At 62.7% G+C, this 57,671-nt stretch carries 45 protein-coding genes (2 of these 45 only partly in view); 21 read left to right on the top strand and 24 right to left on the bottom strand.

Translation table 11 applies throughout. The features are described 5' to 3' along the window. The 3 genes from AC2ISB_RS14900 to AC2ISB_RS14890 all read right to left on the bottom strand — a co-directional run. A protein-coding gene (locus AC2ISB_RS14900; protein ID WP_330629492.1) for a 2-hydroxyacid dehydrogenase crosses the window boundary here: on the bottom strand, window positions 1–873 show its 5' portion. Its footprint begins 90 nt before the window's first position; the window shows 873 of its 963 coding nt (coding positions 1–873); the start codon lies at window positions 871–873; the stop codon falls past the left edge of the window. 199 nt (window positions 874–1,072) lie between these two features. Next, window positions 1,073–2,269, bottom strand: a complete 1,197-nt coding sequence (locus tag AC2ISB_RS14895) for an AGE family epimerase/isomerase (protein ID WP_486576843.1) — start codon at window positions 2,267–2,269, stop codon at window positions 1,073–1,075. 50 nt (window positions 2,270–2,319) lie between these two features. After that, window positions 2,320–3,519, bottom strand: coding sequence for a replication initiation protein (locus AC2ISB_RS14890; protein WP_330629490.1), 1,200 nt, complete (start codon window positions 3,517–3,519; stop codon window positions 2,320–2,322). A 577-nt stretch (window positions 3,520–4,096) separates the two neighbouring features. Here AC2ISB_RS14890 and AC2ISB_RS14885 point away from each other — a divergent pair. Continuing rightward, window positions 4,097–5,512, top strand: coding sequence for an AAA family ATPase (locus AC2ISB_RS14885; protein WP_330629489.1), 1,416 nt, complete (start codon window positions 4,097–4,099; stop codon window positions 5,510–5,512). Window positions 5,513–5,514: 2 nt separating this feature from the next. Then, window positions 5,515–6,615 carry a ParB/RepB/Spo0J family partition protein gene (locus AC2ISB_RS14880; RefSeq protein WP_486576842.1) on the top strand — a complete coding sequence of 367 codons (1,101 nt, stop codon included), beginning with the start codon at window positions 5,515–5,517 and terminating at the stop codon, window positions 6,613–6,615. A 192-nt stretch (window positions 6,616–6,807) separates the two neighbouring features. On the opposite strand, the gene AC2ISB_RS14875 is transcribed toward AC2ISB_RS14880, so the two are convergent. From AC2ISB_RS14875 to AC2ISB_RS14850, 6 genes are all read right to left on the bottom strand, one after another. Next, complete coding sequence (locus AC2ISB_RS14875; RefSeq protein WP_486576841.1) at window positions 6,808–7,560, bottom strand: ATP-binding cassette domain-containing protein; 753 nt, start codon at window positions 7,558–7,560, stop codon at window positions 6,808–6,810. After that, window positions 7,557–8,369 carry an ATP-binding cassette domain-containing protein gene (locus tag AC2ISB_RS14870; protein WP_486576839.1) on the bottom strand — a complete coding sequence of 271 codons (813 nt, stop codon included), beginning with the start codon at window positions 8,367–8,369 and terminating at the stop codon, window positions 7,557–7,559. The genes AC2ISB_RS14875 and AC2ISB_RS14870 overlap by 4 nt, the downstream gene beginning before the upstream one ends. Further along, window positions 8,366–9,163, bottom strand: a complete 798-nt coding sequence (locus tag AC2ISB_RS14865) for an ABC transporter permease (RefSeq protein WP_330629485.1) — start codon at window positions 9,161–9,163, stop codon at window positions 8,366–8,368. The genes AC2ISB_RS14870 and AC2ISB_RS14865 overlap by 4 nt, the downstream gene beginning before the upstream one ends. Continuing rightward, the gene (locus AC2ISB_RS14860; RefSeq protein WP_486576837.1) at window positions 9,160–10,110 is read right to left on the bottom strand and encodes an ABC transporter permease; all 951 of its coding nucleotides are present in this window, start codon (window positions 10,108–10,110) and stop codon (window positions 9,160–9,162) included. The genes AC2ISB_RS14865 and AC2ISB_RS14860 overlap by 4 nt, the downstream gene beginning before the upstream one ends. A 31-nt stretch (window positions 10,111–10,141) precedes the next feature. After that, entirely contained in the window at window positions 10,142–11,635 is a 1,494-nt protein-coding gene (locus AC2ISB_RS14855) for an ABC transporter substrate-binding protein (protein WP_486576836.1), read from the bottom strand. Between the two features lie 94 nt (window positions 11,636–11,729). Continuing rightward, window positions 11,730–12,005, bottom strand: a complete 276-nt coding sequence (locus AC2ISB_RS14850; RefSeq protein WP_330629482.1) for a hypothetical protein — start codon at window positions 12,003–12,005, stop codon at window positions 11,730–11,732. A 149-nt stretch (window positions 12,006–12,154) separates the two neighbouring features. On the opposite strand from AC2ISB_RS14850, the gene AC2ISB_RS14845 reads away from it, so the two are divergent. The 5 genes from AC2ISB_RS14845 (at window position 12,155) to AC2ISB_RS14825 (ending at window position 17,511) form a co-directional block, all read left to right on the top strand. Continuing rightward, complete coding sequence (locus AC2ISB_RS14845) at window positions 12,155–12,928, top strand: M48 family metallopeptidase (RefSeq protein ID WP_486576834.1); 774 nt, start codon at window positions 12,155–12,157, stop codon at window positions 12,926–12,928. Window positions 12,929–13,003: 75 nt separating this feature from the next. After that, on the top strand, window positions 13,004–14,263 hold the full coding sequence (locus AC2ISB_RS14840; RefSeq protein ID WP_339109974.1) for a DUF2254 domain-containing protein: 1,260 nt from the start codon (window positions 13,004–13,006) through the stop codon (window positions 14,261–14,263). Between the two features lie 102 nt (window positions 14,264–14,365). Next, a complete protein-coding gene (locus AC2ISB_RS14835; RefSeq protein ID WP_339109973.1) occupies window positions 14,366–14,674 on the top strand; it encodes a DUF6455 family protein in 309 nt (102 codons plus the stop codon). Between the two features lie 58 nt (window positions 14,675–14,732). Then, a complete protein-coding gene (locus AC2ISB_RS14830; protein WP_330629478.1) occupies window positions 14,733–14,987 on the top strand; it encodes a DUF6455 family protein in 255 nt (84 codons plus the stop codon). Window positions 14,988–15,588: 601 nt separating this feature from the next. Next, window positions 15,589–17,511, top strand: a complete 1,923-nt coding sequence (locus AC2ISB_RS14825; protein ID WP_330629477.1) for a methyl-accepting chemotaxis protein — start codon at window positions 15,589–15,591, stop codon at window positions 17,509–17,511. 40 nt (window positions 17,512–17,551) lie between these two features. Here AC2ISB_RS14825 and AC2ISB_RS14820 read toward each other — a convergent pair whose 3' ends face one another. Next, complete coding sequence (locus tag AC2ISB_RS14820; RefSeq protein WP_339109972.1) at window positions 17,552–18,250, bottom strand: GntR family transcriptional regulator; 699 nt, start codon at window positions 18,248–18,250, stop codon at window positions 17,552–17,554. A gap of 79 nt (window positions 18,251–18,329) precedes the next feature. Here AC2ISB_RS14820 and AC2ISB_RS14815 point away from each other — a divergent pair, with 79 nt between their 5' ends. The 3 genes from AC2ISB_RS14815 (at window position 18,330) to AC2ISB_RS14805 (ending at window position 22,012) form a co-directional block, all read left to right on the top strand. Continuing rightward, window positions 18,330–19,676: a glutamine synthetase family protein gene (locus AC2ISB_RS14815; protein WP_330629475.1), complete on the top strand. Its 1,347-nt coding sequence runs from the start codon at window positions 18,330–18,332 to the stop codon at window positions 19,674–19,676. Next, window positions 19,676–20,977, top strand: coding sequence for an NAD(P)/FAD-dependent oxidoreductase (locus tag AC2ISB_RS14810; RefSeq protein WP_486576833.1), 1,302 nt, complete (start codon window positions 19,676–19,678; stop codon window positions 20,975–20,977). Before AC2ISB_RS14815 ends, AC2ISB_RS14810 begins: the two co-directional genes overlap by 1 nt. Window positions 20,978–21,076: 99 nt before the next feature. Beyond that, entirely contained in the window at window positions 21,077–22,012 is a 936-nt protein-coding gene (locus AC2ISB_RS14805; protein WP_486576831.1) for an MYG1 family protein, read from the top strand. Window positions 22,013–22,096: 84 nt separating this feature from the next. On the opposite strand, the gene AC2ISB_RS14800 is transcribed toward AC2ISB_RS14805, so the two are convergent. From AC2ISB_RS14800 to AC2ISB_RS14760, 9 genes are all read right to left on the bottom strand, one after another. Next, window positions 22,097–22,903 (bottom strand): SseB family protein, encoded by an 807-nt coding sequence (locus tag AC2ISB_RS14800; RefSeq protein ID WP_330629472.1) that lies wholly within the window; start codon window positions 22,901–22,903, stop codon window positions 22,097–22,099. Window positions 22,904–23,049: 146 nt separating this feature from the next. Then, on the bottom strand, window positions 23,050–24,858 hold the full coding sequence (locus tag AC2ISB_RS14795; protein ID WP_486576829.1) for a KpsE/RkpR family capsule polysaccharide export protein: 1,809 nt from the start codon (window positions 24,856–24,858) through the stop codon (window positions 23,050–23,052). Then, the gene (locus tag AC2ISB_RS14790) at window positions 24,842–25,495 is read right to left on the bottom strand and encodes an ABC transporter ATP-binding protein (RefSeq protein ID WP_330629470.1); all 654 of its coding nucleotides are present in this window, start codon (window positions 25,493–25,495) and stop codon (window positions 24,842–24,844) included. The genes AC2ISB_RS14795 and AC2ISB_RS14790 overlap by 17 nt, the downstream gene beginning before the upstream one ends. A gap of 209 nt (window positions 25,496–25,704) precedes the next feature. Continuing rightward, window positions 25,705–26,961, bottom strand: coding sequence for an NAD(P)/FAD-dependent oxidoreductase (locus AC2ISB_RS14785; RefSeq protein ID WP_486576827.1), 1,257 nt, complete (start codon window positions 26,959–26,961; stop codon window positions 25,705–25,707). A gap of 181 nt (window positions 26,962–27,142) precedes the next feature. Next, entirely contained in the window at window positions 27,143–28,453 is a 1,311-nt protein-coding gene (locus AC2ISB_RS14780; protein ID WP_339110053.1) for an MFS transporter, read from the bottom strand. 183 nt (window positions 28,454–28,636) lie between these two features. Further along, window positions 28,637–30,823, bottom strand: a complete 2,187-nt coding sequence (gene uvrB, locus AC2ISB_RS14775; protein WP_339109967.1) for an excinuclease ABC subunit UvrB — start codon at window positions 30,821–30,823, stop codon at window positions 28,637–28,639. Between the two features lie 143 nt (window positions 30,824–30,966). After that, on the bottom strand, window positions 30,967–32,073 hold the full coding sequence (locus AC2ISB_RS14770; RefSeq protein ID WP_486576825.1) for a phosphotransferase: 1,107 nt from the start codon (window positions 32,071–32,073) through the stop codon (window positions 30,967–30,969). Between the two features lie 20 nt (window positions 32,074–32,093). Continuing rightward, window positions 32,094–33,449: a C69 family dipeptidase gene (locus tag AC2ISB_RS14765; protein WP_486576823.1), complete on the bottom strand. Its 1,356-nt coding sequence runs from the start codon at window positions 33,447–33,449 to the stop codon at window positions 32,094–32,096. A 9-nt stretch (window positions 33,450–33,458) separates the two neighbouring features. Next, a complete protein-coding gene (locus AC2ISB_RS14760) occupies window positions 33,459–34,955 on the bottom strand; it encodes an amidase (protein WP_486576821.1) in 1,497 nt (498 codons plus the stop codon). A 552-nt stretch (window positions 34,956–35,507) separates the two neighbouring features. Here AC2ISB_RS14760 and AC2ISB_RS14755 point away from each other — a divergent pair. From AC2ISB_RS14755 to AC2ISB_RS14720, 8 genes are read left to right on the top strand one after another with little or no spacing between them, the layout of a single operon-like run. Continuing rightward, window positions 35,508–37,070: an ABC transporter substrate-binding protein gene (locus AC2ISB_RS14755; protein ID WP_486577045.1), complete on the top strand. Its 1,563-nt coding sequence runs from the start codon at window positions 35,508–35,510 to the stop codon at window positions 37,068–37,070. Between the two features lie 7 nt (window positions 37,071–37,077). After that, a complete protein-coding gene (locus tag AC2ISB_RS14750) occupies window positions 37,078–38,019 on the top strand; it encodes an ABC transporter permease (RefSeq protein ID WP_486577043.1) in 942 nt (313 codons plus the stop codon). 20 nt (window positions 38,020–38,039) lie between these two features. Further along, entirely contained in the window at window positions 38,040–38,951 is a 912-nt protein-coding gene (locus tag AC2ISB_RS14745) for an ABC transporter permease (RefSeq protein ID WP_406721713.1), read from the top strand. Between the two features lie 11 nt (window positions 38,952–38,962). Continuing rightward, window positions 38,963–40,579, top strand: a complete 1,617-nt coding sequence (locus AC2ISB_RS14740; RefSeq protein ID WP_486577042.1) for a dipeptide ABC transporter ATP-binding protein — start codon at window positions 38,963–38,965, stop codon at window positions 40,577–40,579. Between the two features lie 11 nt (window positions 40,580–40,590). Continuing rightward, a complete protein-coding gene (locus AC2ISB_RS14735; RefSeq protein ID WP_486577041.1) occupies window positions 40,591–42,132 on the top strand; it encodes a M81 family metallopeptidase in 1,542 nt (513 codons plus the stop codon). Window positions 42,133–42,156: 24 nt separating this feature from the next. Beyond that, window positions 42,157–43,791 (top strand): gamma-glutamyltransferase, encoded by a 1,635-nt coding sequence (locus AC2ISB_RS14730; protein ID WP_486577040.1) that lies wholly within the window; start codon window positions 42,157–42,159, stop codon window positions 43,789–43,791. Beyond that, on the top strand, window positions 43,791–45,206 hold the full coding sequence (locus AC2ISB_RS14725; RefSeq protein WP_486577039.1) for an amidase family protein: 1,416 nt from the start codon (window positions 43,791–43,793) through the stop codon (window positions 45,204–45,206). The genes AC2ISB_RS14730 and AC2ISB_RS14725 overlap by 1 nt, the downstream gene beginning before the upstream one ends. A 46-nt stretch (window positions 45,207–45,252) precedes the next feature. Next, window positions 45,253–45,948 (top strand): GntR family transcriptional regulator, encoded by a 696-nt coding sequence (locus AC2ISB_RS14720; RefSeq protein WP_330629457.1) that lies wholly within the window; start codon window positions 45,253–45,255, stop codon window positions 45,946–45,948. 356 nt (window positions 45,949–46,304) lie between these two features. Here AC2ISB_RS14720 and AC2ISB_RS14715 read toward each other — a convergent pair whose 3' ends face one another. Continuing rightward, the gene (locus tag AC2ISB_RS14715) at window positions 46,305–48,020 is read right to left on the bottom strand and encodes a thiamine pyrophosphate-dependent enzyme (protein WP_339109958.1); all 1,716 of its coding nucleotides are present in this window, start codon (window positions 48,018–48,020) and stop codon (window positions 46,305–46,307) included. Between the two features lie 198 nt (window positions 48,021–48,218). Here AC2ISB_RS14715 and AC2ISB_RS14710 point away from each other — a divergent pair, with 198 nt between their 5' ends. Continuing rightward, window positions 48,219–49,607: an alpha,alpha-trehalose-phosphate synthase (UDP-forming) gene (locus tag AC2ISB_RS14710; protein ID WP_486577038.1), complete on the top strand. Its 1,389-nt coding sequence runs from the start codon at window positions 48,219–48,221 to the stop codon at window positions 49,605–49,607. On the opposite strand, the gene AC2ISB_RS14705 is transcribed toward AC2ISB_RS14710, so the two are convergent. The 4 genes from AC2ISB_RS14705 to AC2ISB_RS14690 form a co-directional block, all read right to left on the bottom strand. Further along, entirely contained in the window at window positions 49,608–51,044 is a 1,437-nt protein-coding gene (locus AC2ISB_RS14705) for a UdgX family uracil-DNA binding protein (protein ID WP_486577037.1), read from the bottom strand. Then, a complete protein-coding gene (locus AC2ISB_RS14700) occupies window positions 51,044–52,270 on the bottom strand; it encodes a putative DNA modification/repair radical SAM protein (protein ID WP_486577036.1) in 1,227 nt (408 codons plus the stop codon). Before AC2ISB_RS14700 ends, AC2ISB_RS14705 begins: the two co-directional genes overlap by 1 nt. Before the next feature lie 84 nt (window positions 52,271–52,354). After that, on the bottom strand, window positions 52,355–54,634 hold the full coding sequence (locus AC2ISB_RS14695) for a methyl-accepting chemotaxis protein (protein ID WP_330629452.1): 2,280 nt from the start codon (window positions 54,632–54,634) through the stop codon (window positions 52,355–52,357). 264 nt (window positions 54,635–54,898) lie between these two features. After that, window positions 54,899–56,323 carry an alanine/glycine:cation symporter family protein gene (locus AC2ISB_RS14690; RefSeq protein ID WP_330629451.1) on the bottom strand — a complete coding sequence of 475 codons (1,425 nt, stop codon included), beginning with the start codon at window positions 56,321–56,323 and terminating at the stop codon, window positions 54,899–54,901. Window positions 56,324–56,469: 146 nt separating this feature from the next. On the opposite strand from AC2ISB_RS14690, the gene AC2ISB_RS14685 reads away from it, so the two are divergent. Both AC2ISB_RS14685 and AC2ISB_RS14680 read left to right on the top strand, forming a co-directional pair. Beyond that, window positions 56,470–57,282: a helix-turn-helix domain-containing protein gene (locus AC2ISB_RS14685; protein WP_330629450.1), complete on the top strand. Its 813-nt coding sequence runs from the start codon at window positions 56,470–56,472 to the stop codon at window positions 57,280–57,282. Between the two features lie 101 nt (window positions 57,283–57,383). Further along, on the top strand, window positions 57,384–57,671 hold the 5' portion of the coding sequence (locus AC2ISB_RS14680) for a hypothetical protein (RefSeq protein ID WP_339109953.1). The gene runs 60 nt beyond the window's last position; the window shows 288 of its 348 coding nt (coding positions 1–288); the start codon lies at window positions 57,384–57,386; its stop codon lies off the right edge, out of view.

Here is a 57,671-nt window from a genome sequence, read left to right as displayed (position 1 = left end):
CATCGCATCGCGTGTTTCTTCGGTGCCCGAGGCATGGTGCGGATAGAGCGTCACATTGGGCAACGCTACCAGATCGGGGTTAGGATCTGGTTCATTCTCGTAGACATCAAGCCCCGCATGGCCCAACCGCCCGTCGCGCAATGCCGCAACCAGCGCCGCCTCATCCACCACCGACCCGCGCGCCACATTGATCAGCAGCCCCTCCGGCCCCAGCGCCTCGATCACCGCATCGTCGACCAGATGCCGCGTGCCCGCACCACCGGCGACAATCACCACCAGCACATCGGCCTGTGCGGCCAGATCGGTCAGCACGGGCACATAGGTATAGGGCACCGCCTTCTTGCGCCGGTTCCAGTAGCGCAGGTCCATCTTCATCGCCTGCGCCCGCTCCGCAATCGCCAGACCGATCGTGCCAAGCCCGACAAGCCCCAGCACCTTGCCTTTCAGGCTGCGCCCCAGCGGCATCGGACCCTGACGCGCCCAGATCCCCTCGCGCACCCAAGCCTCGCCCGCCACCAGACCACGCGTGGCCCCGAGCATCAGCATGATCGCGCAATCGGCCACATCATCGCAAAGCGCAGGGCTGGAATTGGTCAGCGCAATCCCGCGCCGTGCCAAGCCCTCCAGATCGAACCCGTCAAACCCCGCCGAAGAACAGGCCACAATCCGCAAATCCGGCAGCGCCGCCAGAATATCGGGCGTCACCTTGCAATGCCCGTCGGTCACCAAGGCCGCACAGCCCGCGCCCTCGCGCGCCAGAAACGCCGCGCGATCCGTGGCCAGATCGGCACGCAGCACCCGATATCCCGCCTCAAGCCGTGCCATTGCCTGCGGACGCAAAGGCCGCAGCACCATCACCCTTGTGTCGTTCATGCGTGTCTTCCCCTTCCATTGCTGCGGCCCGAGGCCTCCGCCGCCCGGCCCAAGGCGGCTTGCACATCATGATAGGGCGCAAAGCCCCTGCCGGCACCCCTCCTTGGGAGACACCCCACCGCAACAATGCCCCAAAACGGCGCCCAAAGCCCCAGAGGTTAAAGATAACACATTGAATATACTTTGTAATCCAAGAGACCTAGCCCTTCAGGCGGGCCTCCAGCCCGTCCTGCAACCGCGAGACCCCCTTGGCCAAGGGGAGCAGATCGGCCTGTAGCGCATGATAGATATCGGGCTTGCCCTTGAACTGCCCCTCCACGGGCCGATCATCCGCCCCAAGTTCCGGATACCAACCGCCACGCGCCTGATCCACCAGATGCGCCTCCGCAAAGGCCCATAGCCTGCGATACCACTCCTCGCCCGCAAAGGTACCCGTTTTCAGGAGCGCCGACATCGCCCCGATCCCTTCACATACCGGCCACCAATAGCGGGCGTTACGGTCCACCTGACCGTCGAAATCCAGCGTATAGACAAAACCGCCCCTGCGCCCCCATGCCAGCCGGAGCGCCTCTTCCACCAGACACCGCGCCGCCTCGGGCAAATCCTCATCGACCCGCCCGCGCAGATCCCAATATTGCAAGACCAGCCGCGCCCATTCCACCGAATGTCCGGGCGTCGTGCCTGCAGGCCGGAACACCGGATCGCCCTCATAGCCGCGATCCACCTCCCAACGCTCGGAATAATGCTCTGGAATCCGCCAGTTATACCGGGGAGCAATGCGGCGGATAAACACATCGATCAGCCGCCCCGCCCGCACCAGAAACAGCGCCTCGCCCGTGGCCTCATAGGCCGCCAGATGCGCCTCGGTGGCATGCATATTGGCATTCATACCGCGATATTTGTCCAGATGCGCCCAGTCTTCCGACCAGTCCTCGACAAACAGCCCTGCGCCCTCATCCCAGAAACGCTGCTCCAGAACCTCGGCCACATCGGCCAGAAGCCGGTCCGCCTCGGGATGCCCTGCCCGCTTGGCCGAGGCCGCCGCCAGCAGCACGAACATATGGCCATAGGCCTTCTTCGTGCCATCCGCCACGCCCGAGCGCACCGCATGGAAAAACCCGCCGCGCTTGGCGTCACGGTGCGCGCGCCACACAAACCCCATACCGGCAGCCACCATATCGGCGCCTTCGGCAAAGCCCAGCGACAGGCCCAGGCTATAGGAATGGATCAGCCGCGTGGTGGTGTGCAGCTCTTGCGGGCCGGGGATCGGCTGCCCCGCATGGTCCAGCACCGCAAACCGCCCGCGCCCCTTCAACGAGGCCAGAAAAAACCGCAGCTGCCGCTCGGCATCCTCGCGTAACCATGCGTGATGATGCGTGATGATGCGGGTTTTCAAGCCACGTATCGTCAACCTCCAGCATCTCGCGCGGGGCAACAGGGTCCATCTCACACCTCGAATGCATCGGGCGACAATTCCCGCCAGAAGGCCGCAATAGCCGCCGCATTCAGCGCCGACATCCAGCCGTGACGCTCGAAATCATCGCGCTCGCTGCCTTCAAGACGCGACAAAAACAGCCGCTTATCGGCATCGCGCTGGGTGGGCGTGCGGCTTGCGGCCAGATCGCGGATCACCGTCAACTGCTTCACCCGCTCGGCCAGCGCCGGATCGGGGGCGGGGTTTCGCGGCGAAACCTTATCCGAGCGTTCGGGCCGGTAATCATCCTTCAACGCGGCACTCAGATAGCCGATGGCATTCTTCACAGCCCCCTGCCCCGCCACGTAATCCACCTTCTGGCGCACATAGTCCTCGCCATGTTCGGTGATCCATTGCCGCGCCAGCCGGTCCGACACGCCCAAAGCCAAGAGACGCGCATAAACCGGACTTTTGCGAAGCCCCTCCCCGTCATCCAGATCAAGGATCGCCAGCTGCGGGTTCTCCCCGATGCGGAAACGGATCTCGGTCACCGACCGGCCCATCTTCTTGAATTCCGGCGTCACCATGATGTTGGAGGACTTGTTCACCTCGGCTACGGCAGGCTTGATGATCTTGGCGTTCAGATGTTTGAACACCTCGTAATAATCGCTATCGGCCACGCCCATCAGCCGCCGGAACAGATCAAGGCTCCACCAACCGGTCGATCCCGTGCGCACGAAACGATAGCAATTCTCGTAAAGCGCCAAGGCATGGCCAGAGGTGAACCGGCGCTGGATATTCAGGTTGATCAGCGCGAACACCTTGGGATCATTCAGTTTTTCTGCCAAGGCAGGCGAATAGGCATATTCGCAGACACCGCCTTTGAGCTTGGCATAGGACAGAAGCGAGCTGATGCCCCATTCCTGCTTGCCCTCGCTATCGAGCATATCCCACTCGGCCACCGTCTCGGCCAGCCCGCGCAACGATTGCTTCAGCGTGTCCATGTCGTTGGAATTATAGCCGATCATCAGGCACAGGGTGCGCGCGTCAATGCGGTGCACCTGCTGGCTGATCAGCGTGTCATAGGCGTTGAGCAGCAATACATTGGACAGTTTGCGCTGCAAGAGCGTCAGCTTGCCCGACACGTGGATCGCCGCCACATGTTTCTTGACTGCGCCGCGGCGCAAGGACCCACTCAAATGGTCCTTAGGGATATCATCCAGCTCGTTCATCCTGCCCGGCCTTTTTTATGCCTTGTGAAAGCGGGCAGAGATTCGCCCGCAAGCTTTGCGATCTAGCCGATTATTTGCCGAAAAGGTACCCCATGACAACAGATTTCCTGGCACCTCTTTCACCTCCCGTAAACGGGCACCCAAGGCGAAACCCGCCGGTTTGAGGTACCCGCTTACAGGAGAAATCCGGCCCGAAGGCCCGCTCCCGTGAATCGGTACCTTTCAAAATCGGGCAGTTATCCACAGCCGGAGTCCCGATTTGCAACCGGAATCTGCCAAAACCGCGCACATCCCCGAGAATCGGACCCTTTCCCACCGGAATCGGGTACCCTGCCCCCCGTATCCGGTATCCGTTCCTCCCGTAGATAGGTGCCAGACATCATCTAACAGTATGTTTTTATTTCAGAATAGCCGCCGTAAAGATTCTAAATATTACAATAAAGATTCAAAACACCCGTTCGTATGTTCTCTAAATCCTCGATTTCAGGAATATTCCGGCCAAGATGATTCCCATTGCGCGCTGCATGTGCGATAGTTGCCGTGATATCGCGAGAAACAGCGAACATGCTGAGGTTTCATGGCAAGCAAATCTGGAAATGGCAGCCGTACCGATCTGCCCCCGTATTTCAATATAGACCCCGAAGAAGCCGCCGAGAAGCTCTCGGCGAGCATCGACACCGCCCGTTTCGCCCGTGCCGCGGCCTTCGCCTCGCGCGGGCGCGATGATCTGGCGCGGCGCGGCTATGCCCCCGATGGCAAAAAGCGCCTGCGGAAGTTTTCGATCTGGGAAATCTGTAAATATCTTATTCCTGTCGCGCCCGCCCATCTGCGCCGCGTGCTGAAGGCCAATCCCGAACTGCCGCAGGGCGACGGGGACAGCGGTTCCAAATGGTTCACGCTGGAAGATATCCTGATCCTGCGCGAGCATTTCGCGGAAGAAGGCGCGCAGAACCGGCAGTATAAACCGTGGCGACCGGAAGGTTTACCGGCGAAGGTCGTGGCGGTTGCCAATTTCAAGGGCGGCGTCGGCAAAACCACGACTGCCGCGCATCTGGCGATGTCCGCCGCGCTGGACGGCTATAAGGTGCTGGTCATCGACCTTGATAGCCAAGGCTCAATGACTTCGGTGATGGGCGGTCAGGTGGCCGATGAATGGCAGACCGCCTTCCCGCTGCTGGCCCGCGACTATGCCACTGCATTACAAGCCGAAAATCGTATCCGTGAAGCCGGTGGCCAACCGACTTACGCCTTGGACGAAACCCTGAAAGAGGCGCTGGAGGTTTCGCCGCGAAACCTTATCCAGAAGACGCATTGGCCCAATATCGATCTGATCGGGGCGCAGCTCAATCTGTATTGGGCCGAATTTCAGGTCCCCGTCTGGCGGATGCAGCTGCGGAGCTGGCCGCTGTGGGATGCCCTGTCAAATGCCCTGAGCGACGGCGGCATTCTGGATGACTACGATCTGGTCTTTCTCGATACGCCTCCCGCACTTGGGTACCTTACGATCAATGCGCTTGCGGCGGCGGATATTCTGCTGGTGCCGCTTGGGGCGTCTTTCCTTGAATTCGACTCTACGGGCCGGTTTTTCGATATGATCTATTCGACCTTTGCCTCTATCGAGGATGGTGAAAACCGTCAGCGGCGGGCGGATGGTTTGCCGGAGATCGGCTTCGAATGGGATGCTGTGCGGGCGATTGTGACCCGTTTCGATGCGGCGCAGCAGACCGATCTGGCCAATGTGGTGCAGGCCTATTTCGGGGATTTCATGACGACCTACCGTCAGGAAGTGACGGCTATGGTCGGGCAGGCGGGCGAGCAGGTTTCGGGTATCTACGAGATCGATTACCGCGACTTCAACCGCGATACCTATATTCGCGGACGGGAAACATTCGACCGCACCTGGGCCGAGGTGAAGGAGGTGATCCTTGGCACCTGGTGGCGTGATATGAAGCTGAATGAGGCCGAACTGGCGGGCCAGAGTGAGGAGGGCTGAGCATGGCTAAACGGAGAAAACTGATCGCGCCGAGTGCTGATGATCTGAGCCGTCTGGAAGACGAGTTTCGCCGCGAAACCTCCTCGCGGGCCTTTACGGCGGCCCCGATCGCGCAGGTCGCGGCGGAGACGGCCAGTTCCTATGACCCGCGTCCGGCAGAGGATCGTGAACGGGCCGCGCGCGACCGTAACGATGCGGAAAGCTTCCGCCAGAAGACCGAAGCCGGACTGGTGATGCTGGAGATTCCGCTGGCCGAGATTGATGCGGATGCGCTGGTGCGCGACCGTGTCGTGCTGGATGCGGAAGACATGCAGGAATTGCAGATGTCGATTGCCGCCAACGGGTTGCGCCTGCCGGTCGAGGTCTATCCGCTGGCCGAGGACGGGCGTGGTTTCCGCTATGGGCTGTTGTCGGGGTATCGCCGTTTGCGCGCTGTGCAGGCGTTGCAGGAGCTGACCGACAAGCCGCAATACGCAACGATCCGTGCCGTCTTGCGCGACCCCGAGGCGATGGGCGGCACCTTTGCCGCGATGATCGAGGAAAACGAGATCCGCGCCAATCTCAGCCATTTCGAACGAGGCCGGATTGCCGTGATTGCCAGCCAGCAGGGCGCGTTTATCAATGTGGAGGCGGCGGTGGATGCGCTGTTTCCGATGGCATCGAAAGGCAAGCGGTCGAAAATCCGGTCTTTCGCGCTGATCTTCGAAGAGCTGGGCGATATGCTGCGCTTCCCCGAGATGATGAAGGAGCGTGACGGGCTGAAACTGGCCGCGGCATTGCGCGGCGGGGCGGAGGCGCGGCTGCGCGATCTGCTGGCGCAGAGAGAGCCGGAGAGCGCCGCGGACGAGGCGGAGATGGTGCAGGAAGCGCTGACCCAGCTTGAGCCGGTCGAGGCCGACCCTGCGCGCGGAGGCCGCCCGAAAAAGCCTGCGCCACGGGCCGAGAAGGCGCGGGAGGTGCGCAAGCTGACAAGCGGGGTCACGCTGCGCTCTGTGCCGGAGCAATCGGGTTGGTCGATCCGGATCGAGGGCGGGCCAGTGGATGGGGAAATGGTCGATGCGCTGCTGGCGAAGCTGGCCTACTGGCTGGAAAGCCCGCAATAGATCCGTCCTGTAAACGGGTGCTTCAGGGGGCTGCCGGAGGGGCGGCCCTTTTGCTTTCCGGCTCCTGCATATGGGCACCTATGGCGTGGGGCTGGCCATTTGGCACCCGTTTACGGTGCTCCTGTAAACGGGTGCTTGTGAGGGCTTTGGGGTGCCGAACCGGCCGGAAAACGGCCCCGATCCGGCACAGGATCAGGGCGTTAGGGGCAGTTCTGCGGCCATGAGCCGTTGCGTATAGGGGTGGGTCGGGGCCTCCAGCACCTGTGCGGTCGGGCCGGTTTCCACGATGCGCCCCGCCTGCATCACCGCCACGCGGTCGCAGAGCGCCTCCACCACAGCAAGGTTATGGGTGACCAGCAGGATGGCAAGGCCGTGGCTGTCGCGCAGGTGGCGCAGCAGGTCGAGGATCTGGGCCTGCACGGCCAGATCGAGGGCCGAGGTGGGTTCGTCCGCGACCAGCAGTTTCGGGCGCAGGATCAGGGCGCGGGCAATGGCGATGCGCTGCCGCTGGCCACCGGAAAACTGGTGGGGGTATTTCTCGGCATCTTCGGGGGCCAGCCCGACCTCGGTCAGGGCCTGCGCGATGCGGGCATTGCGTTCGGCGCGGGGCAGGGGGCGCAGATGCAGCGGTTCGGCCACGCTGGTGCCGATCTTGCGGCGCGGATCGAGCGAGCTATAGGGGTCCTGGAAGACCATCTGCATATCGGCGCGCGCGGCCCTGAGGGCCTTGGGCGGCAGGGCGAAGAGATTGCGGCCCGCCAGATGCACCTCGCCCGAGCTGGGGGAATCGAGCGCCATGACGATCCGCGCCAGCGTCGATTTGCCCGAGCCGGACGCCCCCACCAGCCCGAGGATCTCGCCCTGCGCAAGCTGCAGGTCCACCGCGCTGAGCGCGGGCGTATCGCCGTAATGGCGGGTCAGGCGATGCAGGCGCAGCAGGGTCATGAGGCGGGGCTTTGCGGGGCCGCGGTGCGGCGGGGCTGGGGCTGGCGGGGGGGCTGGCGGCGGGGCAGGGCGGCGATCAGGCGTTTTGTATAGTCTTGTGCGGGGGCGTGCAGCACCTGCGCGGTCGGGCCGGTTTCGACATGGGTGCCGCGATACATCACCATCACGCGGTCGGCTATGCGGTTGATAACGCCCAGATCATGCGAGATGAAGAGCATGGTCAGGCCGAATTCGCGGCGCAGGCTGTCCAGCAGGTCGAGGATGTCGGCCTGCACGGTGGTGTCCAGCGCGGTGGTCGGTTCGTCCGCGATCAGCAGGTCCGGCTGGCGGGCAAGGGCGATGGCGATGCAGACGCGCTGGCGCTGCCCGCCGGACAGTTCATGCGGGTAGCTGCGGGCGCGGCTTTGCGGGATCTGCACGCGGTCGAGCAGCCCGAGCGCATGGCTGCGGGCGGCGGCGCGGGACAGGCCGCTCAGGCGCATGCCTTCGGTGATCTGCCGCCCGATGGTCATGGCGGGATTGAGCGCGCTCATCGGTTCCTGAAAGATCATGCCGATACGTGCGCCGCGATAGGCATCAAGGGCCTTGTCGGGCAGGCCCAGAAGGTCGGTGCCGTCAAACAGGATGCGCCCCGTCGCGCGGGCTTTGGCGGGCAACAGGCCGATGGTTGCCAGAGCCAGCATGGATTTTCCCGAACCGGATTCCCCGACAATGCCAAGGGTTTCGCCTTTGGCGACCGAGAGCGAGATCCGGTGTGTGGCGCAGACATCGCCAAAGCGGATGGACAGGTTGTCGATATGGAGCATCATGCCCGCCCTTTTGCATCAAGCCGGTGGCGGATGCCGTCGCCCAGCAGGTTGAGCCCCAGCACCGCAAGCGCGATGGCAAGCCCCGGTGCCAGCACCAGATGCGGGGCCTGCGTGAGATAGGTCTGGGCGTCGGACAGCATCCGGCCCCAGCTCGGGGTCGGGGGCGGGCTGCCCATGCCCAGAAAGCTCAGCCCCGCCTCGGCCAGAATGGCCAGCCCTGTCTGGATCGAGAGTTCCGCGATGATCTGGCCCGAGATATTGGGCAGCACATGGTCGAGGGTGATACGGGCGCGCGATTTTCCGGCCATGCGCGCGGCAAGGATATAGTCCTGTGTCCAGACGCGCAGGGCCTCGGCGCGGGTGATGCGGGCAAAAACGGGGATCATGAAGAGCGCGATGGCCAGAATGGCGGTGGGGCCTCCGGGGCCGAGGACCGCGCCCAGAAGGATCGCCGACAGCACCGGCGGAAAGGCGAAGAGGATGGCGTTGGCGGCCATGACCGCGCGCGCGATGCGGCCCTCGGCCAGTGTGCCAAGGGCGGTGCCCACCAGCCCCCCCGCGAGGGTGGCAAGGCAGGCTGTGCCCAGCGAGGTCCACGCGCCCGCCATCAGGATCGAGGCGACATCGCGCCCGATCTGGTCCGTGCCCAGAAGCCCGTGTTCCAGCGGCGCTTTCAGGCGGGCGAGGAGGTTCATCGCGGTCGGGTCCTGCGGGGTCCAGAGGCGCGACAGGAGGGCGGTGGCGGCAAAGCCTGCGGTCAGCGTGCCGCCAAGGGCAAGGGAGAGGCGGCTCATGACCGGCTCCGTAGGCGCGGATCAAGCGCGAGATAGGCCAGATCGACAAGCGCGTTCGACACAAGGGTGAGGGTGGCAAAGAGCAGCACGGTATTCTGCACCACGATCAGATCCCGCTGCGCCAGTGCCTGATAGGCCAGACTGCCGATGCCGGGCAGGTTGAAGACATTTTCCACCAGCACCGCGCCCGAGATGAGAAAAGGAATTTGCAGCCCCAGCATGGTCACCACCGGCACCAGCGCATTGGGCAGCACGTGCTGCCACAGGGCGCGCTGGCGCGACAGGCCCTTGGCGCGGGCGGTGCGGATGAAGTCCTGACCTGTGATATCGAGCACGGCGGTGCGGGTGACGCGGGTAAGAACGGCGGCCTGCGGCAGGGCCAGTGCGATGGCGGGCAGGATCAGGGACAGCAGCGCCGAGGGCCCCGTGTCCCATCCCTCGAAGCCACCGGACGGAAACCAGCCCGTGCCAAGCGCCAGCCCGAGGATCAGCAGCAGGCCGATCCAGAAATTCGGGATGGCAATGCCGAACTGGCTGAGGATCTGGCCCAGAATATCGACAGGGCCATTCGGGCGATCCGCCGACCAGACCCCAAGGGGCAGGGCGATGGCAAGGGCGAGGGTGGTGGCCAGCGCCGTCAGCGGCAGCGTCACCAGAAGCTTCTGGCCGATCAGCGTGGCCACTGGCGTGCCATAGGTATAGGAGCGCCCCAGATCGCCCGTCACAATGCCCCCCAGCCAGTGCAGATATTGCCAGACGAGCGGCTGGTCGAGGCCAAGCTGGCGGCGCAAGGCGGCAAGGGTATCGGGCTGGGCCGAGGTGCCCAGCATGATCTGTGCGGGGTCTCCGGGCGCCAGCGAAACCGCCAGAAAAATCACCACCGAGGCCGCCAGAACCGTCAGGGCCAGCCCCGCAAGACGTTTGAAAACCGTTTTAACCCAAGGCATTCGCATTTTCCTGAAATTACGGAAAAATCTGTTAGTCGCTGGTCCAGCGCACATCCGTCATGTCATTGGCGGGCACGGGACCATTTTCCCAGACCCCCGTCAGTCCGGCCTTCCACACCCCCAGCTTGGGGTCGGAATAGAGGAAAAGCGCGGGCAGGTCATGGGCGAGGATCTCTTGCGCCTTGTGGTAACCGGCGGCACGTGCGGTCTCGTCCCGCGCTCGCGAGATTGCGGAAAGCGCGGCGCTGAAGGCCTCGCTGTGATAGTTGAAGTAATAGGGCGAGCGCGCATAGATGCCGATATCCATCGGCTCGGCATGGCCGATAATGGTCATGTCGTAATTGCTGTCCTTGAAGACATCCTGAATCCATGTGGCAGGGAAGGTCGAGGGCTCGATCGTTGCGGTCACACCGATCTGCTGGAAAAAGGCCTGAAGAATTTCGGCAGATCGCTGGGCATAGCTGCGGGTGGGCACCTTGAAGGTGAAGGCAAAACCATCGGGATAGCCTGCCTCGGCCAGAAGCTGTCGGGCGCGGGCCGGATCATAGGGATATTCGCCGGTCAGATCCTCGTAATAGGGGCTGGCGGGCGAGAAATGCGTGCCGATGGGCGTGCCATAGCCCGACTTCACCGCCTCGATCAGCATGGAGCGGTCAATCGACATCTGTAGCGCCTGACGCACGCGCAGGTCATCGAAGGGTTTGCGGGCATTGTTCATGCCGGCCACCACCTCCATCTCGCCGCTGCCGACATGGGTGGTAAAGCGGGCATCCTTGGTGAAACGGTCGAAAAGCTCGGGCGCGGCAAATTCGGAGATGATATCGACCTGTCCCGATTGCAGCGCCGCGGATTGCGCCTGCGGGTCCGCGATGAACCGTGCGGTGACATGCGACAGGGCGGGCTTGGTGCCCCAATAGCCGTCCCATGCCGACATCAGGACGCGGTCGCCCTTGCGCCATTCATCGACCTTGAACGGGCCGGTGCCCACAGGCTGCGTGGCATTGCTGGCGGCAGAGGCGGGGTCGACCATGACGGCTGCGGGAAAGCCCAGCCAGTAGAGCAGGTCTGAATCGGGGTGGGACAGATGCAGCACAAGGGTCTGCGGATCGGGGGCCTCGACCGTCTCGATGGCCGAAAACAGCGCCTTCTGCCCGTTGGTGGACTGATCCGAAAGCAGCCGGTCGAGTGTGAATTTCGCACTGGCACTGCTGAAGGGCGCGCCGTTGTGGAACTGCACATCGGGCTGGAGCGCGAAACGGTAGGTCAGCCCGTCTTCCGAAATCTGCCAGCTTCTGGCCAGTTGCGGCTGGATCTGGCCGTTCCGGTCGATCGCGACGAGCCCCTCGAAGACGTTTTCCCATGTGACCTGTCCCGCTGCGACGGGCGAGCCAGAGGTGGGGTCGAGGCCCTGCGGCTCGACCGCCTGCACGAAGGTGACATCCGTGCCGGATCGGGCCAAGGCGGGCGAGGTCAGGCCTGCAAGGCAAAGCGAGACAGCGAGGGCGCGTTTGAGCGTTGAAAACATGGGCGTTCCTGTTCTAACCGGTCCGGCTGGTTTCTGAATGCCCTTTTTCAGGGCAAGAAACCATAGAAAACAGAAAGCGCGCGGCGCGCAGGGGTCAGTCTTCGGAGGCGGTGTCGCCCTCGGTGGTATCGATCTGCTTCATGCGATAGACGCCCTCCGGCAGGTTGAGGGAGGCCGCCAGTTCGCGAAGCTGTGCATGAGAGAACACGACCCGTTGGACCGTGTCCGTCTGTTCGTCTAGCTGCTCGACAACAACACAATCCTCGAAGGATTCAATCTTGATGTCTTCCTGCAGGTAATCCCGTGGGTCATCGCCCTCGTCAACGAGGGTGATCACGGTGGCGTCAAATTCGTGCTCGATGGTGAACATAAGGAAAGTCTGGCAGATATTCCTGCCGCCCGCCAGAGCAAATCGTGCCTTGTTTACACTGCGTTGAAAATTGATCGCACAGGCTCTTCCCACCTATGGGGAAGGGGGCTAGGCTGAACGGATGCCCCTTTGGAAAGGACCTGCCCATTATGCGAATTTCGGTCTTGTGTGTTTCGGCTCTTGTGGTGCCTGCGTTTCTGGCACTGGCGGGCTGTGCGACCGATCCGATGGCAACCAGCGGGGCTGCGGGGCGCGACGGGGAAGCGATGAACTTCACCCAGAGCACCCAGCTTCTGTCACCCGAGGCCGCGGCAAAGAACTTCATGGCCGCCGCGCATCGGATGGAGCCGGTGATCGAGGACTACTGCCGCCATCACCAGCTGGCCCAGACCCATAGCTGCGATTTCCGGATCATGGTGGATGACCGCCCCGATCCCGAGCCGAATGCGTTCCAGACCCTTGACGAGCAGGGCCGCCCCGTTCTGGCCTTCAACCTGACGCTGATCTCGCAGGCGATCAATCAGGACGAGCTGGCCTTTGTGATGGGCCATGAGGCGGCGCATCATATTCTGGGGCATCTGGCGCTCAAGGCCGATGATTCCGAGACGGGGGCCGTGCTGATGGGCACGATCATCGCCTCGCAGGGGGCCTCGAACCGTCAGGTGCGGCAGGCGCAGCATCTGGGGGCAGAGATGGGCGCGCTGACGCGGGCCAAGGATTACGAGATGAAGGCCGATAGTCTGGGCACGGTTCTGGCCTATCGCGCGGGCTACAGCCCGATCCGCGGGGCGCAGTTCTTCAAGCGCATCTCGGACCCCGAGCAGGATATCTTCAGCAGCCATCCCTCGAACCGCGCGCGCATGGCCAATGTGCGCGCCACGATGCGGGCAATCGAGAAAAAGCGTCTGGCCTCCAAGGTCTGACAGGCTTGGCAGGCGGGGCTGATGCGCTAGATCCGCACTGCATGGCATGGGGACATGCGCGATGAAGGAGGCGGCATGTCGCGTTGGCGCTGGCATATCAAACGGGTGTTCGAGCGGATCTGGGTGCGGGTCAGCGCCTTCGGGGTTCTGGGGGTTCTGACCGCCTTGGGGGCTGCGGCCATCGGGCGGCTGGTGCCCGAGGATCTGGGGTTCAGCGTCAGTGCCAATGCCATCGAGAGCCTGCTGGAGATCATCGCCTCGTCGATGCTGACGGTGTCGACCTTCTCGCTGTCGATCATGGTCTCGGCCTTCAGTGCCGCGCAGGGATCGGCGACGCCTCGGGCGATCACGCTGCTGCAATCGGACCGGCTGACCCAGCATGTGCTGGCCTCTTTCATCGGGGCCTTTGTCTATGCGCTGGTGGGGATCATCACTCTGGAAACCGGCATTTATGGCGATTCCGGTCGGCTGGTGCTGTTTGCGGTGACTATTGCGGTGGTGGCGGTGATTGTCATCATGCTGCTGCGCTGGATCCAGCACCTGAGCGAGTTCGGGCGCCTTGAGGACACCGCCTCGCGGGTGGAGGAGGCCACGCGACAGGCGTTGATGCGGCGTGCCGAGGATCCGGTGCTGGGCTGCGCCGACTGGCAGGAGCCGCCCGTGGGAAGCTGGCCGGTGATGGCCGAAGGGGCAGGGCATGTGCAGCATGTGGACCCCGATTATCTGCAGCAGATCGCCCAGATGATGGATTGCCGGATCTGGATACTGGCGCAACCGGGCACCTTCGCGCATCCGGGAACGGTGCTTTTGCGGTGCGATGCGCTGCTGGAGGATGCGCAGGCGCGGCGCGCGGCGGAGGACAAGATGCGCGCGGGGTTCAGCATCGGCCATGCGCGTTCCTATGAGCAGGACCCCGAATTCGGGCTGCGCGCCATGTCCGAGATCGCGTCGCGGGCGCTGTCGCCTGCGGTCAATGATCCGGGCACGGCGATTGATATTCTGGGGCGGTTGATGGTGGTGCTGGTGGATTGGGCCCGCCATCGCCCCGCGCCGCAGGAGGTGCGCTGCCTGCGGGTCATGGCCCGCGAACTGGATCCCGAGGGGCTGATCCGCAATGCGTTCGATGCGATCGGGCGCGACGGGGCGGCCCAGATCGAGGTGGCAACGCGTTTGCAGGATGTGCTGGCGGGGCTTTGCATGACCGACCGCCGTTTTGTGGTGCCGGCCCGTGCGATGGCGCAACGGGCGGCGGCGCTGTCGGAACAGCAGATGGCCCTGCCCGAAGATGCGGCGTCCATTCGCGCCCGCGCGGCGGCGTTGGGAAATGTAACGTAGGGTTGCGAAGCGCCGGTTGATCCATATCAAAGTTTAACCGATGCCGGTGGTGCACCTTTGGCGGCATGGGGCCAAAGCGGCCCTTTATGTATGGGGGCGCTGATGACCGATCCTAGAACGCTGAACAAACATGCCGCGCTTGTTTCCCGTATGGGCGATGTCGTGGGGGTGGATTTCACGCAGGCCAAAGCCAAGGGCCTGATGTCGGATACGGGATGGAGCGAGACGGTCACGCGCTGCACGAAATGCGCGAATCCGCAGGCGTGTCAGGGGTTTCTGGCCGCACAGGAGGCGCCGGAAGACCGCGAGGGCGTCGTGGCGCAGGCCCCCGATTATTGCAATAACCGCCTGCTGATGTCGCGTTTGCGGCGCCTTATCGACACCGATGACCGACCGATCGCGGCGGAATAGCGGCAAGACACCTGCCTTGGCCCCGCCTCGGGGCCTTTTTATTTCCAGAAAGAATTTGATGATCATTGATCAAGAGAACAGTCTGCATTTTTGGTTGCTGCGCGGGATGGCGCGGCGGGCGGGGATGGATGTCACCGACCTGCTGCACCGTCAGGCGCTGCCGCGCCACGAGTTCGACCGGATGGTCGATCTGTGCAGAACCTGTTCGCATGCCTGCGACTGCCTGTCGGAGCTGTCCTATTATCCGGCACATCCCGAAGCCCCTCCGAATTTCTGCAAGAACGCGCGTAATCTAACAATATTGCGAAACTGATAAATAATGCTTGCCTTTTGTTCTTCGGCCTTCAAGTATGCGCTCGGTGAACATGGTCCGGTCCCGCAGTGTCTTTGCAAGGGCAGTATAGCGGGGGTGGAACATGGCAAGGTGTTTGGGGTCTTCCCGTCGGGCAGATCCGTGTCGGTGTGAGTTAGCCATAGATTGCCTGCCTCTTCGAGAGGTGTATCGCAGCGCGCATCGGCTTGGGCCATGCGCGTGGCGAAGTGCTGCCATGCTCATTCCGAAGTATTCATTCGCGTCAGGACAGGCTAGAAAGGTCTCAAGGAATTCTTGAGGCTCCTCCTCCTCCCTGAGCCTCGGGACTACGCGGCGGCTTCCTCTCCTCCTCCCTGGAAGCCGCCGTTTCCTTTTCTCCCTTCGCCTCAAGATCTGCCGCTGTGTTGACGCATGGTGATTCTGCAACTCCGTGGGGAAACGGGGCCTTCTGGCGCTGCCTGTTTTCGCGGCATAGTGGTGGGCGGATTCAATAAATACAAATATTCCAATGTGTTATTTTGTGACCATTCCGGTGTTCGGCTTATATTAAGTTTATCAGGCGATAACCTTTCCAATCGGATTACACACGGGATGTAACAAATTGGCTTGGTTCAAATCACTGCGGGCGCGCCTTTACGGGATCGTTCTGCTTGCCGCTTTAGCCCTGTTCGGGACGTCTGAACTTTTGCTGAAGTTTTCTGTCGATAATGCCTATCATATGCGCGAGCAGCACCTGCGCGATGTGACCCAGACGGCGGTCAGTATTCTGGAACATCTGCAGAAACAGGTCGAACAGGGGAAAATGACCCCCGATCAGGCGCGCGAGACCGGTCGCGAGGAACTGACGGCCCTACATTTTGAAGGCAGCGGATATTTTTTCGTTTTCGATACCGATATGGTCTATCAGGTCCATCCGCATAAGCCGGAATGGATCGGCAAGGACCAGTCTGCCTATGAGGATGTCAAAGGGCAGAAGATCTTTGTGGAGATGGGCAAGATTGCCCAGACACAGGGCGGTGGTCCGCTGGTCTATTATTTCAACAATCCCGATACGGGGGCGGTGGAAAGCAAGTTGGGCTATGTCACGCTGTTCCCCGATTGGAACTGGATCGTCGGGACCGGATCCTATGTCTCCGATATTGCGGCGTCCCTGTCCCATCTGCGCACAATGAGCCTGGTCACGATGGGGATCAGTCTGGCAATACTTGCGGTGATCTCGGGGCTGCTGGCGCGGGATACGGTGCGCCAGATCACCCGGATCAAGGGCCGGATGGAAGCGATGGGCGCGGGCGATACCGAAACGCCGGTGCCCTATATCACCTCCCAGACCGAGATTGGCGCGATGGCGCGGGCGATCGAGGGATTCCGGATTGCGCTGATCGAGAAGGCCGATCTGGACAGGTTGCAGGCGCAGGCCGAGGCCGAGCGTCATCGCGCCGAGGAAGAGGCGATGCGCAAGCAGACGGAGCTGCGCGAGATGCAGGCGGTCGCCGAACGCGAAGCGCGCGAGAAAGAGGACCGGTTGCGCGAGGAAAACGAGGCGCAGCGCCGCGCCGCCGATGCCGAACGTCGCCGCCAGATGGAAGAGCAGGAACGGGTGGTGGGCCAGCTCGGGCAGGCTCTGGCAGGGATGTCGGATGGGGATCTGACGGTTGCGATCCATCAGGCGTTCCCCGAGTCCTACGAGGGGCTGCGGCGCGATTTCAACGCGGCCATCAAGAATATGGCCCGCATGGCCGGAGCGATTCGCGAAAGCGCGATCCGGCTTGAGGCCGAGACGGTGCAGATCGACCGTGCTTCGTCCGAACTGGGGCGGCGCACCGAGACTCAGGCGGCGTCGCTGGAGGAAACGGCAGCGGCGATGAACGAAATGTCGTCTTCGGTCTCGAACGCGCTGGAAAATGCCCGCAATGCGACCTCGGCCGTGTCGCGCACCTTGCAGACCGCGACCGATGGCCACCATATCGTGCAGGGCACCGTGGAGGCGATGGCCGAGATCGAGAGAAGCTCCGAGCAGATCAACCGGATCACCTCGGTGATCGACGATATCGCGTTCCAGACCAATCTTCTGGCGCTGAATGCGGGGGTGGAAGCGGCCCGTGCGGGCGAGGCGGGGCGCGGCTTTGCGGTGGTGGCCTCCGAGGTGCGGGCGCTGGCGCAGCGGTCGTCGGAGGCCGCGCGCGATATCTCGCAGTTGCTGTCCACCTCCGAAGTGCAGGTGCGCAGCGGGGTCGAACAGACCAACCGCTCTTCCGAGGCGTTGACCCAGATCGAGGCGCTTATCCGCGAGGTGGATGGTATGGTGCGTTCGATCGAGGCCGGGGCCTCCGAGCAGGCCGCGGGCGTGTCCGAGATCACCAATGCGATCAACCAGCTTGATCAGGTGACCCAGCAGAACGCGGCCATGTTCGAGGAAAATTCGGCGGCGGTCAGGGCGCTTTCTGCCGAGACCCGTTCGCTGAAAGAAGAGGTTTCGGTCTTCCGTATCGAGCCGGAAGAGGAAAGCGAACAGCGCGTGGCATAAGATGGAAACCCGAGGAAAGGCCGCGAATTCGCGGCCTTTTTCATGAGGTTGGACCTGTTTCGGGCAGGCCCAACGCCCTGCGCCCGACGCGAATCGAGCCATCTGTGATATCGGCACGCAGCGCGGTGCTGAGGGCCTCGCTTGCGCGGGCGCGCAGGGCGGCCAGCATCTCTTTATGGCGGTCGATCTTGTAGTGGTCGGTGATGCCGCCAAGCACATGGCGCTGGAACGGCCCGAGCTGTAGCCACAGGCTTTCGATCATCGGTTGGGCCGCATGATCGGGGTTGGCGCAATAAAGCATCCGGTGGAACACCTGATTGAGCCGTGTCAGCTCGTCCAGATCCTGACGCTGGATTGCCAGATCCATCTCGCGGTCAAGCGCCTCCATCTGGTCGATCTGCCGGTCCGTGATATGCGGCAGCGCCCGCAGGGCGGCATGGGTTTCAAGCATGACCCGCAGCGCGATCAGTTCTTCGAAACGGCCCGCCGTCATCTGCGGGATTTGCAGGCGGCGGTTGCCCAGCACTTCGATGCCGCGTTCGGAACTGAGACGGCGCACGGCCTCGCGGATCGGGGTCGGGCTGAGTTTCATCTGCTCGGCCAGCCCGCGTAGGGTCAGCTGCGTGCCGGGGGCGATCAGCCCCAGCATCACCGCATGGCGGAGCCTTCGGTAACAATGGTCCTGCACCGTATCACCGGCATAGGGAGGCAGATCTGGAATACATGTTTCTTTGCTCATGGTCACCACGACGAGTTGACAGACTCTCATAATGCTATCACAATGAAAAAAATGCTATCACATTTTTGCGGGAGCAATCATGACAAGCCGCGTCAAACACGACCTGGAAAACGAGACGGATGTCGAGACCGTCTTTGCCTGTATCTGCGACCTGAACGGGGTCATGCGGGGGAAACGCCTGCCGATTGAACATGTCGACAAGGTCAAGAACGGCTCTTTGCGGATGCCCTTGTCCTTGCTGGGGATGGATATCTGGGGGGAGGATATCGAAGGGTCGGAGCTGGTCTTCGATACGGGCGATGCCGACGGGATCGGTGATTTTACGGGGCGGCCGTTGAGCCTGATCAGCTGGACCTCGCGTCCGGCGGCCTTCGCGCAGCTATGGATGGCCAATGAGGATGGCACGCCTTTCATGGGCGATCCGCGCCGCGCGCTGGCAAGCGTCTGCGACCGTTTCAAGGCGCTGGGGCTGACGCCGGTGGTGGCGACCGAGCTGGAATTTTACATTGTGGACCCTTCGGAGGCCACGCCGCAGCCGCCCTGTTCGCCGGTGACCGGCAAGCGGCTGGATAGCGATGGCGCGCTGTCGCTGGACGAACTCCAGCACTTTGACGAGCTGTTGAACGAGATCTATGACGCCTGCCGCGCGCAGAATATCCCCGCCGATACCGCGATTTCGGAAAACGGGGCAGGGCAGTTTGAAATCAACATGATGCATGTCGACGACCCGCTTCGGGCTGCCGATGATGCGGTGCTGTTCAAACGGCTGGTGCGCGGGATCACCCGCAAGCACGGCTTTGCCGCGACCTTCATGGCGAAACCCTACGGCGACCGCGCTGGTTCGGGGATGCATGTGCATTTCTCGCTGCAGGACAAGGACGGCAATAACGCCTTTGACAATGGCGGCGAAGAGGGCACGCCCCTCTTGCGCCATGCGGTCGCGGGGCTGTTGCGCACCATGCAGGAGAATGCTCTGGTCTTCGCACCGCATGAGAACTCCTTCCGCCGTCTGCTGCCCGGAAGCCACGCGCCCTCCTCGGTGGCTTGGGGCTATGAGAACCGCACCGCCGCGATCCGTATTCCGGGCGGTCACCATAAGGCCCGCCGGATCGAGCATCGTGTGGCAGGCGCCGATGCCAACCCCTATCTGGTGCTGGCCTCTATTCTGGGTGGCGCGCTTCTGGGGATCGAGGGCGAATGGCAGCCGCCGGAACCGATTGAAGGCGATGCCTATTCGCTGGATCTGGACCATCTGTCGCTGGATTGGGCCTCGGCTATTGACGCCTTTGCCCGCGGGCCGCATATCGAGCAGATCTACTCCAAACGTCTCAAGCGGATGTTCGTGCAATGCAAGCAGCAGGAGCTGCGCCGCTTCACCCGCCATGTGACCGATTTCGAATTCCACAGCTATCTGGAGGCAGTCTGATGTCTGTTTCTTACGCCGGAACGGGTGCCCATACGGGCAGCTATTATGCGGCTTCCGCCAACCCCGCACCGCTGCGCCCGCAGCTGGAAGGGGCGCAGGAGGCCGATGTCTGCGTCGTCGGCGCAGGCTTTTCGGGGCTTTCGACCGCGCTGCATCTGGCCGAGAAGGGCTATCAGGTAACGGTCGTCGAGGGCGCGCGCATCGGCTGGGGCGCGTCGGGGCGCAATGGCGGGCAGATCGTCAACGGGCTGAATGCCAGCCTGCAGAAGATCGGTAAATCCTATGGTCAGGACACCGCGCGCTTTGTGGCGGGGCTGGTGACCGAGGGTGGCAAGATCATCCGCGAGCGCGTCTCGACCTATGGCATTCAATGCGATCTGAAGGATGGCAATGTGTTTGCCGCCTTCAATGATATGCATATGCGCGAGCTCGAGGAGAAAAAGCAGCTTTGGGAGAGCTATGGTCTGTGCGACCAGCGGATGCTGACCAAGGCGGAAATCCGCGAGCATGCCGCGACCGATCTTTATGTGGGCGGCATGATCGACCCCACGGGCGGACATATGCATCCGCTGAACCTGTGCCTGGGCGAGGCGGCGGCCATCGAGGCCAATGGCGGCACGATCTACGAGATGTCTCCGGTGGTATCGGTGGACACGCAGGCGGCGCGTCCGGTGATCAAGACCGAAAAAGGGCAGATCACCTGCCGCATTCTGGTGCTGTGCGGCAATGCCTATCTGGGCCATGTGGTGCCCGATCTGGAAAACCGCGTGATGCCGGTCTCGACGCAGGTGATGGCGACCGAGCCCTTGGGCGAGGACCGTGCGCGCGCGTTGATGCCCGCCGATACCTGTATCGAGGATGTGCGCTATATCCTTGATTACTATCGTATGTCTGCCGACAAGCGGCTGTTGTTCGGGGGTGGCACCGTTTATGGCGGGACCGACCCGAAGGACATCAAGGCCAAGCTTTGGGGCAATATGATGAAGGTCTTCCCGCAGCTTTCCGATGTGAAGATCGACTATGCGTGGTCGGGCAATTTCGCGCTGTCCTTCTCGCGCGTGCCGCAGATGGGACGGCTGGGGAATGCGACCTATTACGCGCATGGCTATTCGGGCCACGGCGTGACGGGGTCGCATACGTTTGGGCGGATTCTGTCGGAAGCGATCGACGGGGATGCCTCGCGCTTTGACGTTTTCGCCAAGCTGCGCTGGATCCCCTTCCCCGGCGGGCGGACCTTCCGCGTGCCCTATTCGGTGATCGGTTCGTGGTATTACGAATTGCGCGACCGTCTGGGGCTTTGACCGGACGACCGGCTTTGAGATCGGCTGCGGGCAGGGCTTGTGTTTCGACGCAAGCCCTGCCTATTTGCGGCCATTGTTGTTTATTGGAGGTCGCGCGCCATGACCATCACCCATCTTGTGACCCATTCGGGCGGTTTCCATGCCGATGAAGTGTTTTCGACAGTCGTTCTGACACGGCTTTTCCCTCAGGCCGAATTGGTGCGCACGCGTGATCCGCAATGGCTGGTGCCGGCAGAGGGCCGTGTGATTTACGATGTGGGCGGCGATTTCGATCCGGCCCGCAATATCTACGATCACCATCAGCGCGAGGCCCCTGTGCGCGAGGACGGTGCGCCTCTGAGTTCTTTCGGGCTGGTCTGGGCACAATTCGGGCGCGATTATCTGCGCAGCTCCGGCGTGCCGGAGGCCCATCTGGACGAGGTGCATGACGGCGTGGACCGCAGCTTCGTGCAGCCGGTTGATCTGGTCGATAATGGCAAACTGTCCCCTGGCGAGGCGGGGGCGCTTCAGGCGATGACCCTGCCGGGGCTGATCGAGACCCTGCGTCCGGTCTTTGACGATAAGGACCCCGAGGGGGAAATCCGCACATTCTGGCAGGCTGTAGGCATTGCGCGCGCCTTTCTGGAAGCGCGGGTGGCGCGTTCTGCGGCGAAGCTGCGGGCGGCGGGCATGGTGGCAGAGGCCATTCTCGCCGCCGGTGAGGGGCGTATTCTGGAACTGCCGACGGGCATGCCGTTCCGTCCGGCAGTGGTGAAGGCGGGGGCCGACCAGCTTTGGTTTGTCGTGACGCCGCGCGGTCCGGAAGACTGGACCTTGGGCACGATCCGCAAATTTGACGAGGGGTTCGAGAACCGAGCCGATCTGCCTGCCGCTTGGGCGGGGCTGAACGGTGTGGCGCTGGAGGAGGCCTCGGGCGTCAAGGGCGCGAAATTCTGCCATAACGGGCGGTTCATCGCCGCCGCCAATTCGCGCGAGGCGGTCATGGAAATGGCGCGGCTGGCGGTGGACGACGCTTTGGCGCGCGGGGTCGTGTGAGGGGCGCTGCCCCTCTTGGGGCCTGACGGCCCCAATTCACCCCGGGATATTTAGAGCAGCTGGAACGGGTGGGCGCAGGCCGTCCTATCGTAGAATGGGCGGTTTGGACGGGTCCATGCCGGGGCCTTTGGGTTTTTCCTGCGGCGCGGCGGGAGCTTCCTCATGCTCATGCTCGGGGAGGTGCAGCACGAGCGCCTTGGCCAGCAGGCGTTGGGCGGCCTCGCTGTCCTCGTCGAGGAAGGTGACATCCAGCTCGCCCGCATCAAGGCCGGAGAATGTCAGCGCCTCGCCCATCGCTTTGGCGATGGCCGGACGCGCGCTTTCAGGGGTGCCCAGCAGGGCCAGAACATGGCCTTTATGACCGTCTTCATAGGTGACGCCGCCCAGAAGCGCGTGGGTGGCCGCGCCGATCAGTTGGTCGAATTTGGCTTCGAAGGCCGGAAGCAGTAGCCCGAGGATGGCGGGCGGAAGGGCGGGGGCCTCGAAGCTGACGGGGCGGCCTGTTATATGGGACGGGCTATGGGTCAGCGTTTCGCTGAGCCAGTCGAGGGCTTCGGGCGGCAGGAGCATGGCCGAGGGGGCCACGCCCAGATTGATGCCGAGGCCGATATTTTCTCCCACGAGATTCTGCGCGATGATCCGGCCGGGCAGGGCGGCATAGGGCATCGGGCCGTCGCAGAAGTCGGCCATGCGTTCTTCGGTATCGAAGGCAAGCACGAAGGCCCCGTCCTCGGCTTCGAAGACCTGCGGGCGGATGTCCTGCCCCTCGACCTCGTCTTCCAGCAGCAGGAAGAGTTCGGCATCGGCAAGGCGGTCGTAAACGGCCAGACGCAGGGCATCGTTTTCCGGTTCGGCGGTCATAGCGGCATGGGCGCGGTCATAGGGGGTCATCTGGAATCCTTCCGAGAGGCGGGCCGCAGGCAAGGCGGGCGGCGTCGGCCCAAAGCCCTATTGCGCGCGTTGGAGTATGGCAAGCCCGAAGGTCTTGTGGACCTGCGGGCTTGTGGCATTTTGGCATTTTGCGCGGGCGGGGAGGGTCAGCTTGAGACTTGCTCGCGCAGCACCGAGGCTGTGAGAGAGAGCATCATATAGATCCCCGCAAAGATCAGGAAGGCCACCACCGTATCCTCGAACGCGCGGGGATATGTCGGGGCATCCGGAGCGATGGGGCGCACGCCCATTTCCAGATAGCGCACCTGTTTATTGGCTTCGAGCCTTGCGGTTTCCATCTGCTGGGCCGCCTGTGCCAGAAGGCCCTGACGGGTGGCCAGATCCGCCTCTGCGATACGCAGATCACCGGTCACGGCGGCGAGCGAGGCGGTGGAGGAGGTCTTCTGCGTCAGTTGCTTGCGCAGATTGGCGATCAGGGCTTCGAGGCGGCTGATATCGCCTTGGACACCGGCCACGCGCGCGGCATTGGGGCTGGGGTTGTCTTGCAACTGGCCCAGTTCGAGCCGCTTCTGCTGGAGCTGCGTTTCGAAGGCCGACACCTGCCCCATCACCAGACTGCTTTCGGAGACGGGGTCAAGCACCCCCTGTTTCTCCTGTAGTTCCAGCACTTTCTGTTGTGCTGCCAGAACCTTGGCCTCGGCATCGTCATAGCTGTCGCGCGCGCCCTGCATCTGGTCGCCGCGCAGGCGGGAGGTCAACTGGTCCACCTGTTCTTCGGCATAGGAGATCAGCGCCTTGGCAAAGCGGGCCGAGGTTTCCGGATCGGCGGCGATGACCTCCATCTTGATCACCCCCTCCGAAGGATCATAGCCGATTTTGACGACCTTCTTGTAAAGCGCATAGGCCTCGTTATCGCTGGCGGGGGTGGGAAGACGTTGCAGCGGGTCGATGAATGCCTGCTGGAAGTGCTTTTTGAACCCCTGTTCCGCGTCGAGGCGCTTCATGGCTTCGAGCGATTGCAGGAAGCTCTGGACCGTGACGCTATCCTGATTTGTGGCCAGCTGCGTGCCCGAGAACAGGCTGCTGATCCCGCTGGAGGCGACGCCATCGGCTTTCTGGATCACGAATTCGGTCTTGGTGGCATAGGTGGGCGTGGCCATGACGAAATAGTAATAGGCCGCAACCACCGTCGGCAGCAGGACGAAAAACGCCAGCCGTGTGGCCAGCAATATCAGCTTGCGCCGCCGCCTGCGGGTGATATCGCGCTGGATGGCGAGGATCTCGCTGGCGCGATGTTCCTCGGTCATCATATCGGCGGGCGAGGGTGTCGCGGTGGCGACGGCCATCGCATTCGTTTTGGTCAGGCTGCGTTTGGGCGGCACGGCGGGCAGGTTTTCGGTTTTGCCCGGTTTGACCAGCGACAGGATATTGGAGCGGTCCAGCGGGTCGATGCCCTTGCGACGCAGCAGCAGCACCGCCTCGAAATCCGAGGTCGCCGCGATATTGTGCTTTTGCGCCATACGGCGGGCAAGGCGTAGCTGGCGACCGGTCAGGCCTTCCTTGCGGATGGCCTCGATCTCTTCCTCCAGCGTCAGCTCGTCCTTGCCGAGAACCTGTTCGGCCTCGGCTTCCTGCTGCATCCGCTGGGCATCGGCAAATTTCATATCGCCGAACCCGTCATCATGCTGTTCGAAAATGGCGGCCGGATCCTTGGCTGCGTCCTTTTCCTCCATCGCGCCCAAAGCGGCATTGCGGGGCCGCTCCGGCTGCGGTTTGGCCGGTTGCGCGGCAACGGTTCCGGCTTGCGCGGCATCCCGCGACAGGGTCGCGTCGGTTTGGGGCGCACTGGTTAGGGCGGCGTCGGGCGTTCCTGCGGGGGGTGCGACCGGCGTGGCTTTGGCCTGAAGCGCGTGACGGCGGATGCGATATTTGGTGGTCCTAGGCTGTGTAGTCATACATCCGCTTCGCTTCTTCCAGAGTGTCGAACATATAAAGTTGGCCATCGCGGAGCACGGCAGCCGTCCGACAGAATTTCTCTAATGTCTCGGCTTGGTGCGAGACGACGATCACCGTCGAGCGTTGCAACCTTTCGCGCAGGATGGACCCTGCCTTGCGGTTGAACACCACATCGGTGGTCGAGGGCATTCCCTCGTCAATCAGGTAAATATCGAATTCCAGAGCCAGCAGCAGCGAGAAGGTGAACCGCGCTTTCATGCCCTGACTATAGGTGCCGACCGGCATATCGAAATATTCGGCAATGCCGCAAAGCCAGCGGCAGAAGGCCTCGACATAATCGGGGTCGAGACCGTAGAGCTGCGCGATGAACCGCGCGTTTTCGCGGGCGGTGTGTTTGGTGACCACGCCGCCCATGAATCCCAGCGGAAAGGACACGCGGCAGGTTTTGCGAATCGTGCCTTCGTCGGGCTTTTCCAGACCGGCCATCATGTTGATAATGGTGGTCTTGCCGGTGCCGTTGGGGGCAAGGATGCCAAGCGAATTGCCCAGCTCCACACGGAAGCTGGCGCGATCAAGGATGACCTTGCGCTGCTTGCCCGTCCAGAAGGACTTGCTGACATTTTCAAACTCGAGCATTTCCCTCCCACCCCTGGTTGTGACGCTCTGCGACGGTCGGCTCGTCTTACAACTAGCTTATCGTCGTTAACAAAGCTCCTAAGATCACAATCGGGCAAGATTATGTCGGGTTGGCCGAAATATATGCGGTGTAATTTTGCTATTGTTCACGCAGAGGCAACGACGACGCGGATCTTTGCATTTTGCGCCGCGCGAGCGATTCGGTTTGCCTAGCAGTCCAATGCATCGCGCAGGCGGTAATAATGGAGGGCGAGGGTGCCATAGAGGGGATGCAGCCCGTAGAGGGGCATCTGGGTCATTTGGGTCTGGACCGGCAGCGGCATCGGGCGTCCGGTCAGGAAATGTTCGGCAATGCGTTGGCCTAGCGCCGTGGCCAGCGCCACCCCGCGCCCGTTGAAACCCGTGGCCGCAAAAAGACCGGGGGCAGGGGCCACAAGCCGTATCCGGTGGTCGGGGGTCATCGCGATACGCCCGTACCAGTAATGCTCCATCGTCAGGCCCGCACCATAGAGGCGGCGGATCTCGGCTTCGATCATGCGGAAGCGCCGCGGGCCCTCGGGGGCGGTAAAATCGCCGCGTCCGCCCAGCAGCAGCCGGTTTTCCGGCCCCAGCCGGAAATAGGTGCCGACCCGCCGCGCTTCAGAGACGGGGGTGCGGCGGGGCAGGATACGGGCGCGCTCTGACGTGCTGAGCGGTCGTGTCGCGATCTGGAAACTATGCGCGGGCAGTGTCGCGCGGCTTAGCCCGCGATGCAGATCCGGCGGGGTGTAGCGGTTGGTGGCCAGCAGCACGCGCTCGGCTGTGACCTGCGCGCCCTCGGGCAGGGTGGCGACCCAGTGGCGGCCCTGCCGTGCTATGCTGCACACCGGCGAACGGGCATAGATCTGCACGCCTGCGGCCAAGGCCGCAGCGGTCAGGGCGCGCACCAGTTTCAGCGGGTGCAGCTGGCCGGCGCGCCGGTCGATCCAGCCGCCCTTGAACCGGTGGCTGCCGGTATGCGCGGCCATCGCCTTGGCGTCGAGCCAACCGACATCGGCCCCGCGGGCCTGCCATTCGGACATGCGCCGTTCCAGCGCCGGAAGAAGCACCTGTTTGTCTGCCGCCTGAATCCAGCCGGTGCGCTCGGCATCGCAGTCCAGCCCGAGCCGCGCGACCAGATCGAAGAGCATGGTCGCGGTCGATCCGGCAAACTCTGTCGCTTCCGGCCCGAAGAGGCGGTCCAGCGTGTCGGGGTCGTCCTTCAGGCCGGGAATGACCTGCCCGCCATTGCGCCCCGAGCCGCCCTCACCGGGATCTGCCGCTTCGAGAAGGGTTACCGCCGTGCCCGCTTCGGCCAGATGCAGGGCGGTGGACAGGCCCTGCAAGCCGCCGCCGATCACCAGCACATCGCTGTGCAGGCTCTCTTGCAGGGCGGGCAGGACTGGCCCTGCGGGGGCGGTGGCGGACCAGAGCGATGACATCGGCATGGGGCAGGCTTTCGGCTGTGTTCCGGTGCAGATTGGGCAGGGTCTTCGCCAATGTCGAGCCGGATCGGCGGTTTCGCATGGCTGTGCCGGAGACCGGGCCGAGCCTGCCCAATTCGGGAGCAGTTCAACGAAAAACCCCGGCCATTGGCCGGGGCAGTTCGGACAGATAGGGCGGTTGGTCCTAGATCTTCTCGCGGCCAATCGCGAAGATACAGGCCAGCGTGATCAGCGCCGCAGCCCCCATATAGTAGCCCACATAGGCCAGCCCGTAATTGGCCTGCAGCCATGTTGCGGCATAGGGGGCAAGCGAGGCGCCTACGATACCGGCAAAGTTGAAGGTGATCGACGAGCCGCTATAGCGCACGCGGGTCGGGAACGGGGCGGCCAATGCGGTGCCGATCAGGCCGTAGGTCAGGCCCATCAGCATCATCGACAGCGTGACGAACAAGAGGATCGCGCCTTCATTGGCCACCATCAGAACCGGCACGAGGAAGGAGAATGCGGCGATCAGGATGGTGGTGACAATCAGCACCTCGCGGCGACCGAAACGCTCGGCCGCTAGCCCTGCAACAGGGATCGCCAACCCGAAGATGATGGCGCCCCAGAGCTGCATCACCAAGGCGTCCGTGAAGGGTATTTCCAGCACTTTCACGTTATAGGACAGCAGATAGGCCGTGCCGATATAGAACAGCACGAAGGTCACCATCGCCACGAATGTGCCAAGGAAGATCGACAGTTTGTGATTGGCAAAGAGTTCGAACACCGGCACCGCCACACGTTCGTCCTTCTCGATCGCCTCCTGGAATGCGGGGGTCTCGGTGATCGACAGGCGCACCCACATCCCGATCACCACCAGCGCGATGGAGGCGACGAAGGGAATGCGCCAACCCCAGCCAAGCAACTGTTCTTTCGGCATGAATTGCAAAAGCAGCCAGAACAGGCCGGAGGACAGGAACAGACCCACCGGCGCGCCCAGCTGCGGGAACATACCATACCAGTTCTTCTTGCCCTCGGGGGCGTTTTCGGTGGCCATCAGCACCGCCCCGCCCCATTCGCCGCCCAGACCGAAGCCCTGGCCAAAGCGGCACAGCGCCAGCAGAAGCGGCGCGGCGACCCCGATCTGCGCATAGGTCGGCAAAAGCCCGATGACGACGGTCGAGACGCCCATCGTCAGCAACGCCGCCACCAGCGTGGCCTTGCGTCCGATCCGGTCGCCGAAATGGCCGAACACGACCGCGCCCATAGGCCGTGCGAAGAACGCGATGGAGAAGGTCGCGAAAGAGGCCAGCAGAGCGGTCATGCCGTCTTCATTGGGGAAGAACAGCGTGGGGAAGACCAGCACGGCGGCGGTGGCATAGACGTAGAAATCGAAGAATTCGATCGTGGTCCCGATCAGGCTGGCCAGCAAAACCTTGCCCGCCGAGTTTCTGGCGGGGGCTTTTGCGTCGGCGAAGCCATTGGCTGAGGATATGTCCGACATTTTATTTCTTATTCCAGTGTGTATTGTTTGCAAAATTGCTAACCTTGGCGGGTTATCGGAATAAAAGAGTCTCTGTAACCCGCTATTTTGTGAGCATGCGCACAATATTGCCGTCCGTTGCGCGCCTTCTCGCGGCAAAGGGGAGCCCTCCGCGCAAGATTGCCCTGCGCGGTGTTCGTGTCGGAGATAGGGAGGTTAGCGTTTTTTGCGCCGCTGGACGTTGCCGCCGCGCTGGCCGGGGCGGCCTGCGGTGGATCTGCCGCGGGCATTGGTGGCGGCGTCAGAGGCCTCTTCCACCGCCGATTGCCGCGCCATCGGGTCATCCGAGACGGCCAGCTCTACCGCCTCAAGCCGCTTGACCTCGTCGCGCAGGCGGGCGGCTTCCTCGAATTCAAGGTTCTCGGCGGCCTTGCGCATCTCGGCGCGCAGGCTGTCGAGATGGGCCTGAAGGTTCGCCCCCGGTTTGACCTTATCGACCTTGGCGGTGACGCGCGACATATCGGTGTCGCCCTGATAGAGGCCTGCCAGCACATCCTCGACATTCTTGCGCACGGTCTGCGGTGTGATGCCATGTTCCTCGTTATAGGCGATCTGCTTGGCACGGCGACGCTCGGTCTCGTCGATGGCGGCCTGCATCGAGCCGGTGATCTTATCGGCATACATGATCACGCGGCCATCGGCGTTCCGCGCCGCACGGCCCACCGTCTGGATCAACGAGGTGGTCGAGCGCAGGAAGCCCTCCTTATCGGCATCCAAGATCGCCACCAGCCCGCATTCGGGAATATCCAGACCCTCGCGCAGAAGGTTGATGCCGATCAGCACGTCAAAGGCCCCTAGACGCAGGTCACGCAGGATCTCGATGCGTTCAATCGTGTCGATATCGCTATGCATATAGCGCACCCGCACACCCTGTTCGTGCAGATATTCGGTCAGATCCTCGGCCATACGTTTGGTCAGCGTGGTGACCAAAGTGCGCAGCCCCTTGGCGGCGACCAGCCGGATTTCATCCAGCACATCATCGACTTGGGTCTCGACAGGGCGGATCTCGATCACCGGATCCAGAAGACCCGTCGGGCGGATCACCTGTTCGGCAAAGATCCCGCCCGTCTGCTCCATCTCCCATTTGCCGGGGGTGGCCGAGACAAAGACCGACTGCGGGCGCATGGCGTCCCATTCCTCGAACTTGAGGGGCCGGTTATCCATGCAGGACGGCAGGCGGAAGCCATGTTCGGCCAGCGTGAATTTGCGCCGGTAGTCGCCGCGATACATGCCGCCGATCTGCGGCACGGTGACATGGCTTTCATCGGCAAAGACGATCGCATTATCGGGGATAAACTCGAACAAGGTCGGCGGCGGCTCGCCAGGCGCGCGGCCCGTGAGATAGCGCGAGTAATTCTCGATCCCGTTGCAGACGCCCGTGGCCTCCAGCATCTCGAGGTCGAAATTGGTGCGCTGTTCCAGCCGCTGGGCCTCCAGTAGTTTGCCCTCGTCGTTCAGCTGCTTCAGCCGCAGACCGAGTTCTTTCTTGATGCCCTTGGTCGCCTGATTCAGCGTCGGGCGCGGCGTGACATAGTGGCTGTTGGCGTAAATCCGGATCTGGTCGAAACTGTCGGATTTCGCCCCTGTCAGCGGGTCGAATTCGGTGATCGCCTCAAGCTCCTCGCCAAAGAAGGCAAAGCGCCATGCGCGGTCCTCAAGGTGGGCTGGCCAGAGATCGACCGTATCGCCCTTCACGCGGAAGGACCCGCGCACAAAGGCCGCATCGAGCCGCTTATATTGCTGCGCCACCAGATCGGCGAGGAACTTGCGTTGCTCGTAAAGTTCGCCCACCTTCAGATCCTGCGTCATGGCGGAATAGGTCTCGACCGAGCCGATACCATAGATGCAGGACACCGAGGCCACGATGATCACATCGTCACGCTCAAGCAGTGCCCGCGTGGCCGAGTGGCGCATCCGGTCGATCTGCTCGTTGATCTGGGATTCCTTCTCGATATAGGTGTCCGAGCGCGGCACATAGGCCTCGGGCTGGTAGTAGTCGTAATAGGACACGAAATATTCGACGGCATTCTCGGGGAAGAAGCCCTTGAACTCGCCATAAAGCTGGGCGGCCAGCGTCTTGTTGGGCGCAAGGATGATCGCGGGACGCTGGGTCTCCTCGATGATCTTGGCCATGGTGAAGGTCTTGCCCGTGCCCGTCGCCCCCAGCAGCACCTGATCGCGCTCGTTGTCCCGCACGCCTTGGGACAGCTCGGCAATGGCCGTGGGCTGGTCGCCTGCGGGCGAGAATTCCGAATGCATCACAAAGCGCCGACCGCCTTCCAGCTTGGGCTTGGTCAGCACATCGGGGCGTTCGGTGGGCAGATTGGTGTTGTTATGGGGCATGAACCTCTACCTATCGGGGACGCCCATAGATGTGGCATAGGCGGCGGGGCTTTCAAGTGGATAAGCCCGATCAGGGGAAAAATGTTCACGATATTTCCCCGTTTTTTCCAGCCGCCGCCCGCAGCGGGCAGGGCGGGGCGATCTTACAGCAGACGGGCAGAGAGCGCCGCCGGATTCTGGCTGAGATACCAGTCAAGCTGCGCCCAGCCCTGCGCGGTATTGCGCAGGATATAGGCACGGTTTTCGGGGAACTGACCGGCCCGCCAGAGCGTGAGCAGCGCGCGGGTCACGACGCGGGCGAAGACCAGATGCGGCAACAGGCGGCGCTCGGCCTTGGAAAGCGGGGCATGGGCAATATGGCCCTCGAAAAGGCGGGTCGGTCCGGCAAACATCCCGTCCTGTCCCTGTTCGGCGGCATCGCGAGGCAGCTGGTTGAGCATGGCGGTCGACAGGTCAATGGCCACAGCCGTTTCGACCACATCGCCGAAATCGATGATGCCGGTGATTGGTTGCGCCTTGCGGCGGTCAACCAGCAGGTTCGAGCGGCTGAAATCATTATGCAGGATTTGCCGCGGCAGGGCCTCGATGTCGTCGCGCAGGGACAGGATCTGGCGAAAGGCACGGGTCAGGGCACTTCGCTGACTTTGGTCAGGCACGTGGTCCAGAAGCTCTGCCAGCCTCGGCAGGTGCCGGATATCCCATGCCAGCTGGCGGGCGGCACAGGGGTGGCGGAAATCGCTCATGGCCAGCCGTAGCTTGGCGTTCATTTCGCCAATCCGGTATTGCTCGGGGCCAAGCGGGGGCAGAGTGTCGAGCAGATCGCCCTCAAGATAGGTCATCATCCGCGCATGCCTTACCCCGTCGGCCAGCGGCAAAGCCACAAGCGCGGCACCATTCAGCGCGGGTACAATCTGCGGCACAGGCAGATCGGGGGCGTGGCGGTTCAGATGGGCGAGCGTCTGGATCTGAAGGTCGAGTTCGGCGGGCGGCTCTGCCGGATTGGCGATCTTGAAGATCAGCCTGCGATCCTGTTGGCGGAGTGCGAATGTATCGTCCTTTTCGGTGTCCAGCCGCGTGATATCGCCGGATAGGCCCCAGAGCTCCTGCGCCAGACGGGCGGCGTGTTCCGGCCCGACCGTCTGACAGCGGGTCGAGAGCGACCCGAGGTCGATCCTTTCCGCCGCGCCTGTCGCAGGCAAAGCGGCAAGCGGGCCGGAAACAGGGGGGAGGCAGGGATCGGGGTTGGGCAAGGCGGGCTCCGTCCTGAGGTCTAGGGGCTGGCGTGCAAGGCAAGGTCTTCGCGTGCATCGCGGCTGGTGCGGGGGATGGCGCGATTGATATCCGCCAGATAGTCTCCGCGCGGGTCGGGACTTTTCGGGCGGTCGGCGCGGTCCTGCAATCCCGCATCGACGATCTCGCGATAGCTGCGGGCCGCGCGTTGGGAAATGGCGTTACGGGTGGCGGCATCGGCTTTGCTGGCAAGGGAAAGCTCGGCCCTCGCCTTATGGGTCATGCCGTTGAACTGCGCTCGCAAGCCTCGGGCGAGGCTGGAATAATCGGGGTCGATCAGCCGTTGCAGGCGCTCGATATCCCACCATTGATCGGGGTCGGTATGGTGGGCGGGCTGGCTCCAGCCTTTGGGCAGATCGGTATCGAGCCAGACCGGAATGAAGCCCGACAGGCAGGGCGAGGCAAGGCTGACCCAGATCTCGCGCGGGGTCTGCGGCGTGGCTGGCAGGGCCACGATCATCGAAGCGGCGGTTTCCGAACCGGAACTGGCGCTGACCCCATGCATGCAGACACAGGCCTGACCGCCCGCCGCCGGATGCCGGTCCGGATCGCCGCCATGATCGCGTAGCACGTCGATCATCTCGGTCAGCCCGATCCGGCCCTTGGGCAGGCCCGCCACTTTGGCGCGCGACATGGCAAGCCGCGCATGGCAGGCGGGCAGATTGGCGCGGGTGCTATCGGTATAGGCGCGCGCCCAGTCAAAGGGCGTGCCTGCCGGATGCCAGCCCTGTTTAGTGGCAAAAGCTTCGGCCTGATCCGAGATCAGGTCATAATCGCGCCCGATCGAATAGACATTGGAAATGGCGGCCCATTGCGTGACCTCGCGGGCCACCCAATGGCGGCCTGCGCTTTCCACCACCCAGCCTGAGCGGCCATCGGCCAGCAGGAAGGCGTTGTGATAGACCATCTCGCGGGTCAAAGCGGCATGGCCCCCCTGACCATAGGTCTCGATCAGGCCGGTCAGCACCTTCAGTCCCTCATCGGCATCACGGGCGCGTTCCAGCGTGAGGCGCAGGAGATCCATGCCCAGAAGGTTCGGCCCCTGATCTGCCGCCAGTCGCGACCAGACGGCCTCATTGCCGATGGTCAGCCCATGTTCGTTGACGCCATGCTCGAACCCCCAGATCCACCACGGGCGCGAGCCGATGCAGGCATAGGTGTGCCCGACCTGCGGCAGGTCGACATAGGTGGCCTGCACGCGGGCATCAGGGGCATGGCGCGCGGCCTCCACCTTCGTCAGATATTGCGCCTCATTCGGCGCGCGGTCGGAGTTCTTGGCAAAATAGCTGCGCCCGTCTTGGGTCAGGCTGCCCAGAACCAGTATTGTGTCGCACATGGGGCCTCCTTAGCGGAGCTTGGTCACATGGACCTGCGGCAGGCGGCCCTGATTCCACTTGCCTTCGATCGCGCGCTCGACCTGAGCGGCCAGTTGCAAAAGCAACCCGTCATTGCCTTGGGCGGCATGGATCTGCATCCCCAAGGGCAACCCATTGGCATGAACGGCCAGCGGCAGTGATAGGCCCGGAGTGCCGCAGAGATTGTTGAGCGGCGTATAGGCGAAGAACCCCCAGAGGTTTTCAAACCAGTCCAGCGCCGAGGGGTTATTGGTGGTGGTCAGATATTCGGTGGTGCCGATGGTGGGGGTCTCGCGCGCGGTGGTGGGGGTCAGCAGGATGTCCCATTCCTGAAAGGCTGCGCCGAAGGCTCGGGCGGTTTCGTTGAAATCCAGCTGCATATCGGCGCGGGTCGTATAGCTGATATCCTTGCCCTGTTCCCAGATGCGGATGTTCATCGGCTCGAAAAGGTCTTCGGGGGGCTTCTCCAACCCCTTCATCCGCAAGAGGTTATTCACCACCTGCGCGAAATTCGAGATATAGCAGGTGGTCTGGGCGGCATAGGCTTTTTCGAAATCCACCTTGGGGGTGACGAACTCCACATAATGGCCGAGGCTTTCGAAGAACTCCGCCACGCGGGTGAGTTCGGCTGCAATATGGGGCGTGGCCGCATAGGGGCCCCATTCATGCGAGACAGCAATCTTCAGCCGCCGCGGGTCATTCTGGATCTGTTCAAGGAAGGGCGTCTCGGGGTGCCAGAAGGGCATGAATTCCCCCGGCGCTCCGCCACGGCAGCTGTCCACAAAGGCGGCGGTGTCGCGCACCGTGCGCGAGATGCAGCCCTGCGTCGAGACCACCGAGGAGAAATCGGAATTGGCGGGCGCAATCGAGAAGGTCCCGCGCGAGGATTTCAGCCCGATCGCTCCACAGCAGCCGGCGGGAATCCGGATCGAGCCGCCCCCGTCGGTGCCATGCGCAATCGGCAACACGCCCGCGCCCACCATCACCGAAGACCCCGCAGAAGATCCGCAGCTGGTGAACCCTGTGTCCCAAGGGTTGCGGGTGACATAGACGGCAGGGTTCTCGGCCGAGCTGCAGCAGCCGAATTCCGGCGTTGTGCTGCGCCCGATGATATTCAGCCCCGCCTGTTTGATCTTTGTGGTCAGAAAGGCGTCTTTCTCGGGCCGGTTGCCTTTCAGGTAAAGCGAGCCCTGTTCCTGCAGCCGCCCCGCGACGGTCGGCCCCAGATCCTTCATCAGGAAGGGCAGCCCCGCGAAGGGGCCTTGGGGATTGGTGCCATGTCCCGCGCTATCGGCCACGGCATCGTCAAAGACCTCGACAACGCCACAGATTTCGGGATTGACCGCACGGATCGCGCGGGCCGCCTGAGCGGCGACCTCTTCGGCGGTGACATCGCCCGCACGGATAAGCTGGGCCAGCCCCAGCCCGTCATGGGCGTACCATTCGTCCCAACTCATTGTGAGGGAGGCGTCTATTGTGTCGGTCATGCGGGTCTCCGGCGCTTGGTGGCAAGCAGGCCCTGCCAGCCCCAGAGCGGGGAGGTACAGGTGCCAGTGGCATGGGGGATATGCGGAGAGGGAGCGATTGTTCTGCCCCCGATCCTGTCTCTCTATCGACGCTACAAAATTGTCGACAATAATCAATGTCAAAAATTTTGGTCTGTTTTACAGAACGGTTCTGTCACGGCCTGCAGATTTGGCATCAGTGAGAGATTTTTTGTTAAGACACTGAAAATATTACAGAATAGATTGAATTTATAAGGTGTATTATGGAGGCCTATGGCAAAATATTCCCTGAATAAATCTGCCTAAATAATAATCTTGATTATCATATATGTATGATATGGTTTGATTTTTGCGCCGCGATCCTCGGGCATCCCTTTGACCGATCACATAAAATTTGAGCTTTTGAGAACTGGGGCTTGCTTGGAGAAAAGATCTGCCCTTACCCTGAACGAGTGATTGTCGACAATCACCAACAATCCAAAGCACGACGTCCAACAGGAGATCATCATGTTTCTTCCGAAGTCTTCTTCGGGGCTGCTCAAGGGTGCGCTGGTATCAGTGCTTTTGGGAGCCAGCTCTGTCGCCGCCCATGCCGAAACCACCATTACCGCCGTGATGAATGCGCCCCTGCGCGCGCTCGATCCGGCGATCAGCACGGCCTATATCCTGCGCAATTACGGCTATATGGTCTATGACACGCTGCTGGCGCGCGACGAGGCGGGCAAGGTCCAGCCGCAGATGGCCAGCTGGGCAGTCTCGGAGGACGGGCTGACCTATACGTTCACCCTGCGCGACGGGCTGAAATGGCATGATGGCACGCCGGTGACGGCGGCGGATTGTGTGGCCTCGATCGCGCGTTGGGATCAGGTCGACAAGACGGGTCAGGTGATGGCCAAGCTGATGAGCGCAATGGAGGTCGTGGACGATAAATCCTTCACCATGACCTTTGCCGAACCGACGGGGATCGCGCTTCTGGCGCTGTCCAAGCCCTCGGGGATTGCGCCTTTCATGATGCCCAAGGCCGTGGCCGAGACGCCGATTTCCACGCCGATCACCTCGACCATCGGCTCCGGCCCGTTCAAATTCGACAGCGCGTCCTATCAGCCGGGGGTGCAGGCGGTCTTCCTGAAAAACGAGGACTATGTGCCGCGTGACGAACCCTCCAGCGGGATGGCGGGCGGCAAGGTCGTGAAGGTGGATAAGGTCATCTGGACCGCCATGCCCGACCCGATGACCGCCCTGACCGCCATGATGTCGGGTGAGGTCGATTTTGTGGAACAGGTGCAGCAGGATCTTCTGCCGCTGGTCGATGGCAACCCCGATTTCTACACGCAGGCCTTCGCCAAACAGGGCAGCCAGAACCTCGTGCGGCTGAACTGGACGCAACCGCCCTTTGACAACCTCAAATACCGCGAGGCCGCGATGGCCGCGCTTGGCCAGAAACCCATGCTGAACGCGCAGGTGGGCACGGCCGAAGACAGCTCCAGCACCTGTGCCGCCGTCTTCGGCTGTTCCGGCCCTTATGCCACCGACTATAAGGCCGAGGAGATCATCAAGGCCAATCCCGAGAAATCCAAGGAACTGCTGCAAGAGGCGGGCTATGACGGCAAGCCCATCATGCTGATGCAGGCCACCGATCTGGCGTCTCTGGCACCGCAGGGTCCGGTGATTGCCCAGCAGCTGCGCGATGGCGGCTTCAAGGTGGATGTGGTCGCGATGGATTGGGCCAGCGTCGTGGCGCGCCGCGCGTCCAAGGCGCCGGTGGCCGAGGGTGGCTGGAACATCTTCTCGACGACCAATGTGCTGCCCGATGTGGGCGATCCGGTGGGCTTTATCGGCACGGCGGCTGGCGGGGATAGCGCGTGGTTCGGCTGGCCGGATGTGCCGAAGATCGAAGAGCTGCGTGCCTCTTTTGCCGAAGCGCCCGACACCGCGTCTCAGGTCAAGATCGCCAAGGAGATCGACCAGCTGGCCATTGATAATGTCGTGATGATCCCGATGGGGGAATTCGCCAATATCAATGTGGTCTCGGCCAAGCTGGAGGGCATGCCCGAAGCGGAAGCCCCCGTCTTCTGGAATGTGACCAAGTCGGAGTGATCCTGACATGCTGCTGTTCATCACCAAAAGAATCCTCTCGGCCATTCCGGTGCTGTTGATGGTCGCGATTATCGTGTTTCTCGTGTTGCGCCTGTCGCCGGGGGATCCGGCGGTGATGATTGCGGGGCCGAATGCGACCCCCGAGCAGCTTGAGCAACTGCGCGAGAGCATGGGGCTGACAAAGCCCCTGCTTGAACAGCTGGTGATCTGGCTGGGTAATATGGCCCATGGCGATATGGGCACCTCGCTAATTTCCGGCAAACCCGCGACTGAACTGATCATGGACCGTTTCGGCCCGACGCTGGCGCTGAGCCTGTGCACCGTTGCGCTTGCGATTGCCGTCTCGATCCCGCTGGGCGTAATTGCGGCGTGGCAGCAGGGCAAATGGCTGGACCGTCTGATCATGGCGGGCTCGGTCGTGGGGTTCTCGGTGCCGGTGTTTATTATCGGCTATGTGCTGATACTGGTCTTCTCGCGCATATTGGGTTGGTTTCCGGTGCAGGGCTACCAGCCGCTGGCCAATGGCTTTGGCGGCTTTATCGAACGGCTGGTGCTGCCCTCGGTCGCGCTGAGCTTTCCCTATATCGCGCTGATTGCCCGTATCGTGCGCACCAATGTCATCGAGGTGATGGGCGAGGATTACATCCGCACCGCCCGCGCCAAAGGCTTGCGCGAACGCTCCGTGCTGATGAGCCATGCGCTGGGAAATGCCGCCGTGCCGATCATCACCATCATCGGCGTGTCGATCGCCATGCTGATCGGCGGTGTGGTGGTGACAGAGTCGGTCTTCAATATTCCGGGCCTCGGGCGGCTGGTGCTCGATTCCGTTCTGGCGCGGGATTACACCGTCATTCAGGCCGTGATCCTTTTGTTTTCCGCCATCTATGTGGTGATCAACCTCTGTGTTGACCTGCTGTATGGCGTCTTCGATCCGCGCATCCGTCACTGACCAAGCTCAGGAGATCTTTCATGAAATCCGATACTTCCGCCCTTGATGATGCGCCCCTCAGCCTGCCGGAGATGGAAGGCAATGGCCGGAAATCCGGTCTGATGGCAGCCCTTGGCGGCGTCTTCTCCAGCTGGCCTGCCAAGATTTCCGGCGCGGTGCTGCTGGTCATCGTGCTGATGTCGGTCTTCGCGCCGCTGATCACCGCCCATGACCCGATCCAGCTTGACCCTTCAGTGCGGCTCAAGCCGCCATCGCCCGAGCACCTTCTTGGCACCGACAGCTATGGCCGCGACATGTTCGCGCGCATCATCTACGGGTCGCGGATTTCGCTCGCGGTGGGGGCGGGGACGGTGGTGATCTCGATCCTCTTCGGGATGGTGATCGGCGTGCTGACCGGCTATTTCAAATGGATTGATGCGGTGCTCAGCCGCGTGATGGACGGGCTGATGGCCATTCCGGGCGTGCTTCTGGCGGTGGCGCTGGTGGCGATTTCGGGCGGCACGCTGACCACGGTGCTGATTGCGATTTCCATCCCCGAAATCCCCCGCGTTGCGCGGATGGTGCGCGGCGTCATCATGGGGGTGCGCAATGAACCCTATGTCGAGGCCGCCTCGGTTCTTGGCACCTCGATGGGCAAGATGGTCTGGCGGCATATGCTGCCCAATACAGTGGCGCCTTTGCTGGTGCAGGGCACCTATATCTTTGCCGCCGCGATCATGACGGAATCCATCCTGTCCTTTCTGGGCGCCGGTGTGCCGCCGGAAATCCCCTCTTGGGGTAATATGATGGCTGACGGGCGCAAGTTCTTCCTGCTCAAGCCCGAGCTGATCTTCTTCCCCGGTGTGATGGTGTCGCTGACGGTGCTGAGCGTGAACATGCTGGGCGATGTGCTTCGCGATCAGCTGGACCCGCGCATGGCGAAACGCCTCTGAAAGGACGTGTTATGAAGGATGAAAATGTTGTGCTCTCGGTCGAGGATGTCAGCATCGACACCCGTCCCAAAGGCGCCCGCCCGATCACCCGCAATATCAGCTTTACCGTGAAGGCCGGAGAGACGGTTTGTGTGGTGGGCGAAAGCGGCTCGGGCAAGTCGATCACCTCTATGGCGGTGATGGGGCTTTTGCCGAAAGACGCGCTGCAGGTCACCACGGGGCGTATCCTCTTGGATGGCGAGGATGTGCTACAGGCCACGCCCGCGCGGATGCGGGCGCTCAGGGCCTCCAAAGTGTCGATGGTGTTCCAGGAACCGATGACCGCGCTCAATCCGGTGAAGACGGTGGGCGAGCAGATCGACGAGGTGCTGCGCCTGCATACCAAACTGTCGAAGGCCGAGCGCCGGAAATCGGTGTTGCAGATGATGGAGCGCGTGCATCTGCCCGATGTCTCGCGCATCTATGGCAGCTACCCGCATCAGCTTTCGGGCGGGCAGCGCCAGCGCATCGTGATCGCCATGGCGCTGATCCTGCGGCCGCGTGTGTTGCTGGCCGATGAGCCCACCACCGCGCTGGATGTGACCACGCAGAAACAGATCCTGAAGCTGATCAAGGAGTTGCAGCAAGAGGAAGGCACGGCGGTGGTTTTTGTGACCCATGATTTCGGGGTGGTCTCGGATATTGCCGACCGGATCGTGGTGATGAACCGCGGCGATCTGGTGGAAACCGGCACGCGCGATGAAATCCTTGCGCGTCCGAAACAGGAGTATACGCGGATGCTGATTTCCTCGGTGCCCTCGATGCAGCCGCGTTTCGCGCCGCTTCCGGATCAGCCCAAGGTGCTGGATGTGATCGGCCTTGCCAAGACCTATGGCAAGGGCAGGACCGAGGTGAAAGCCGCGCAGAACATCAATTTCACCGTCCGCAAGGGCGAGATTACGGGGATTATCGGCGAAAGCGGCTCGGGTAAATCCACTGTGGCGCGCTGTGTGATGCGGCTGACCGATCCCAGCGGCGGGGCCGTGCGTCTGCAGGGGCAGGACATTGTGCCGATGCGCAATCTGCGCGAGATGCGCCGTCAGGTGCAATATATCTTTCAGGACCCCTACCGCTCGCTCAACCCGCGCCGGACCATCGCGCAATCGCTGATGGAGGGGCTTTTGAATTACGGCATGCCCGAGGCTCAAGCGCGGGCCAAGGCGGCGGCGACGCTTGAGATGGTCAATCTTCCGGCCTCGGTGATGGACCGCTATCCGCATCAGTTCTCGGGCGGGCAGCGCCAGCGGATCGCCATTGCGCGGGCCATCGTGATGGAGCCGGATCTTCTGATCGCGGATGAGGCGGTCTCGGCGCTGGATGTGTCGGTGCAGGCGCAGGTGCTGGATCTGCTGGAGGATATCCGCGACCGCACCGGCGTGTCGGTGCTGTTTATCACCCATGACCTGCGGGTGGCCGCGCAGATCTGCAATGCGCTTGTGGTGATGCAGAAGGGGCAGATCGTCGAACAGGGTGCCACGCGGGATGTGCTGATGGCCCCCTCGCATCCCTATACCCGCGCACTGATCGAGGCCGCCCCCGCGCCAGAGTGGGATTTCCAGAACTTCCGCCCGCTGTTGCGGGCCGTCTGAGAGGAGAAGCCATGCGTGTGCTGCTTGCCGGTTTCCAGCATGAGACCAATACGTTCGCCAAGGATCGCGCCGATATGGCGGCCTTTGAACATGGCGGCGGCTTTCCCGCGCTCTGCCGAGGGTCGGCGATCACTGAGGTGATGACCGAGACCGTCAATCTGCCCACCGCCGGTTTCCTGCGCGCGGCCAAAGCGGCAGGGGTCGAGGTGGACCCGCTCTTATGGGCGATGGCGGTGCCCTCGGGTCCGGTGACGCGAGCGTGTTACGAGGCAATCGCGGGCGAGATTTGTGACCTGATCGCCGCAGCACTGCCTGCCGATGCGGTCTATCTGGACCTGCATGGCGCGATGTGTGCCGAACATATCCCCGATGGCGAGGGCGAGCTGATCGAGCGTATCCGCCAGATCATCGGGCCGGATCTGCCGCTGGTTGTCAGCCTTGACCTGCATGCCAATGTGACCCGCCGGATGGTCGAGATGACCGATGCCTTGGTGGCCTATCGGACCTACCCGCATGTGGATAGCGCCGATACGGGGGCGGCGGCCTTTGATCTGTTGCAAAAGCGGGTGGCCTTGGGGCGGCCATTCGCGCGGGTCATGGCGGCGCCGGACTATATGATCCCCATCTGCTGGCAATCTACGATGAATGCGCCCGCCGATGGGCTTTATGCTGCTCTGCCGCAGATCGAAGAGGACACGGGCGCGATTAGCCTCTCCTATGCGATGGGTTTTCCGGCCGCTGATTTCGACGAATGCGGCCAACTGATCTGGGCCTATGGCGCGGCAGCACCAGAGGCCGAGGCCGCCGTGGCCGCGCTTCTGTCACGGGTCGAGGCCGCGGAAAGCGCCTTCCAAGGCGCACTTTACACGCCGGAGGGGGCCGTGGCCCATGCGCTTGCCCGCAATGCGGACGGCTGCGCGCCGGTGGTGATTGCCGATGCGCAGGACAACCCCGGTGCGGGCGGTAGCTCGGATACCATGGGTCTGATCAAGGCGCTTCTGGCAGCGGATGTGCCCGATGCGGCGGTGGGGGTGCTTTGGGACCCGAAGGCCGTGACGCTCGCGCATCAGGCGGGCGAGGGTGCAAAGGTTACGCTGTCTCTTGGTGGCCATAGCGATGTTGCGGGCGATAGCCCTCTTGAGGCCTGCTTTACCGTCGAGCATCTGTCGGATGGGCAGTTGCGCACGCTTGGCCCCTATTATGGCACGCGCGACATGCATCTTGGCCCTGCCGCCTGCCTGCGCCTTAATGGCGTGCGGATCGTGGTGGCCAGCCAGAAGGCGCAGATGGCCGACCGCGAAATGTTCCGCTTTGCAGGCATTACCCCCGAGACGACCCCGATCCTTGTCGTCAAAAGCGCCATCCATTTCCGTGCCGATTTTGCCCCGATTGCGGGTGAGATCATCACCGCCACCGCTCCAGGCGCGATGATGATGCGCGCCACCGACTGGCAGTGGGCGCATCTGCGCGATGACCTGCGGCTGATGCCCGAAGGTCTGACGCAAGCCGAACATCGGGCCGAACACCTTGCGGCGCTCCGCCTTCCTGCCTGATCCGCTCGCCAGAATGGGGTCCTGATGACGATGACCGATATCCGCTCGCCGCATATGTCGCGCAGCCTCTCTTTAACCAAACCCGCAGCCCGCAGCCCGCGGGGTATCGTCACGGCGCAAAACCGCCATGCGGCCCAGATCGGCGCGGATATTCTGGCCAAAGGGGGCACGGCGGTGGATGCCGCCATTGCGACCTCTTTCGCGCTGGGGGTGCTGGAGCCGTGGATGAGCGGGATCGGCGGGGTGGGGGCCATTCTGATACGTCCCGACGGCAAGGGCGTCACGGCGATCGATGCGGGGGCGGTGTCTCCGGCGGCGCTGGACCCGCAGGATTTTCCGCTGGTCGAGGGGAAGGATGGCGATCTGTTCGGTTGGCCCAATGTGTTGGAAGACCGTAATGTGGTCGGGGCGAAATCCATCTGTGTTCCGGGGCTTCTGCGGGGGGTGCAGGCGGCGCATGAACGTTTTGGCCGCCTGCCCTGGGCCGATCTGGTGGCCCCAGCGCAGGCGCTGGCGCAAGACGGGCTGGTGGTGGATGCCCATGTTACCGCATGGGCGGCGCAGGAAATGGGACGTCTCCGCCGCAACGAGGCTTTGGCCGCGTGGTTCCTGCCCGAGGGCCTGCCGCCTGTTGCCCCTGCGGCGGTGGCGGGGCGTGTGACACGGCTGCACAATCCCGCTTTGGCCGAAACCCTTGCGGTGATCGCCAAGGAAGGGGCGCAGGCGCTGTATCACGGGCCGGTTGCCAAAGCACTATGCGCCGATATCCAGACCTTGGGCGGCTATCTGGACTGCGCGGATCTGGCGGGGTTCCGGGCCGAGATTTCGCCCGCCGCCGCGGCCCCCTTCCGCGACCGCAAGGTGCATTTCGTGCCGGTTCTCAATGGCGGGGTCACGGTGGCCTTGGCCCTGCGCTATTTCAACGAGACGCCGTCGGATGGGGCGGCGGTTCCATCGCCGCAAGGCTGTCTGGCCAGTGCCCAGGCGCTGGCGCGGGCATGGGCGCATCGCTTCAGCGAAATGGGCGACGGGGCCGAACGTAGCCTGCCCAGTTGCACGACCCATTTCAGCGTGGTCGATGCCGAGGGCATGTGTGTCTCGATGACGCAGACGCTTCTGTCGCTATTCGGCTCGGCGGTGCTGTCGCCTTCGACGGGGATCTTGCTCAATAACGGGGTGAACTGGTTCGACCCGCGGGCGGGACGGGTCAATGGTCTTGCGCCTGCCACCAAGGCGCTGGCCAATTATGCGCCGATGATGATGACAGGGGCGGACGAGACCGTGGCGATTGGCGGCTCCGGCGGGCGCAAGATCCTGCCCGCCATCTATCAGGCGCTGATCCATCTGGTCGATCATGGCTATGGCCTGCACGACGCGATTGCCGCCCCCCGCTACGACCTTTCCGCTCCGCCGGTTCTGGTGGCGGATGCGCGGCTGGGGCAGCCCACCATCAGGACGCTTGCGGCGGCATTCGATCTGGTGCTGGCCGACCGCGAGATCCAGCCCAACAGCTTTACCACTTTGGGCGCGGTGCGCCGCCAGTACGGGCCCGATGGGCCGGTCAATGAAGGCATGGCCGAGCCGTGGCACCTCTGGGCCGAGGCGGTGGTCGAAGGCGCGCCGCTGATGCCTGTTCCCCCCTGTCGAGGAGAGATCTGATGAAAGACATGCCGACCGATCCGGCCCTCTGGGCTTGGCCCGCCACCCGTCTGGCCGCTGCGATCAAGGCGCGCGCGCTTAGCGCCCGCGAGGTGGCGCAGGCCCATATCGACCGTGTCGAGGCGGTCAATGGCCAGATCAATGCCATCGTCGATTTCCAGCCCGAAAAGACCTTGGCCGCAGCCGATGCGGTGGATGCAAGGCTTGCGCGCGGGGACGAGGCAGGCTGTCTTGCGGGGGTGCCGGTAACGATCAAGGTCAATGTCGACCAGACCGGCTATGCCACGACCAACGGGCTGAAAGCGCAGCAGGCCCTGATCGCCCGAAGCAATAATCCGGTGGTGGAAAGCTTTCTGGCGGCGGGGGCGGTCTCGTTGGGGCGCACCAATACGCCTGCCTTCAGCTATCGCTGGTTCACCAATAACCTGCTGCACGGGGCGACCCATAACCCGCGCAAGAAAGGCCTGACGCCGGGGGGCTCGTCAGGCGGCGCGGGGGCGGCGGTGGCGGCGGGTCTGGGAGCGATCGGTCATGGCACCGATATTGCGGGTTCGGTGCGCTATCCGGCCTATGCCTGCGGTGTGCACGGGCTGCGCCCCTCTGTCGGGCGGGTGGCCGCGTGGAATGCTTCCGGCCCCGACCGCACGATTGGCGGGCAGATCATGGCGGTCTCGGGGCCGCTGGCCCGTAACGTGGCCGATCTGCGGCTGGCCTTTCAGGCGATGCTGCGTCCCGACCCTTGCGATCCTTGGGCCGTGCCTGCGCCGTTTCACGGGCCGCAAATGCCCAAGCGCGCGGCGCTCTGTACCCATCCGGAAGGGGCGCAGACCGCGCCCGAACTGGTGGCCGAACTCCATGCGGCGGCGGACCGCCTGCGGGAGGCGGGCTGGCAGGTGGAGACGCTTGACACCCTGCCGGATCTGGCTTCGGCGGTGCCCTTGCAACTGGCGCTGTGGATGGGCGACGGGTATGACGGGCTTCTGGCCAGCGCCCGGGCCGAGGGGGATCGCGGCGCTTTGGCCGCCCTTGAAGGGCAGGCAGAGTTTGTCAGGTCCCTCGGGCCTGACTGCATCGCCAAGGCCCTGACCGCGCGCATGGCGATTGCGCGGGACTGGGGGCTGTTTATGGCCCGCTATCCGGTGCTGCTTTTGCCGCCTTCGGCAGAGCTGCCTTTTGCCGATAATCTTGATCTGGCGGATGAGGCCTCGTATAGGCGGGTCTGGGCGGCGCAGATGTCGATGATCGGCCTGCCGGTTACCGGACTTCCCGCGTTGACGCTGAACACCGGCTTGCTGGCGGATGGCACGCCGGTCGGGGTGCAGATCGTGGCCGGCAAGTTCCGTGAGGATATCGCGCTGGAGGCGGCAGAGGCAATCGAGGCCAGAGGCAAGCGGGTCTCGGTCGCACTGCCCTGACAGGATCTGCCGGTCACATATCCGGCGCCGTGTAGAAAGAGACGCTATGACATTGAAAAACCTGCGCCCCGTCACGCGGCAATCGACCGAAGCCATTGTTATCGACAATTTGCGCGCCTTCATTCTGTCGGGCGAGGTCGCCGCGGGCGGGCGGCTGACCGAGGCCGCGATGTCCGAACAGCTGGGGGTCTCGCGGGCGACGCTGCGCATGGCTTTGCACCGGTTGGCGGGGGAGGGGCTGATTGAACAGATCCCCTATACCGGCTGGCAGGTGGCGCAGCTGTCGCAGCAGGATATCTGGGAAATCTGGACCCTGCGCGGCGCGCTGGAAAGCCTTGCCTCGCGGTTGGCGGTCAGTCGCGATGATCCTCAGGTTTTCGCGGCTGTCGAAGAGGCGTATGCCGAACTGGAAAGCGCCTGCGCGCGGGGCAATATGCGCGCCATCAGTGCCGCCGATTTCGCCCTGCATCAGGTGATCATCGACAGTGCCGACCATGCCCGTCTGGCGGCGCAATATCGGGTGGTCGAACAGCAGGTGCGCATGTTCATTTCCACCAGCAACCTGCATGTGGCCACCGGCCCCGACGATATTATCGCCCAGCACGCGCCGCTGATTGCGGCCTTTCGCGCGCGGGATGCGCAAGCGGCAGCGGATGCGGCATGGTGGCACGACGAGACCGAGGGCCAGAGGTTGATTGCATGGCTTGCACAGAGCGCCGCGCGGGGGGCTGAGCAAACCTGACCAGAGCCTTACCGGATTGATGACATCTTTAGCTATTCTCTTTCCGGCAGGCGTAAGAAATCGCTTGAAATCGCGGGCTTTTGTTCACATATTGTTCCCGCAAGCAGCAATTCGTTGTCGGCCAGCGCACCACTACACCCATTGCCCCCAAGCTGGCCGACAACATCGCCTTGCCTCCCTTCCCACCTTGTCGGAACCTGCCCCGATGGTTTTGCGCGGGCTGTTCCCCACGGGCTATGTCCAAGGGCTGTTTTGCGGGGAGCCTACGGCCGCCTCCACGCCCGTAGCCCCCGCGCCGATCGGCGCAGGGGACATGGTCGGACGCCTTCGGCTGGTCCGCACGGCCTTGATTAGGGTTAGCGCAGGAAATTATCGGCCAGCAGATCGACAACTTCCTTCGTGCGGCCCTTCGCCACGGCTTTCGCGCCGAACAGCGCGGTCGAGGCCACCTGTGCCGCCTGGATCTTGGGGGGCATCACCAGTTCCATCCGGCTTGTGCGGACATCCAGAACCGCCGGGCCGGGCTGAGCCAGCCAGTCGGTAACCGCTTGCGGCAGATCCGTCGCAGTCTCGACACGCTGCCCCCACAGGCCGATCGCGCGGGCGACCTCGCCGAAATCGGGGTTTTCCAGATCGGTGAAGGCATCCAGCAGCCCTTCCACACGCTGCTCCATCTCGACAAAGCCCAAGGTCGAGTTGTTGTAGATCGCGATCTTGATCGGCACATTTTCCTGACGCAATGTCAGCAGGTCGCCCATCAGCATCGACAGACCGCCATCGCCGCACATCGCGATGACCTGCCGTTCGGGATAGGCTTTCTGGATGCCGATCGCCTGCGGATAGGCGTTGGCCATTGTCCCGTGCAGCAGCGAGGTCAGGAAGCGCCGCTGCCCCTTGGCGCGGATCTGGCGCAGCATCCACACCATCGGGGACCCCGCATCGGCAGTGAAGATCGCATCTTCGGCAGCATGGGAATTCAGGGCTAGGGTCAGAGCCTGCGGGTGGATGAGGCTCGGGTCCGGTTCGCGGGCCTCGCGCCCGTATCCTTCGAGATCCTTATGGTATTGCTCGACCGCCTTGCGCAGCCAGCTGGTATCGGAATGCGGTGCGAGCTGCGGCAAAAGGGCCTGTACGGTGGCCGCCACATCCCCGACCAGCCCCAGATCAACCGGCGCGCGCCGTCCGATGGCGGCAGGGTCGATATCGACCTGCGCGATTTTTGCCGCATCGGGATAGAACTGCGTATAGGCGAAATCGGTGCCCAGACACAGCATCAGGTCGCAATGGGCCACCGCCTCCATCCCTGCGCGATTGCCCAGAATGCCGGTCATGCCGACCTGCCACGGGTTATCGGGTTCGATGAACTCTTTCGCGCGGGTCGTATGCACGATTGGCGCGCGGATTTTCTCGGCCAGCGCGATCAGCTCGGGACGGGCCTTGCGCGCCCCGATTCCGGCATAGATCACCGGACGCTGGGCCTGATCGATCATCTGTGCCAGCTCTGCAAGCTCGGTCGGAGCGGGCACGGTGACCGGCTGCGGGCGATGGACCGACCATGCCAGCGCATCCGACGAGGTTTCGGTGAACATGTCGCCATTGACGATAATTACCGCCAGCCCGTGCTTGGTCAGGGCCGCTTGGGCCGCCATTGCGGTAATCCGCCGCGCCTGATCGGGATGGTTGATCTTTTCACAGAAAACCGAGCATTGCTGATAGATGGCCTTCTGGTCGACCTCTTGCGGGAAGCCCAGCCCCTCTTCATTGCGGGCGATGTTCGAGGCGATCATCACCACGGGCGCGCCGTTGCGATGGGTCTCGAAAAGGCCGTTGACGAAATGCAGCGATCCCGGACCGCAGCTGCCTGCACACAGGGCCAGCTCGCCCGTCATATAGGCCTCGCCCCCTGCGGCAAAGCCGCCCACCTCTTCGTGGCGGACATGGACCCAGCGGATATCGGATTTGCGGATTTCATCGGTGAAATGGTTGATCGTATCGCCGGCCACGCCGTAGCAGCGCTTCGCGCCCGCCGCCTGCAAGGTCTCGGTGATAATCTTGGCAACGGATTTTGACATGATTGGTCCCCTAAGGCTGAAATCTGGCTTTAGAACGGGTGGCAGGGCATTCGGGTCCCGTCAGGAGGCTACACAAGCATGTGACGTTACGACGAAAAACGGCCAAGGAGCATTCGTGATGCCTTGCAAGGGAACAGAGTGCCCGGACTGGCGTTTGGCGCATAATTCAGAACGCGAGCGGGCATTGAGGAGAAGGTCATGGCGGGTCGGTTGATTGTGATATCGAACAGGATACCCACGGGGGATCCGTCTGGCGGGCTTGTCGTGGCGCTGCATGATGCGCTGCTGGCGCGGGGAGGGGTATGGGTCGGGGCCGATCCCGATCCGTCGGAGGAGGGGCGCGAGTGCCTGCACGAGCTGGGAGATGTTCCCTATCGCAAACGTGCGTTCCGGCTGAGCAAGACGGAGCGGCAGAACTATTATAGCGGATTTGCCAATTCGGTGCTTTGGCCGATCTGCCACCGGCGCACCGATCTGATCGAGATAAAATCCGAATATCGCGCCGATTATCTGGCGGTCAATCTGCGCCTCGCCCGCCTGATTGCGCAAGATCTTGCCCCGCAGGATGTGGTCTGGGTGCATGATTACCACTTCCTGCCGCTGGCGATGATGCTGCGCTCGCTGGGGGTCACTAACCGCATCGGCTTCTTCCTGCATATTCCGTTTCCCAATATCACCGATCTTGCGATCCTGCCCCGCCCCGAGGATTTTGCCCGCTGGCTGGCCAGCTATAATCTGCTGGGGCTGCAGACCCGTGGTGATGTGGCGCGCGCTTTAGAGATGTTCCGCGCCGATCCACGGGCGGAATTCCTGCGCGACGGAACCGTGAAATTCGACGAACATATCGTCACCGTGGCCTCTTTTCCGATCGGCATCGATTGTGACCAGATCGAAGCCACCGCCCGCCGCGCCGATCCCGGCCCGTTTGGGGCCGCCAACCCGCGTGAGCTGATTATCGGCGCGGACCGGCTGGATTATACCAAGGGGCTGCCGCATAAATTCGAGGCCTTCGGTCGCCTTCTGCAAGGACGGGTGGACCGCGATGCGCGACCGACCCTCCTGCAGATTGCCTCGCCCAGCCGTGCCGATGTGGCCGCCTATCGGCAGATTACCAATGATCTTCAGGCGATTTCGGGCCGGATCAACGGTCAGTATTCCGAGCTTGACTGGCAGCCTTTGCGCTTTGTGCACCGCTCGGTCGCGCGGGACCGGCTGATTGGTCTCATGCGCCGCGCCGAGGTGGGGCTGGTCACGCCTCTGGCGGATGGGATGAACCTTGTGGCCAAAGAGTTTGTGGCCGCGCAAGCCCCTGATAATCCGGGCGTGCTGGTGCTGTCGCGGTTTGCCGGTGCGGCAGAGGATATGAAAGGGGCGCTGCTGATCAATCCGCATGATCTGGACGAGACCGCCGGTGCGATCGATTACGCGCTGGCCATGCCGCTGGACGAACGGCGCAAGCGCCATGCGGATTGTCTGGCCGTGGTGCGGGACAGCCGGATTTCCGTCTGGACCGACAGGTATCTGGCGCGATTGGCAAGCTGCGTTCCGACCTTGGCTTTGTCCCGTCATCAGGCAGCTTCGGCCTGACTAGGCCAACGGCCAATCGGCGGCACGTCGCAGGCTGGCGGTAAAGGCGGCCTGCCGCGCCTGTGCAAGCTGCAGATCGGGCAGGCGCAGAAGATGCGCGGGGTGATAGGTGATCAGGCAGGGGGTGCCATCGGGAAGCGTCTCGATCTGTCCGGCGCGTTCAACAAGCCCCTTGCCGGTGCCGGTCAGAGAGGCCGCAGCGGTTGCCCCCATCGCCACCACCAGATCGGGCTTGATCAACCGGCGTTCAAGATCGAGCCACCAGCGGCAGGCCTTGACCTCGCCCGCATTCGGGGCCTGATGCAGCCGTTGCTTGCCGCGCGGAGTGAACTTGAAGTGCTTCACCGCATTGGTCAGCCAGATCCGCTCACGGTCCAGCCCCGCCGCGCGGGCGCATTGGTCAAAGAGCTGCCCCGCAGGGCCGATGAAGGGGCGGCCCTTGAGGTCTTCCTGTTCTCCGGGCTGTTCGCCCACCACCATCACCCGCGCCGAGGCCGGACCTTCCCCCGCCACCCCCTGCGTGGCACAGGGGCCAATCGCACAGCGGCGGCAGGCGTCCAGCGCGGGTTTCATCGTCGCAAGCGTAATCTCTGAGGGCAGCTCTTTCGGCGCGGGCCGCAAACGGTCGGCCAAGGCCGCCTTGGGCGTGGGCATCGCGTCCTGCATGGCACGCGCCCGCGCAGGCGCTTGGCGGATCATCTCGGGGATCAGCTGCGCCTCGGGGAGGTTCTTCCAGTATTTGCGCGGCATCTCGGAGGTCATTGCCTTCACCATCAGCCGCGCGGGGTTGAAGATATGGGTGAAATAGGTGCGCCATAGCTCTTCGGTGGCATCTTCGGGCGGAGGGCTGCGGTCTTCGGTCTCGCTGTAACTCAGTTGGCCCGCCTCAAAGCGTGCGGTCAGGCTGGGGGTCGCGATCACCCAATCCATATCGCCGAAACGTTTGGCAAAGAACGGCGTCGCGGGTTCGACAATCGGGTGGTCGGGTTCGAACCATGCCGCAAAGGCGCGGCGGTTGGCACCTTCGGCGGTGATCTCGCGGAAGCGCACGAAGGCATGCATCTTGTGGATGTCGCGCCGCACATGTTTGGCCTGCGCAATCAGCCTGTGAAGGGCAGGGTCCTCGCGGTCGCCCCAGCGCAAGTCCCCGCGTGAAAGCCGCAGCACGATGTCATAGGCGCGGGCAAAACGCTTGGGGTCGGAATGATGCAGCGCGCATTTGATTTCCGCCAGCGCCGCGCGGGGCAGGGTGAGGGTGACGGGGGCCGCCTGAGGCGCGGCCATCCCGTCAAAAAAATCTGGGCCAAAAAGATCGGGAGCCGCCTCGCCCACCCGCCAGAGCACCGCCTCGGCAGGCACGCCCCGCGCCGCCAAGCCGCGCGCCGTCTCGCGCCATGCGGCCACCGTGCCGATATGGGGCAGGATGACCTCTTCCATCAGAAGAGGCTCAGCTGTTCGGGCGGCGGCGCAAACCGCGCCCGCAGGTCCTGCGCGTCAAGGCTGCGCGCGGTCCAGCCGGGAAGGGTGATGAAGGGCCGCGCATGTTTCATCACGCAGCCGATCTTCACCAGCGTTTCATAGCGCAGTACCCCATGCCGCCGCGCCGTCAGAATACGGTCCACCGAGCGCGTGCCAAAACCCGGCACCCGCAGCAGAAGCTCTTTGGGCGCGCGGTTCACATCCACCGGAAACTGGTCACGATGGGCCAGCGCCCATGCCATCTTCGGGTCCACCTCAAGGTCCAGCATCCCCGAGGGCGGCGCGATCTCGCCCGCCTCGAACCCGTAAAACCGCATCAGCCAATCGGCCTGATAGAGCCTGTGTTCGCGCATCAGGGGCGGGCGTTTCAAAGGCAGCAGTTTCGAGGCATCGGGGATCGGCGAGAAGGCCGAATAATAGACCCGCGACAGGTGATAGCCCGAATAAAGCCGCGAGGCCGAATGCAAAATCTCGCCGTCATGCGCTGCATCCGCCCCCACGATCATCTGCGTCGACTGGCCCGCAGGCGCAAAGCGGCCCGCACGGCGGCCCCTATGGCTGCGCTCTTTCGCGGCCTCGCGGCGGTTGCGGACCTCGGCCATAGCGGTGCGGATGGTTTGCGCGCTTTTCTCGGGGGCGTAATCCGAGAGGCCCTTATCGGTGGGCAGCTCGACATTGATCGACAGCCGGTCCGCCCATTTGCCCGCCTCGTCGATCAGCTCGGGGGCGGCATCGGGGATGGTCTTCAGATGGATATAGCCGCGGAAATTCTCCTGCTGGCGCAGCGTCCGCGCGATGCGGACCATATCGGCCATCGTATCATCGGGGCTGCGGATGATGCCCGAGGAAAGGAACAGCCCCTCGATATAGTTGCGGCGGTAGAATTCGACCGTCAGGCTGACGACTTCCTCGACGCTGAAGCGGGCACGCTCGACATGGCTGGAGGCGCGGTTGATGCAATAGGCGCAGTCATAAATGCAGAAATTCGTCATCAGGATCTTCAGCAGGCTGATGCAACGCCCGTCCGGCGCATAGGCATGGCAGATGCCCGCCCCGCCCGAGGAGCCAAGGCCCTTGCCGTCTGTCGACGACCGTTTCTGCCCGCCCGAAGAGGCGCAGGAGGCATCATATTTCGCGGCATCGGCAAGGATGGCCAGCTTGTCTGAGATCGTGCGTTTTACCATGATGTTCATCATATGTTCACACTGATGGACCGGCAAGGGAAATCTCGCGATGTCAGGAAGGGCGGCCGAAGCCGCCCGACAGTCTTAGGCCGCCTGTGTGATCGGTGCGTCTGCCGAACCAAGCCGGAACTGGCCCACCAGATCTTTCAGCTCATGTGCCTGCTGATCCAGTGCAAGGCAGGCCGCGCTTGTTTCCTCGAAGGAGGCGGCGTTTTGTTGCTGGGCACGGTCAAGCTGCCCCACCGCCGAGTTGATCTCGGAAATCCCCGAGGCCTGTTCATTGGCCGAAGAGGCGATATCGCCCATGTGATGCTCGATCACCTCGACCGATTTGACGATCGCGCGCAACGCATCGCCGGCACGGTTGACCAAGGCCACGCCATTCTCGACCTGCACGCCGGATTTCGAAATCAGGGCGTTGATCTCCAGCGCGGCTTCGGAAGACCGCTGGGCCAGACCGCGCACTTCCGAGGCCACCACCGCGAAGCCGCGTCCGGCATCTCCGGCCCGCGCGGCCTCGACGCCCGCATTCAGCGCCAGAAGATTCGTCTGGAAGGCGATGTCATCAATGACGCTGATAATCCGCGAGATATGGTTCGAGGAGTCACGGATTTCGTCAATGGCGGTGATCGTATCGCCCACAACGCCTGCGGTCTCTTTGGCGTTTTGTGCCGCATCCTTGACCAGATTATTGGCTTGGGTCGCGCTTGCGGAGGCGGTCTGGACCGAGACCGTCAGCTCGTTCAGGGCTGCGGCGGTCTGCTCCAGAGTTGCGGCGGAACGCTCGGTCTCGCGCGACAGGCCGGTGGCTGCACCGGTGATTTCTTGCACCCCGCCGACAATCGCATTGGCCGATTGGGTGATGGCCTGAACCAGTTCCGACAGACGCAGGACGGTATTGTTGAAATCCTGACGCAGCTGGTCGTAGCCTTGGGGGAAGCGGTCATGGATCATGACATCCAGATTGCCTTCGGCCAGCCCGCTCAGCGATCCTGCCAGACGTTTCACCACGGCCTCCTGCTCGGCAGCAAGGGCTGCGCGATGCTCTTCCTGACGGCGACGGTTGGCCTCTTCGGCCAGAATGGCCTGATGTTCGCGTTCCTGATCGGCCTGTGCACGTTCTTCGCGTTCCTCGCGCAGGCGGGCGTCTTCCTGCGTGCGGCGTTCTCTTTCGATCTCGCGCTCCTGACGGGCCAGTTCCTGTTCGACCTCCAGCGCGCGTTTTTCCAGCAATCCGTTGCGCAGGGCCTCGACGGCGGTGGCCATCTGTCCCATTTCGTCATGGCGATCCGTCCCCGGAACGGGGTGGTCATATTGACCCTCCGCCAGCCCTTTGACGACATCCAGCATTTTCTGCATCGGCTTGCGGACAACGGTGCTGGTGGCCAGAGCGATCGTGGTCAGTGCCATCAGCAGGATCAGCAGGCCACTGAGGATCGAGGCCTTGATTGCGGCATGGACGGGGCCGGAGAATGTCGCGGCGGGCACATCCAGCACGGCGGCCCATGTGCGGTTCATCCCCGGTGCCGAGAAGGGCAGAACCAGCCGCGTCGCACCGTCGGGCATATCGGAGATGATGTGCATCTTGCCATCTTCCAGCGCGGCATTGACGGCGTCCAGACCCGCGCCCTCATAGGGTTTGCGCTTCTCGTCCGGCGTGGGGGCAACGACCCATTTCGCGCCGGCATCCAAGAGCATCATGCGCCCGCCCTCGAATGTATCGATAGCGCCCAGAATCGTGGAGAGATTGTCGAGCGTGATATCGGCCCCTGCCAGACCCACCATCGTGCCCTTTACCACAACCGGAATGACGACAGAGGTCAGCAGGATCCCCTTCTCTGTCAGATAGGGATCGGTGATCAATCCGCGTTTGGTCGAGGTCGGGCCGGCATACCATTGCGCGGTCGGATTGAGGCTATAGGTCTGGAAATCCATTCCGCCGCTGTCATTCTTGGTCCAGAAGGCGGCAAAGTCGCCTTTCTCGTTCCGGCCCTCCGTGCCGCTGGCCAGCCCGTCCAGCGTCCGGCCTTCCAGCTCGTTCATCCATGATGCGAAGATATCGTCATATTGCGGGGCCAGATCGTGCAGGACGGTGGTCAGGCCTTTGGTCGTGGCCTCGCCGGTTGCAAGATAGCCTGCAAGCGAGCTGGACAGGGCCGTGGCCGCAGAGGTGGCCTGAGTAATGGGAATCATGACCTGTTCTGCGGCACGGCGCGTCTTGATTTCGGCAAGGTTCATGACCTGATCATGCACCTTCCGCGTTTCCGACCATCCGCTAAAGACCGTATAGGCAAGAACAATCATCGTGATTGCAGTTCCGGCGGCCAAGATCAGCTTGCCCGAGACGGTTTTTATGACTCGCATTGTCTACCTGTATAATAAACCTGTACGATAGACATGTGCTCCCAAAGCCCCAAACAACTGGTAAATGCGCGCATTCCTAAGCAGGATAATTTTCAGCGGGGTTGCTAAATCTGTGCACAATTTTAGCCAGAGAGAGAGACCGGCTGCGCCAAAAGCGGTTTTCCGTGACATTTGCCTGCTGCCGCGATGAAAAAAAGGGCCGCATTGCTGCGACCCTTCGGCGTTTCTCCTCCGGCCTTGGTGCAAGGCCCGCGACGGACAGGATCAGTCCCGCTTTTCCCAAGCGCTGCGGTCGATATCGAGATCCGCATACATATCGGGGTCCAGAACCGGACGGTCAATGCCCGCCTTGAGCTGGGCGCGGAAGTCGCGCAGCAGCCGCATGGCCACCGGGAACAGCATCATGATCGCCAGCAGGTTGACCAGTGCCAGAACGCCCATCATCGGGTCCGAGAAGAAGAACACATCGGTCGCCCCCGGTGCCAGAGCGCCGATAAAGACGATGCCCACAACCGCCACACGCAGGATGGTGATCGCAATCGGGTTTTCCGAGAAGACCGACAATGCGTTTTCGCCAAGGTAGTAGTTGTAGATGATCGACGAGAACGCAAACAGCAGAACGGCGATGGACAGATAATATTGCGCCCAGTTGCCCAGCTCGCTGGTGACCGATTGCTGGGTCAGTGCCACGCCATCAATGCCTTCGGCACCCGGTACATAGACATCGCTCAAGAGGATCACGAATGCCGTGCACGAGCAGATCACGATGGTGTCGATGAAGACCGAGAAAGACTGCGTGATGCCTTGGCTGATCGGGTGGCGGACCTCTGCGGTGGCGGCCACGTTCGGCGCCGAGCCCAGACCGGCCTCGTTCGAGAACAGACCACGGCGCATGCCCTGCATGATCGCGGCCCCCATACCACCGCCAACGGCCTGTTCGATCCCGAAGGCGTTCTTGACGATCATCGACAGCACATGCGGCACTTCCGAGATGTTGAGCACGATGATTACCAGCGCCATCGCCAGATAGCCAACGGCCATGATCGGCACGATCACGTCAGAGGCTTTGGCAATCCGGTGGATCCCACCGAAGATGATGATCGCGGCCAGAATGGCCAGACCGATGGCCGTCCAGGAGCGGGCGATATGGAAGCTGTCCAGCATCGCGCCGGCCACGGTATTGCCTTGGAACGCGTTGAAGCCAAAGCCGAATGCCGCAATCAGGCAGACAGCATAGATGCCCGCCAGCCATTTGTATTCCTTGCCCAGACCATGAATGATCGACAATGCCGGACCGCCGCGGAAGCTGTGCTCGCCGGTGCGGCGTTTGAACAGCTGTGCCAGCGAACATTCCACAAGGCTGGTGGCCATGCCGACAAGCGCCACGACCCACATCCAGAAGACCGCCCCCGGCCCCCCGAGCGTGATGGCCACAGCCACACCGGCAATATTGCCGCCGCCGACGCGCCCGCCGACCGAGACCAGCAGCGCCTCACGCGCCGAGATCTTGTCGGCATCCGCCGCATTGTTGGATTTGCGCAGCACACGGAACATCCGTCCAAAGAATTGGACCTGGACGAACCCGGTTGCCAGAGTGATGAAAACGCCAAAGACGACGAGAATGGGGATCAGAGACCACCCCCAAGTCAGATCGCCGATCTTGGTAAAGATCAGCTCTAGAAAATCCATGATATCCCCCTTTATTGCGCGCATAATTTCGATGTCGCGAATTTGGTGCAAACTAGGGATACGTGGGCGGATTGCTATGGTCTATCTTGCATCACGGCGACGCGAACGGATACATAAGTAGCGTCAACTAGCATAAGAGGTGGGCCTTGTCCCAAGATTTGCCACGGAACCTGCGCCTGTTATGCAGCTATCACGCTTCGATCGTCGCGGTGTGTCAGCAATTGGGGGTGAATCGGTCCCAGTTCAACCGCTACCTCACCGGAGAGACCTTTCCCTCGTTGCGGTCCATGCGCCGGATCTGCGACTTTTTCGGGGTTGAAGAGGCCGAGTTGCTGCTTGCGCATGGGCAATTCGTGGAACTGGTGCGGCTGCGGCCCCAAAGTACCGGCGTGCGGGCCGAGCGCGACATCGTGTCCTTGACGGCAGGCGAGCTGCGGATGCAGTCGGCCAAGGCGCTGGTGCCCTATCTCGGATATTATCTGACATGGTATAACTCCATGTCCCATCCCGGTCAGGTGCTCTGCGCGCTGTCCAAGCTGTATGACACACCTTTCGGCGTGAATGTCAAAAGCGTCGAAAGTGTCGGGCGGCCGGGTGCGCGGAAGTTCACCTGTAAATACGAGGGGGCCTGTTTCCTGCTGGGCGACCGGCTGTTTATGACGGTGATGGAGACGCTGACCCGTAACGAGGTGATGCAGATCATCCTCTATCCCAGCTACAATAACCGGATCCGCTATCTTGGCGGTGTGGTCTCTGGCGTGGCGGCCCGTGCTCCGCGTCCGCCCTCGGCGACGCAGATGGTGATGGAATATCTGGGCAAATCGGTTGATCTGCGCGCGATGATGCGGCGCTGTTCGCTGTATTCTCCGCAAGATCCGCGTATTCCCGAAGAGGTGCGGCAGATGCTGTCGGGGGGCTTGCGGGCGGGCAGCCAGCTGGTGGAGGCCCCCGTCGTCTAGGCGGAATACAACCGAAAGGCGGTCCTTGCGGCACGCCTTTGCCGGTAGGGTGGTCGATTCCATCTATCTTTCGGCGCACGGGATCGTGTATGGCTGGGCACATGTTGATCCGTTTTTGGAAAATGCTTTTTATAACGGTCACTGTCGCAATGCTTGCGACGGTCAGTATCGGCTCGGCTTCGGCGATGGCGCCGGATCGGGATCTGCTGATCAAGGCACAGGCCGAAGCGCTTGGTCTTTCGGGGGATGATCTCTGCGGCGGGTCCGGCAAACCCGAGCATCGCTGCCCCTTCTGCCATCTTCTGCCCGATGTCGATCTGCCCGTGCTTGCGGCCATCCGCTGGAGCCGTGTGTTTCAGGCCCAATGGCTGGTGCCTGTCCAGTTCCGC

This window comes from Thioclava sp. NS-SX20, assembly GCF_057380695.1.
This window is presented reverse-complemented; position numbering and strand designations above follow the sequence as displayed.

Bases quoted from the DNA above. Each gene is read 5' to 3' on its own strand.
- AC2ISB_RS14730 (WP_486577040.1), top strand. From the start codon at position 42,157: ATGACGATGACCGATATCCGCTCGCCGCATATGTCGCGCAGCCTCTCT.
- AC2ISB_RS14720 (WP_330629457.1), top strand. From the start codon at position 45,253: ATGACATTGAAAAACCTGCGCCCCGTCACGCGGCAATCGACCGAAGCC.
- AC2ISB_RS14820 (WP_339109972.1), bottom strand. From the start codon at position 18,250: ATGAGCAAAGAAACATGTATTCCAGATCTGCCTCCCTATGCCGGTGAT.
- AC2ISB_RS14795 (WP_486576829.1), bottom strand. From the start codon at position 24,858: ATGACTACACAGCCTAGGACCACCAAATATCGCATCCGCCGTCACGCG.
- uvrB (WP_339109967.1), bottom strand. From the start codon at position 30,823: ATGCCCCATAACAACACCAATCTGCCCACCGAACGCCCCGATGTGCTG.
- AC2ISB_RS14815 (WP_330629475.1), top strand. From the start codon at position 18,330: ATGACAAGCCGCGTCAAACACGACCTGGAAAACGAGACGGATGTCGAG.
- AC2ISB_RS14785 (WP_486576827.1), bottom strand. From the start codon at position 26,961: ATGCCGATGTCATCGCTCTGGTCCGCCACCGCCCCCGCAGGGCCAGTC.
- AC2ISB_RS14875 (WP_486576841.1), bottom strand. From the start codon at position 7,560: ATGACCCTGCTGCGCCTGCATCGCCTGACCCGCCATTACGGCGATACG.
- AC2ISB_RS14750 (WP_486577043.1), top strand. From the start codon at position 37,078: ATGCTGCTGTTCATCACCAAAAGAATCCTCTCGGCCATTCCGGTGCTG.
- AC2ISB_RS14840 (WP_339109974.1), top strand. From the start codon at position 13,004: ATGTCGCGTTGGCGCTGGCATATCAAACGGGTGTTCGAGCGGATCTGG.
- AC2ISB_RS14850 (WP_330629482.1), bottom strand. From the start codon at position 12,005: ATGTTCACCATCGAGCACGAATTTGACGCCACCGTGATCACCCTCGTT.
- AC2ISB_RS14765 (WP_486576823.1), bottom strand. From the start codon at position 33,449: ATGTGCGACACAATACTGGTTCTGGGCAGCCTGACCCAAGACGGGCGC.
- AC2ISB_RS14810 (WP_486576833.1), top strand. From the start codon at position 19,676: ATGTCTGTTTCTTACGCCGGAACGGGTGCCCATACGGGCAGCTATTAT.
- AC2ISB_RS14880 (WP_486576842.1), top strand. From the start codon at position 5,515: ATGGCTAAACGGAGAAAACTGATCGCGCCGAGTGCTGATGATCTGAGC.
- AC2ISB_RS14830 (WP_330629478.1), top strand. From the start codon at position 14,733: ATGATCATTGATCAAGAGAACAGTCTGCATTTTTGGTTGCTGCGCGGG.
- AC2ISB_RS14860 (WP_486576837.1), bottom strand. From the start codon at position 10,110: ATGCCTTGGGTTAAAACGGTTTTCAAACGTCTTGCGGGGCTGGCCCTG.
- AC2ISB_RS14855 (WP_486576836.1), bottom strand. From the start codon at position 11,635: ATGTTTTCAACGCTCAAACGCGCCCTCGCTGTCTCGCTTTGCCTTGCA.
- AC2ISB_RS14740 (WP_486577042.1), top strand. From the start codon at position 38,963: ATGAAGGATGAAAATGTTGTGCTCTCGGTCGAGGATGTCAGCATCGAC.
- AC2ISB_RS14800 (WP_330629472.1), bottom strand. From the start codon at position 22,903: ATGACCCCCTATGACCGCGCCCATGCCGCTATGACCGCCGAACCGGAA.
- AC2ISB_RS14690 (WP_330629451.1), bottom strand. From the start codon at position 56,323: ATGGATTTTCTAGAGCTGATCTTTACCAAGATCGGCGATCTGACTTGG.
- AC2ISB_RS14715 (WP_339109958.1), bottom strand. From the start codon at position 48,020: ATGTCAAAATCCGTTGCCAAGATTATCACCGAGACCTTGCAGGCGGCG.
- AC2ISB_RS14710 (WP_486577038.1), top strand. From the start codon at position 48,219: ATGGCGGGTCGGTTGATTGTGATATCGAACAGGATACCCACGGGGGAT.
- AC2ISB_RS14870 (WP_486576839.1), bottom strand. From the start codon at position 8,369: ATGATGCTCCATATCGACAACCTGTCCATCCGCTTTGGCGATGTCTGC.
- AC2ISB_RS14745 (WP_406721713.1), top strand. From the start codon at position 38,040: ATGAAATCCGATACTTCCGCCCTTGATGATGCGCCCCTCAGCCTGCCG.
- AC2ISB_RS14890 (WP_330629490.1), bottom strand. From the start codon at position 3,519: ATGAACGAGCTGGATGATATCCCTAAGGACCATTTGAGTGGGTCCTTG.
- AC2ISB_RS14805 (WP_486576831.1), top strand. From the start codon at position 21,077: ATGACCATCACCCATCTTGTGACCCATTCGGGCGGTTTCCATGCCGAT.
- AC2ISB_RS14885 (WP_330629489.1), top strand. From the start codon at position 4,097: ATGGCAAGCAAATCTGGAAATGGCAGCCGTACCGATCTGCCCCCGTAT.
- AC2ISB_RS14845 (WP_486576834.1), top strand. From the start codon at position 12,155: ATGCGAATTTCGGTCTTGTGTGTTTCGGCTCTTGTGGTGCCTGCGTTT.
- AC2ISB_RS14735 (WP_486577041.1), top strand. From the start codon at position 40,591: ATGCGTGTGCTGCTTGCCGGTTTCCAGCATGAGACCAATACGTTCGCC.
- AC2ISB_RS14705 (WP_486577037.1), bottom strand. From the start codon at position 51,044: ATGGAAGAGGTCATCCTGCCCCATATCGGCACGGTGGCCGCATGGCGC.
- AC2ISB_RS14790 (WP_330629470.1), bottom strand. From the start codon at position 25,495: ATGCTCGAGTTTGAAAATGTCAGCAAGTCCTTCTGGACGGGCAAGCAG.
- AC2ISB_RS14695 (WP_330629452.1), bottom strand. From the start codon at position 54,634: ATGCGAGTCATAAAAACCGTCTCGGGCAAGCTGATCTTGGCCGCCGGA.
- AC2ISB_RS14760 (WP_486576821.1), bottom strand. From the start codon at position 34,955: ATGACCGACACAATAGACGCCTCCCTCACAATGAGTTGGGACGAATGG.
- AC2ISB_RS14725 (WP_486577039.1), top strand. From the start codon at position 43,791: ATGAAAGACATGCCGACCGATCCGGCCCTCTGGGCTTGGCCCGCCACC.
- AC2ISB_RS14835 (WP_339109973.1), top strand. From the start codon at position 14,366: ATGACCGATCCTAGAACGCTGAACAAACATGCCGCGCTTGTTTCCCGT.
- AC2ISB_RS14865 (WP_330629485.1), bottom strand. From the start codon at position 9,163: ATGAGCCGCCTCTCCCTTGCCCTTGGCGGCACGCTGACCGCAGGCTTT.
- AC2ISB_RS14700 (WP_486577036.1), bottom strand. From the start codon at position 52,270: ATGGTAAAACGCACGATCTCAGACAAGCTGGCCATCCTTGCCGATGCC.